This is a genomic window from Pseudogemmobacter sp. TB195 (assembly GCF_058313095.1).
Genome location: NZ_JBZEGG010000017.1, coordinates 53,675 through 111,345, shown reverse-complemented (window position 1 = coordinate 111,345; position 57,671 = coordinate 53,675). Strand labels below are relative to the sequence as shown.

Sequence of the window (57,671 nt, the reverse complement as noted above, 5' to 3'; positions counted from 1 at the left end):
CCAGGAACGGCAGGGGGCGTCAAACGTCACGCTGCGCAATGTGGTGACCGCGATGCGCAGCATCTCGGCCACTGACTGGGCCGATCTCTTTGAAAGTGTCAGTTTGGTCGAGGCACGGCTTCGGGAACAGCCGGGCTATGGCGCGATGGATTTTTCCAGCCGCAACCTGTACCGCAGCGCCATCGAAGACCTGTCGCGCGGCAGCGCGCTCAGCGAGACTGCCGTCGTGGAACAGGCGCGGGCCCGCACAGAAGCACACCAGGCGGGAGAGGCGCAGGCCGATCCGGGCTGGTCGCTGATCGCCGCCGGACGGCAGGCTTTCGAGCGGCAGATCGGGTTTCGCCCCTCTGCCCGGCAGCGCTTTCGCCGTTGGGGGATCGCTGCGGGCTTGCGGGGCTATCTTGGCGCGATCTGCGGTCTGACGCTGGCCCTGCTGGCGTTTTGCGCGGTTTGGGTGGCGGACAGCGGCCAAGGTCTCATCTGGCTCCTCGCGATGGTGCTGCCGGTCAGCGGCGTTGCGGTGATGCTGGTGGACCGGGTGGCGGGCGCCGGCCTCGGGGCGACGTTGCTCCCAGGTCTTGATTTGCGGGGCGGAGTGCCGGAACAGCTGCGCACCGTCGTTGTTGTGCCGGTTCTGGTCACCGGCAGCAAGGATCTGGAAGACCAGATCGGGGCGCTGGAGGTGCATCACCTTTCCGGGGCAGGGGGCGATCTGACCTTCATCCTGCTGACGGATAATGTGGATGCCCCGCAGGAGGTTATGCCGGAAGATGCAGCGCTGCTGGCTCAGGCAGAGGCAGGTATCGCCGCCCTGAACCGCCGCTATCCGCCGGGGCCGGCCGGTCCGCGCTTCCTGCATCTGCACCGCCCCCGGCAGTTCAATCCCGCCGAAGGTGTCTGGATGGGGTGGGAGCGTAAGCGCGGCAAACTGCATGAGCTGAACCGCCTGTTGCGCGGTGCGACGGATACCCGCTTTCGCACAGCCGACGGCCAGGTGCCGGCCGTTCCCGCTGCGGTGCGCTATGTCATCACGCTGGACGCCGACACCCGGATGCCGCGTGACACCGCGGCGCGTCTGATCGGCAAGATTGCCCATCCGCTGAACCGACCGGTCCTTGACCCGGAGGTGCAGCGCGTGACAAGTGGCTATGGCATCCTGCAGCCGCGCGTCACCCCGGCGCTGGAGCCGGGTGCCCCGGCGACGCTTTATCACAAGGCCAGCGCCGGTCCAGGCGGGATGGATCCCTATGCATCCGCAGCCTCGGATCTGTGGCAGGATCTGTTCGGCGAGGGCGCCTTCACCGGCAAGGGCATTTATGACATCGACGCTTTTGAGGCCGCGATGCGCGGTCGGGTGCCCGAGAACTCCCTGCTGAGCCATGATCTGCTGGAGGGGATCTTTGCCCGCGCCGGTCTTGCCTCGGATGTAGAGCTGGTCGAGACATTTCCGGGTCGAACCGACATTGCAGCGCGCCGCCAGCATCGCTGGACACGGGGCGACTGGCAGCTCCTGCGCTGGCTTTTTGCGCCCGCCGTGCCGGTGCTGGGACGGGTCAGGATGGCCGACACGCTGCGTCGCTCGCTGATCGCGCCGTCGATGCTGGCGGCGCTGGTGCTGGGATGGGTGCTGCCGGGAGGGGCCGCACTGGCGGCGACGCTGCTGCTGCTCGCCGCTCTGGCAGTGCCGCTGGTGTGGCCGGCGGTTCTCGGGCTGATTCCGCACCGGGCCGGGCTGGATCTGTCGGGCCTGTTGCGCCAGGCGGCGGGCGATCTGGCGATGACGGGCCTGCGGGTCGGGCTGGCGGTGACATTCCTTGCCGATACCGCCTGGCGGATGATGGATGCGATCCTGCGCAGTCTGTGGCGGACCGGCGTTTCGCACCGCCATCTGCTGCAATGGACCACGGCGGCGCAGGCCGCGGGCGGGGCGAGACCCGGGCCGTGGCGCCTTGCAGGTTTCATGGCCGGCGGCATCGGCCTTGGCGTTGCGCTCGTGGGGGTGGCTGTGCTCATTGCGCCCGCAGCGGCGCCGCTCGCGCTGCCTTTTGCAGCATTGTGGCTTTGTGCGCCGTTGATTGCCTGGCGGATCAGCCATGCATCGGCCCGGTCGCCGCAGGAGACCCTTACCCCCGATGCGGCGCGGGATCTGCGGCTGATTGCCCGCGCCACCTGGTCCTACTTTGAGACCTTTGTGACTGCGGAGCACAGACACCTGCCGCCCGACAATTTTCAGGAAATTCCGGTGCCGCTGACAGCGGCCCGCACATCGCCCACCAATATGGGCCTCTATCTGCTGTCTTGCGTGGCGGCGCGCGATTTCGGCTGGATCGGAACAATCGAGGCCACTGCGCGGCTGGAGGCGACGCTTGCCACGATGCAGGCGCTGCCGAAGCAAAAGGGCCACTTTTACAACTGGTACCGGACCCTGGACGGCGAGGTGCTCAGCCCGGCCTATGTCTCTTCGGTGGACAGCGGCAATCTGGCGGGACATCTGATCGCCCTGGCAAATGCCTGCGACGCCTGGGCGATGGATGACGGCTTGCCGGACAGCGAAACCCAACGCGCGGGTCTCACCGACACGCTCAGCCTTGCCCGCCGGTCACTGGGGGGAGATGTTTCCGGGATCAGCGCGCTGCTCGACGATCTGGAAGCCGCGATCCTCGCCCCGGGCGAGGGCATTGCCTGGCCTGCCATCCTGCGTCTCGCCGTCAAGGCAAAGGGCGCTTTGGCGAGCGATCCGCTGGCTGACAGCCTGCGGGGATGGTTGCAGGCCCTGTGCGATCAATGCACCTGCAATGCCCATCCGCATGATCCCGAAGCATTGCCGCCGCGCCTGCACGCCCTGTCAGCAAAGGCACGGGAAATGGCGCTGGCGATGGATTTCGCCTTCCTTTTTGATCCCGATCGCAAGCTCCTGTCGATCGGCTGGTCGCGTGACGACAACGCCCTTGACGAGAGCTGCTATGATCTGCTGGCATCCGAGGCCCGGCTGGCAAGTCTTTTTGCCATCGCCAAAGGCGATGTTCCGGTGCGTCACTGGTTCCGGCTGGGCCGCTCGGCCAGGCCGGCGCGGGGCGGTTCGGTGCTGGTCTCCTGGTCGGGCTCGATGTTCGAATATCTGATGCCGGCGCTGGTGATGGAGGAGCCTGCTGGAAGCCTGCTGGATCAGACCAACCGGCAGGTGGTGTCCTGGCAGCGCGCCTATGGCCGCCAGAGCGGCATTCCCTGGGGCATATCAGAATCCGGCTTCAATGCCCGCGATCTGGATATGAATTACCAGTATTCCACCTTTGGCATCCCGGGGATGGGGCTGAAGCGCGGGCTTGCCACCGATCTGGTGGTGGCCCCCTATGCCACCGGGCTTGCAGCGATGTTCGCGCCGGTCAGGGCTCAGCAAAACTATGCCGCGCTGGAGGCGACAGGCGGTCGCGGGCGCTACGGCTTTTATGAGGCGCTGGATTTCACCCCCTCGCGGCTGCCCGAAGGCCAGGCCGTTGCGGTGGTGCGCAGCTATATGGCGCATCATCAGGGCATGACCATCGTTGCCATCGCGAATGTTCTGCATTCCGGCCGCATGAGGGCGCATTTCCATGCCGAGCCGATGATCCGCGCCACCGAGCTCCTGTTGCAGGAACGCATTCCGCGCGACATTCCGGCGGTGACCCCGCGACCCGAGGCGGTTGTTGTTCCAGACAGCACGACCGCGCTCGACATTCAGCGTATGGCGCAGATCACGGGCCCGCCGCAGGGGCCGCCGTTCAGCCATCTGCTGTCGAACGGGCAGCTTTCGGTGATGCTGACCGCAACGGGCGGCGGTTATACCCGCTGGGGCGACATCGCGCTGACGCGCTGGCAACCCGATCCGACCTGCGACAGCGATGGTCTCAGGATCTGGCTGCGGGATCTGGCGGATGGGCGCCTTTATCCGGTTGCAGGCTCAGCCGGGGCCGAAGACCGCGAAGTGCAGTACTTCGAGGATCGCGCCCTGTTTGCGCATCGTGCGGGCACGCTGACCACGACAATGGATGTCCTGGTCTCGGGCGAGGACGACACCGAGGTGCGGCGCGTTTCGATCAGCTCTTCCTCGCGGCGCCCGCGCGAGGTGGAGCTGACCTCTTACCTCCGCCTCGCGCTGACCACACCGGCGGCAGATGCGGCGCATCCGGCCTTTGCGCGGATGTTCGTCGAGACGGAATATCTGCCCGAATTCGGGGCGATCATTGCCACGCGCAGGTCGCGCACGCCTGATGAGGCACCGGTCTGGGCCGCCCATTTCCTGACGGTCGAGGGGGAGGCTGCGGCGGCAATGGAATTTGAAACCGACCGCGCCGCCTTTATCGGGCGCGACAATGACATGTCCTCGGCGCAGGCGCTGAGGCCCGGGGGCAGGCTGGTGGGCGGCACCGGCACGGTGCTTGATCCGGTCTTTGCGCTGCGCCAGCGCGTCAGGATCGCCTCCGGCGGCACGGTGCGGCTGGCATTCTGGACCGTGGCCGCGCCGGGCCGGGCCGAATTGCTGGACCTGATTGACCGCCACCATGATCGCAGCGCCTTTGACCGCGCCCGCACCCTGGCCTGGACCCAGGCCCAGGTTCAGCTGCGCCATCTCGGTGCGACCCCGCTGCAGGCGGCGGCGTTTCAGCGGCTGACTGCGCCGATCCTGTTCAGCGATCCGCGCTTTCGCGCCCGGCCCGATCTGATTGCCAGGGGGGCGGGCAAACAATCGGCGCTCTGGCCGATGGGGGTCTCGGGCGACCTGCCCATCGTGCTGCTGCGCATCGATGATGCCGATGACATGGCGCAGGTGCATGAGGTGCTGCTGGCGCAGGAATACTGGCGCGGCAAACGCCTCGCGGTGGATCTCGTAATCCTGAACGAGCATCCCTCCTCCTATGTGCAGGGGCTGCAATCGGCAATCGACGCCGCGCTGCGGGGCGCGCGCTCTGCAGGGGGCAGCGGCGGAGGGCAGACCTGTGCCTTGCGCGCTGACCTGATTTCACCCGAGGCGCGGGCGCTGCTGATTTCGGTGGCACGGGTGCTTCTGGTGGCACGGCGCGGCCCCATGGCCGAACAGATCGCCGCGATCCTGTCGGAGGATAGTGACGAAGAGGCGGCAGCCGCGCCGCGCCTGTGGCAGCGCCCTGCCACTGAGAGCCCGTCTCCGGTCGAAGAGCTGGAGTTCTTCAACGGCATTGGCGGCTTTGCGCGGCAGGGACGGGAATATGTCACGGTCCTTGACGGGGGCACCCCAACCCCCGCGCCCTGGATCAATGTCATCGCAAATGACAGCTTTGGCTTTCACGTCTCTGCCACCGGCAGCACCAGCGCCTGGGCAGAGAACAGCCGTGAGAACCGCCTGACCCCCTGGTCGAACGACGCCGTGGCAGATCCGGCGGGCGAGGCGTTCTACATCCGCGATGACGCCACCGGCGAGGTGTTCTCGCCCACCGCCGCGCCCTTGCACCAGCCAGGCCGCCATATCGCGCGTCATGGCTTTGGCTACAGCCGGTTCCGCCATGAGGCGGGCGGGATCGGCTTTGATCTGCTGCACTTCGTCCCGCTGACCGACCCGGTCCGGATCTCGCGCCTGACGTTGCGGAACCTTTCGGGGCAGCCAAGGCGGCTGACTTTAATCAGCTATGCCGAGCCGGTCATGGGCCCGTCGCGTGCGGGCGCTGCGCCGTTCCTGATCACCGGCCACGATGCAGAAACCGGCGCGCTCTTTGCCCGCAATCCGTGGAACATCGCCTTTCCGGACCGGGTCATGTTCGTCGATATGGCGGGTGCGCAATGCGGCTTCACCGCTGATCGCACCGGGTTTCTGGGTCGGGGCGGCACTTTGGCCAGCCCCCTGGCGCTGGGCCCCGGGCAAGCGCTTTCTGGCCTTAGCGGCGCGGGCCTTGATCCCTGCATGGCGCTGGAACGCCAGGTGGACCTGGCGCCCGGAGAACAGGTCGTCACGGACCACTTCCTCGGCCAGGCGGCCTCTGCCGAAGAGGCGCAAAGCCTTATCCTCCGCCTGCGCGCAAGCGATCCTGATGCCTTGCTGGCCGAGGTCGAGGCGCATTGGGAAGCGGTGCTTGGTACGGTTCAGGTCACGACACCCGACCGCGCGACCGACATCATGGTAAACGGCTGGCTGCAATACCAGACGCTGGCCTGCCGGGTGCAGGCCCGGGCCGGGTTTTATCAGGCCAGCGGGGCCTATGGCTTTCGCGATCAGTTGCAGGATGGCATGGCGCTGACTGTGCCGCAGCCCGACCGGGTGCGCGCGCATCTCTTGCGCGCAGCCGGACGGCAGTTCCCCGAGGGCGACGTGCAACACTGGTGGCTGCCGCATTCCGGGCAGGGCGTCCGCACGAGGATCTCGGATGATTGCGTCTGGCTGGCCTATGCCGTCGCCGATTATGTTTCGGTGACGGGCGATACGTCGGTGCTGGACGAGGAGGTCCCCTTTATCGGAGGGCCCGGCCTGGCACCCGGCCAGCATGATGCCTTCTTCCTGCCCGATATCTCAAGCAGCAAGGCGGCGCTCTGGCAGCATTGTGCGCTTGGGCTGGACCGGGCGATCACGCTCACAGGCGGGCTTGGCCTGCCGCTGATCGGGACGGGCGACTGGAATGATGGCATGAACCGGGTGGGCGAGGGCGGGCGGGGCGAGAGTGTCTGGCTTGGCTGGTTGCTGCTTGACACGCTGCGCCGCTTCCTTCCCCTGGCGGTGAGCCGCGATCCGGCCCGTGCCGCGCGCTGGCAGGCGCATGCCGACGGGCTGCGCATGGCACTTGAGCGCGAAGCCTGGGACGGAGACTGGTACCGCCGCGCGACCTTTGACGACGGCACATGGCTTGGCTCTGCCGCAAGCTCCGCGTGCCGGATCGATTCCATTGCGCAAAGCTGGGCGGCGCTGTCGGGGCAGGCTGACCCCGTGCGCACCGCGCAGGCCATGGCCTCGCTCGACCGGCACCTGATCCGTCCGAAACCGGGTATCGCCCTTCTGTTCACTCCGCCCTTTGACAAGGCTGATCCCGGATCTGGCCCCGATCCGGGCTATATCGCGGCCTACCCTCGCGGATTGCGCGAGAATGGCGGCCAGTACAGCCACGCGGCGATGTGGGCGGTGCTGGCGCGGACAAAGCTGAGAGATGGTGACGGGGCCGCGCGCCTTTTCGCGATGCTGAACCCGGTCAATCACGCGCTGACACCGGAAGACACGCAACGCTACAAGGTCGAACCCTATGTTGTGGCGGCCGATGTCTATTCTGTCAGCCCGCATGAGGGCAGGGGCGGCTGGACATGGTATACCGGCTCAGCGGCCTGGATGTATCGCGCGGCGGTCGAAGGCATTCTGGGCATCCGGCGCGAGGGGAGCTATCTGCGGATCGCCCCCTGTCTGCCTGCCCATTGGCCGGGCTTTGCCGCGAAGCTGCGCATCGCCGGCACCAGCCTTGATGTAAGCGTGACGCAGGGAAGCACTGAACCGGAAGGGTCGGTAACCGCGCAGGGCGGCGAGATGCGGGTCGCCCTGGACGGCGCGCAGCATCGGCTCAGGATCCACCTTCAGACCGGCGCTGCCTGAGCGGAGGCCGCCGCAATCCGGCCGCTTGCGCAAGGCGTCTCAGCCGGGCGGCTCTGCGCAAGCGTCTTCCGAGACAGTGACAGTGACCGCCATTTCGATCAGCGCGTCACTGCGGCCGGTGAAGCTGCCCGTGACAGGCACGATCTGACGCACGTCGCGGGCCACGGCCACCGGAATCAGGTTCTTCGGGCCGACGCTGCGATTGGTCGGATCAAAGGTGATCCACCCCGCGCCGGGGACATAGATCTCGGTCCAGGCATGGGTCGAGCCCGGCCCGGCCGTGCCCTGCAGTTCACTCTGAGGGTTGAACAGGTAGCCCGACACGATACGGGCGCCAAATCCCAGAACACGCACCGCTTCGGCCAGCAGGACCGCAAAATCCCGGCAGGCGCCCCAGCCACGCCGGAGCGTCTCGAGTGGCGTCTGGGTGCCTTCGGTTTCGCGGCATTGATAGGAAATCTGGTTGGCCACCCCGTTGCTGATATCCTTCAGCAGGGACAGCGTGTCGGTCGGGCGGCTGTAGACAAAGCCTTCGGCCCAGCGGAGGAGGTGACCTTCCGGATCAGCATATTGTGGCGCGGATAATGCGCCAAGATCGCTCCATTCGTCATCAGGGTAGCGGAAGGGCCAGTTTATCGCCGGAGCCGCGATGGAGAAGACGGGCCAGACCTGCGCCGTCAGCTCGATCCGCGTCCGGCTCTCGATCTCGAGATAGGCCGCAGGGTCTGCGAATGTTGCTGTGGCAACGGTATTGCCCGCCACATCATGCGCCCAGGTCATGTCCGCGTCCGGAGACACGGAAACGCTATGGGACAGCAGGCGCAGATCCCGCGATTCACGCGGGCGCAGCATCAGCCGGTGTTGCCCAAGAAAGACCTCGGTGCGGTAGCGATAGAGCGTTTTGTGAAATGTTGTGAGAATGGTCAACCGGCATCCAGTTCTGTCCTGTGGAGCAGCCCCGACGCCTGTGAGCTCCTCAGGTCTTCCGGGGTGTTGCGTGATGGAGGTTTGCGGGGTTTTTCCAGGAATGCGATCCTTTGCAGCGTTTGCAGATGCGTTCGCCGAACCCTTCGCTCGGGAACGCCGTCGCGCAACGCAGACAGAAACGCTCTTTCGGCGAATCCGCCAGGGCACGTTGCACAAGGGGCTCGTCCGGCACATCCGCGTTCATGGCTCTGTCGGCCACCCCGCACTCAGCCGCCCGCCCCCTGCCTCCCGCATCCGACCGCGCCCGGTCAGCCGCGCCTGATCTGCGGGCACGCGCCGGATCGGTTTCAGCATCCCTGCCTCCCGGGCCTTTGTCGTCCCAAAGAGACCGCAGATCCGCCCCTGTAATGTTGCGCAGGCCTTCCACCCCGCCCGGTCGTTTATACCGTTCCTTGTGACCGGCTTCGACGGCGCAGGCGACATGACGGCGGAGATCTGCTGCCACCTGGCCCCCGGGGCGGCGCCGGAGATCGGGGTTTCCCGGATCATCGCTCATTTTGCGCGACCCCTGGCGGGCGTGGCGCCAGATCGCGGTATACGGCGGCTTCCAGGTCTTTCTCTGTGACGGGACGCATCTCATCCCGACCGGAGCGGTCGCTGACCATTATATAGGTTGAGGTTCTGCGCCAGGCCTCGAAACTCAGCCCCTGCAAAAGCTCTTCCTCGATGAGGATATCATAAGGCCCGGCGGGGAGCTGGTCCACGTAGCCGGGCAAGGTGAAGGAATGGGCGAAAGACACGCGCTTCCTGGATGACCGAATGTTCATCTGTGGCCTCCGATCAGGTCTGAATGGCATGCCCGCGCGTCGCGTCAGACCCGCAGACATGCGACGGCAAGGTCTGGTCAAACATAGGACAGGCGGGCAGGGCCGGGGCTGATGGGTGTTAGCTTTCTTTAAAAATACAGCAACATGGACGCAGGCGGTCGGATTTCCTGGGGCGGGCCGCCGATCTGGCACGGACCGGGTGAAAAACAGCCCAGGGCTGCCCGAATTGATCCCCTGATGCGGCCCCGTGCCATCCGCCTGTCGTCCCGGCCAACCTGTTCAGCGCAACAGCGGGCCTTCATGATCCATATAGGCCGTATCGAAGCCCGCGAGGGATTGCAGCCGGGTCAGGTCGTTGAAGACAACCCTGCCTTTCTGGAAGGTGACCAGTCCGTCCTCCCGCAACTGCCGCAGCACCCGGTTGACATGGATGGCGCTCAGGCCAAGCGCATCGGCCAGGTGGTATTGCGTCAGCGGGCAGGAGAACCCCGTCCTGTCGCCAACCCCGACTAGGTTCAGCCGTGCCCCGAGTTCCAGCAGCAGATGCGCCATACGCTCGACCGCCGAGCGGCGCCCAAGGTTGACCAGATGCTCGACCATCATCGCCTCGTCCCGCGAGGACGCCCAGAGCACAGCGGTTGCAAGCCGGGGCGCTCTGGCAAAGGCGCCGAGAATATCCGGCGCGAAGACCTCGGATGCTTCGATATCTGTCAGCGCCTCGAGGCTGAGGTCCGAGGTGCGAAACAGAATGCTGCGCAACCCCAGAAAATCGCCGGGAATCTGGAAGTTGATAACCTGACGCCCGCCATCAGGCAGCATCTTGTAAGAACAGGCCCAGCCTTCGGCCAGGATAAAGGCGGAAGCGTTGGACTGGCCTTCATGCATCATCGTATGCCCGGCAGGAAAGGTTCTGCGCCGGTGATGAAAGCGCGCAAGCGTTTCCAGATCAGCCTCGGAGAGGGCCACAAAGGCCGAGAGTTTCCGGGTCAGGGCACTGCTTTCGACAAGCTTCAACGGCGTCTCCCGAAAAGGGGCGGAATGCAGAAATTGGATCGGTGAGGCTACTCTGGATCAGTCCGCCCTGCAGTGCTTCCTGTCAGGATACAGCAGCGCATCGGGATTCTGTCTTGTCCTGATCCCTTATACACCAAAAAGGACCACGCGTGATGCCCGTCCAGACAGATCATGCAGGCATGGCAGCGCTTTCCATCTGCGAGGCGCTTTTGCTGGCCATCAGTGACCACAGGCTTCTGCCCGAGAGCGAAATCGCCGGAATTTTGCGCGATGCGGCGGCGGCGCATGAAAATGCGGTGGGAGATGCAGCAGAGATGGAAATGCATCAGAGCGTTGCCGGCCTGATCAACGGGATCAGCGCCGGCATGAACTCGTCCGGTCTGCACCGGGGCTGAAGAGGGCGGACCTGCCAGTCCGCTGGGCTTTGCGAGGCACAGACCAGATGGCCCGCAGATGCGGCCATCCCCGGCGGTCGCCGGGTGGTGTCCCCGCCTGCACGATATCGAAGCGCGAGGAGCAAAACAGCATGTCTGCAAAAGATGTCATATTCGGCGATGAAGCCCGCAGCCGGATGATGAAAGGCATTGATATCCTTGCCGATACGGTCAGGATCACCCTTGGCCCAAAGGGGCGCAACGTCATCCTGGACCGGAGCCTTGCGCCGCCGCGCATCACCAATGACGGCGTGACTGTGGCGCAGGAAATCGAGCTTTCGGACAGGGTCGGCAATATGGGCGCGCGCCTCGTGCGGGAGGTGGCATCCCGCACTCATGACGAGGCCGGAGACGGCACGACGACCGCGACGGTGCTCGCGCAGGCCATTGTCCGTGAAGGCATGAAAGCCGTGGCCGCCGGCATGAACCCGATGGATCTGAAGCGCGGCATTGACAGGGCCGTGCGTCTCGCGGTCACAGGTCTCAGGGATATGTCGCGCCCGGTCACTGACAGTGACGAGATTGCCCGTGTCGGCGCGATCTCGGCCAATGGCGACGCGGCCATCGGCCGCCAGATCGCGGATGCGATGCAGCGGGTTGGCAAAGAGGGCGTGATCACCGTCGAAGACGCCAGAGGCAGGGAGACGACGACCGAAATGGTCGAAGGCATGCAATTCGACCGCGGCTGGCTGAGCCCCCATTTCATCACCGATCCGCAGAAGATGAGTGTCGTGCTTGAAGACGGTGTGATCCTGCTGCTCGACAGCAAATTGTCGGCGCTGAAGCCGATGCTGCCGCTGCTTGAGGAGGTGCTGGAGGCCGACAGGCCGCTTCTGCTCGTCGCCGAAGACATCAGTGGCGAGGCGCTTGCGATGCTGGTCGTCAACAGGCTTCGGGCGGGGCTGAAGGTTGTCGCGGTGAAATCTCCCGGCTTCGGCGAAAGCCGCAAGGCCATGCTGGAGGACCTCGCCATTCTCACCGGGGGCGAGGTGATCTCGGCCGATCTGGGAACGCGGCTTGAGGATGTGACCCTGGCCCGGCTGGGCAAGGCGAGGAAAATCCTCGTCAGTAAGGACACTACGACCATCATCGACGGCCTGGGGGACAAGGCGGCAATCGCCGCACGGGTCAGCCGGATCCGCGCGCAGATCGCGGAGCAGGTTTCGGATTATGACAAAGAGAAACTGCAGGAACGCCTGGCACGTCTTGCGGGCGGCATTGCTGTGATCCGTGTTGGTGGCGCCACCGAGACCGAGGTGACCGAGCGCAAGGACAGGATTGATGATGCGATCCATGCGACACGCGCGGCCGTCGAAGAGGGCGTGGTCCCCGGTGGCGGGGTGGCGCTTTTGCTTGCCGGCAAGCTGTTGGCGGATCTGAAAGGGGACAATCCCGATCAGGATGCCGGGATCAGGATCATCCGCAGGGCGCTGCAGGCCCCCTTGCGCCAGATTGCCGTGAACGCCGGAGCCGATGGGGCCGTCATCGCGGGGAAGATCTCTGAGGTCGGACGTCCCGGCTATGGCTATGATGCGCAGACCGGAACCTTTGTCGACATGTTCGAGGCGGGGATCCTGGACCCGGCCAGGGTGGTGCGTATCGCACTGGAAGATGCCGCATCGGTTGCGGGCCTTCTGATCACCACAGAAGTGATGATCGCCGAGCACCGGTGAAGACGCAGGGCTGCCGGCAAGATCTTCTGCCGCGTGGCCGGCCCCGGCAGCGCTCTGGCGGTCTGAATCTGTCGAATTTCGGCAAGGACCCTGAAACCTCGCAGCCAATCCTAACATCGATCAGCCCCGGGGGGCCGGCCAGCCTGTAAAAGTGACTGACCCGGACGGAGTGGTTCAGGTCGCCACTGACCTCAGATCAATCTCTCTGGCTGCAAGACAATATCTGCCGGTGATCCGCATCCGCTCATTTTTTTCGCCCACGACGCCTGCATCCTGAAAGGACGCAAAGATGACACCTCCTGAATGGCTCAAACCCGGCATTTATGGCGCTATCCTCGGCGGTATCGCGGTGGCTGTGATCGGCTTCGGATGGGCGGGATGGTCTACCGCAGGCGGCGCCAGCCGAATGGCACAGACCGCGGCGAGCGAGCAGACCGTTGCCGCCCTTGTCCCGGTCTGTCTGGCAATGTCTGCCGCCGATCCCGAGCGTGTGACCAAGATCGCGACGATCCGCCAGGCGACAACTCCTGGCAGGCGCGATGCGCTGATTGCGACCGGCTGGGCGACGATGCCCGGACGTGAAGCGCCGGATCGCGCACTTGCGACGGCATGCCTTGCCGCGCTGGAGCTTCCCACCGCCTGATCGCGGCTCTGATCATATAAGATTTCGATCAGGCCGGCGCATTGTGCGGCCCGATTGCCTGGTCCTGCAGCGCGCCCCGGGATCATCCCGGGGCGCGCTGGCGTTTGCGCAGGGGCAGATCTTCGGCACGGAACACCATGTGCAGAGCCGCCGCGTCTCAGATCTTTGCAACGGCCAGGCGGCACTGCGCGATGATCCCGACCCATCCCCTGGCGCGCAAAGTTGCACGACCGCGCGCTGGAGGCGCGGATCCGGCGGCGACGCTTTTCGGGTGGCCCTTTGTCACTTTCCACGGGAAAAACCAGAGGCAGATGACATCGGATCCATGCCCTTTCATCTGTCCTTAAATATTCCTGGGGACGCGGCAAAGCCGCGCGGGGGCAGGGCCTCCGACTGGGCCCTTAATCCTCGCCCCGGCCGAGCCGGGCCGCGCGGCCACCCCGGCGCTTTACCAGCGAGGCCGCGCGCGAGGGAAGCTCATCCATGATACGCCGGCGCTCGGGCGCGGGGATCGAAGACCAGGCGCCGATCTCGGAAAGCGTGCGGTAGCATCCGACGCAGATCTTCGCGTCGGAATGGATCACACAGATCTTCACGCAGGGGCTCTCGATCTCGTTGCGGGCCCAGATGTCGTCCTTCACGATATGCCTTTCTGTCTTCGGCCCCGGATCTTGGGTCATGCGGTCACCGGTCCGGCGGTCATCGGACATCTGGTCATCGGCACCGCGCTCATCCATGGCGCGCGATCTGGTCCAGCCGGTCCAGCGCGCCTTGCAGAATATAGCCTGCCGCCACCGCGTCGATCACCTCTTTCCGACGTTTTCTCGACGCATCCGCCTCGAGAAGCGCCCTTTCTGCCGCAACAGTCGACAGCCGCTCATCCCACCAGGTGATCGGCAGCGGCGTCAGCTTTTCCAGATTGCGGGCGAAAGCGCGGGTCGATTGTGCCCTTGGCCCCTCGCTGCCATCCATGTTCAGCGGCAGGCCCAGCACGATCGCCTTCCCCTCGCGCGCCTTTATCAGCTCCAGCAGCCGCGCGGCATCGAGGGTGAATTTCTCGCGCCGGATCACGAGTGTCGGCGTGGCGACCGAGCGGCGCAGGTCCGAGATCGCGACGCCGATGGTTTTGGTGCCCAGATCCAGGCCGATGATCGCGCCGGAGGGCGGCAGTTCGGCCATCAGCTCCGAGATATCGTCAAGGATCATGGGGAAACCTCTTCTGCCGGGATGGCTTTGGCGGCGGCTTCGATCAGCGCACGCTCAGAGCCCTCAGTGCCCTCAGCCCCCTCCGGCCAGGCGCTGCGGGCGTGATCGAGCATGTCCCGCGCCTCGTCGACCCGGCCCAGCACCACAAGGCCGCGGATCAGCTGCGCCCATTCTGCGCCCGAGCCACCCTCGTTTTGCAGCCGCGCACTGAGGCCCGCAACCATGCCCGCCGCCATCTCGGCGATCTCGGCCTCGCTCTTGCCGGCGGCGGCCGCGATGTCTTCGGCACCTGGCCCACGCAGCGCTGTGTCCCGGGCGGCGGGTTCTGCGGCATCTGCCTCGGGCAGCTGATAATCCCAGGCCCCGGCAAACCAGGCCGCAGCCCGGATCTGATCGCGCAGGCGCGGCACCCAGAAACCATCCTGCGGCCCCTGTTCGATCAGCGGCCGCCAGAGCGCGAAGGCCCGGTCCGGCCGCCCGCCCTGGGCATAGAGCTCGCCGGCAAAGAGGAAGAGGGGGCCGGTGGCCTCGCTGACCGGCGGCAGCGCCGTCAGCACCGCGCGGTCCTCGCCCTGGGGCTGGAAGCCCTGGGCTGCGGCCAGCAAAAGATCCGCCACCCGGTCCAGCGCGGCGCGCCCGTCAAGGCCAAGGCCCCGGACCACCTCGGCCTCGGCCTCGGGCGAGACATAGCCAGAGGCCTGTTCCACCAGCAAAAGTGTCAGAAAGCTGTAATCGGTTGCACTGGCCTCAGCACCGCGCACCTCGATCAGACGCCGCTGCGCGAGGATCGCATCGGCGTAATTCCCCAGCCGCGCTTCGATGGTCGCGCGCAGCCCGAGGCCCTGGAGGTTGTCAGCCACCGCCGGATCCACCGTTTCGCGCAGCTTTTGCAGCGGCTCGACCATATCCGGCTCCGGCTCGGCCGGGATGATCGGGGGAAGATTTGCGACATAGACCGCCTGTGAGGGCCGGGTTGCCATGCGGGATTCGGCCTCGGCCAGCCGCGTCGCCATTGGCAGATCAGGCTGACCGGGCCGCCCGAGGTGCAGATAAAGAAAGACCGCCCCCGCCACTGCAAGCACGATCACCCCCGCCGCCAGCACCAGATCGCGCGACGAGCCCGCACCCGATACCGCGCGCCGGTTCAGACGGTCTGCCTCCAGCAGACGGCGCCCGATTTCAGCCTTAAGCCGCTGCGCCTCGGCCCCGGTGAGCCCCCCGCGTGCCTCTTCCTGCCCGATCCCGGCAAGCTGCTGGCGATAAAGCCTGATATCGCGTGCGAGTTCTGGTTCCGGCGGGGTGCGACGGGCAAAGACCAGGCTGAGGGTCAGGAGGATCGCAATCCCGCCCGCAAGCATCGCCGCCACCATCCAGAACCCGGTGGCATCGCCCAGTCCATCCATCATCCGCCCCATCATCCGCACATCAACCCTGTGGGTCATGTAATGGTTTTACCGGCTTTGCAAAAGCCCGCGCTGCCGGGCCAATCGACGCAGCCCGGCACGCGGCTACATGCCTGCGGTCTTGCCGGGGCCTCCACGAGGTCGCGGTGTCGCAATTTTCCCGATTGTGCCGCGTGAAGGCGGTGGCGTTTTCCAGCTGTCGGGCAGAAGATAAGAGGCCGGATTCCGGGCCTGCATTCCCCGACCGCCCTGGTCACGACTACGGGCCGGGCAGGGGCATGAGCGGAAATCGGCGGATATGAAAGCGACATGCGAAACGCGCGGCGGAGGTTCACCAGATGAGGCGTTATTCGGTCTTTGCCCTTGCCCGCGAGGCGTTGCGCTACCATTCCGGCTGGGGAAAGGCCTGGGCCTCGCCCGAACCGAAGAAGCACTATGACGCGATCATCATCGGCGCTGGCGGTCATGGTCTCGCAACGGCTTATTATCTTGGCAAAAATCATGGCATCAGGAATGTCGCGGTGATCGAGAAGGGCTGGCTCGGCGGCGGCAATACCGGCCGCAATACGACCATCATCCGCTCGAACTATCTGCAGGATCCCTCCTCGGCGATCTTCGAAAAGGCGCGCGCGCTTTATGAAAACCTGAGCCAGGATCTGAACTATAATATCATGTTCTCGCCGCGCGGTCTTTTGATGCTGGCGCAGACCCATCACGAGGTCCGGGGCTATAAGCGCACGGTTCACGCGAACCAGCTGCAGGGCGTCACCACCGAATGGCTGGAGCCCGGGCAGGTCAAAAAGGTCGTGCCGATCATCAATCTGCACGGGCCGCGCTATCCGGTTCTGGGCGGTCAGTGGCAGGCGCGGGGCGGCACAGCCCGCCATGACGCTGTGGCCTGGGGCTATGCGCGGGCCTGTTCCGACATGGGCATGGACATTATCCAGAATTGCGAAGTCACCGCCGTGCGTCAGGAAAACGGCGTGGTGACAGGGGTCGAGACCACGCGTGGCGAGATCTCCTGCAAAAAGCTCGGCATCGTCGTGGCCGGTCATTCCGGCGTGCTCGCAGAAATGGCGGGCTTCCGGCTGCCGATCGAATCGATCGCGCTTCAGGCGCTGGTCTCGGAACCGATCAAGCCGGTGCTCGATATCGTCGTGATGGCCAATACCGTCCATGGCTATATCAGCCAGTCCGACAAAGGCGAGCTGGTGATCGGCGGCGGCACTGACGGCTTTAACAACTATACCCAGCGTGGCTCCTTCCATCATGTCGAGGAAACGCTGCGCGCCCTGGTTGAGACTTTCCCGATCATCTCGCGGCTCAAGATGCTGCGCCAATGGGGCGGCATCGTCGATATGACCGGCGACCGCTCGCCGATCATCTCGAAAACCCCGCTCGGAAACTGCTTCATCAATTGCGGCTGGGGAACGGGGGGCTTCAAGGCGATCCCGGGATCCGGCTGGGCGATGGCCGAGCTGATCGCCAAAGGCGAGCCGGGCGCTCTGGCCCGGGAATTCGACATGTGGCGCTTCAAAGAGGGCCGCTTCATCGACGAATCCGTCGCCGCAGGGGTGGCCCATTGATGCGCGTCACCACGATGGCAATGATATCTCTGCCAGTTATTGCGGTGCTGACGCTGCCAGGCACCTGGATCTGGTATGAGCTGGGCAAGGAAACGCCCGGCGGGCCCATCCAGTTCGGCTGGCATTTCAGCTTCGTCGCAGAAGACGAGACCGAGGCCGATCTTATCCTCTTTTATGACCCTTCGCAGCCGGCCTATCTCTCAGGCCGGTCTGGCTCTGGCTATAGCTGGAATGCGCTGGCCTGTGTCAGAGCGGCAGAGCTTACCTGCCTTGCAACGGAGATCGAGGGGCAATTCTCTTCTCGTGCAGGGATAACCGGCAGCCTGGAGTGCTCTGACGAAACGCGCCGCAGTATCCGGTTTTCCGTGGCAGAGGGAATGCCGTTCGGCCCCCCCGTCACGGGCGACATTGCACTCGCAAAGGCAGATGGCGAACCGCAGCTCTTTGAGCTGGTCCGCACCCGTAAATTTGAAGGCGAGGCCCTCCGGCTTCTTTGTCCGGATCGTTTTCCCGGGGAGGAAACCGTGCAACTCGCAACACCGGAGCTTCGCCATGCCGCATGAACGCCTGCCGGGCCTGCGCGCCCTGGCTTCTCACTATAGTCTTCTGTCCAAAAATATCCCGGGGTTCGCCGCAGGTTGCGCCACCGGTTCCTGTAACCTGCGGCGCGGGGGGCAGCGCCCCCGGCTCGCGGCCAGCCCGAGGGCGCACCAATGCTGATCCTTGAATGTCCCTGCTGCGGCGTCAAAGCCGAGGAAACCGAACTTGCCCCCGGTGGCGAGGCGCATCTGAAACGGTTCGGCCCCGGCTCCTCTGATGCCGAATTCGAGACCTATATGTTCGCGCGCAAGAACCCCAAAGGCGTGCATTTTGAACGCTGGCGCCATGCCTATGGCTGCGGCAAATGGTTCCTTGCCGCGCGCGACACCGCGACGCTCGAGGTCTTCGGGACCTATCCGGCCCAGACCACGGAACCCCCTGCAGAACTGATAGCAAAGATCCTGGCGAAACAGCCGGGTTGGAAGGGCTGGAAATGAGCGCGAGGCTGCAAAAAGGCGGGCGCCTGATCAACCGATCGGCCCGGATGGAATTCACCTTTAACGGCAAAAAGCTGAACGGGCTTGCCGGCGACACGCTGGCCTCGGCGCTTCTGGCCAATGATCAGCTGCTGGTCGGGCGTTCGTTCAAATATCACCGCCCGCGCGGTATCATGGCCTCGGGCCCGGAAGAACCCAATGCGCTGGTGGCCCTGGGCGAGGGCGCGCGGTTTGAACCCAATCAGCGCGTCACCACGACCGAGCTCTTTGACGGGCTGACCAGCGCCAGCCAGAACCACTGGCCCTCGCTGGAATTCGACATTGGCGCGGTGAACAACAAGCTCGCGCGCTTCCTGCCGGCGGGCTTTTATTACAAGACCTTCATTCATCCGCGTTCGGCCTGGAAACATCTCTTCGAGCCGGTCATCCGCCGCTCGGCCGGTCTCGGCAAACCGCCGGAAGAGGCAGATGCCGACCGCTACGAATATACCTATGGCCATGCCGATATCCTGATTGCGGGCGGCGGTATTGCGGGCCTGCAGGCGGCGCTGGTTGCGGGGGCTTCGGGCGCGAAAGTGCTCCTCCTCGAACAGACCGCGCATTGGGGCGGCCGCGCGCCGGTCGATGGCGATATCATCGACGGCAAACCGGCCGAAGCCTGGATCGCCCAGGCGCTGCAGACCCTTGGCGCGATGGAAAATGTCAGCTTCCGCGCACGCACGATGGTCTCGGGCGTCTATGATCACGGCTATGTTCTGGCCGAGGAACGCATCGCCGATCACACCCCCGGCGACGGGCGGCCGAGGAAACGCCTCTGGCGCATCCGGGCCACCAAAGTCATTGCCGCAACCGGCGCGCTGGAACGGCCGCTGTCATTTGCCGGCAATGATATTCCCGGCGTCATGCTGGCCTCTGCCAGCCGTGATTATGCCGTGAATTTCGCGGTCTCGCCTGGCGAGCGCACGGTTGTCGTCACCAATAATGACGATGCCTACCGCACTGCGATCACGCTGAAAGAGGCGGGGCTAGAGGTCACCGTGGTCGATGCGCGCGCCTCGACCTCCGGCGAGCTGCCGTCCCGCGCCCGTGCGATGGGCATCCGGATCGAGACCGGGCGCGGCATCGTTAAGGTGAAAGGCGGCAAGCGCGTCACCGGCGTCGCCATCGGCCTCCAGGCCGGTGAGGGGGGCGCGGTGGAAGACATCGCCTGCGATGCGGTCGCCATGTCGGGCGGCTGGTCGCCGGTCGTGCATCTGTGGTCGCATTGCGGCGGCAAGCTGATCTGGGACGAGGCGCGTGCGCTGTTCCGCCCCGATGCCACCCGCCCGCCGCTGGGTGAGGACGGCACCGCCATGGTCTACCCGGCAGGCGCGGCCAATGGCGCGCTGGCGGCGGCAGAGGCGCTGAGCGATGCGGCCGCGCAGGCGGCTCTGGCGGTTGAGGCCACTGGCCATAAGACGGGCGCGGCTGCGACTGCTTCGGCGGATGTGGTCGAAGAGGGCGCGATGCTGCCGGTCTGGATCATGCCGGCCTCGGCGGGGATCGATCTGAAATCGAAAATGTGGCTCGATTTCCAGAATGACGTGAAGGTCTCTGACGTGCAGCTTGCCGCGCGCGAAGGCTATGTCTCGGTCGAACATACCAAGCGCTATACCACGCTCGGCATGGCGACGGATCAGGGAAAACTCTCGAATATCAACGGGCTCGCAGTGCTTGCTGATGCTTTGGGTGAAGAGATCCCGCGCGTCGGCACCACAACCTTCCGCCCGCCTTATGCGCCCGTCACGATCGGCGCGCTGACGGGTGAGGCACGCGGCGACATCTTCCAGCCGCTGCGCAAGACGCCAATGCATGACTGGCACCTCGCCCATGGCGCCTATATGGAGCCGGTCGGCCTCTGGCAGCGGCCCTATACCTATCCGCGTGCGGGCGAAACGCATGACCAGGCGGTCAACCGCGAGGTGCTGAACACCCGCGAAAGGCTGGGCCTGCTTGATGCCTCGACGCTGGGCAAGATTCTCGTGAAAGGGCCGGATGCGGGGAAATTCCTCGATATGCTCTACACGAATGTCATGTCTAATCTCGGGATCGGCAAATGCCGCTACGGGCTGATGTGCAACGAACAGGGCTTCCTGTCGGATGACGGTGTGGTGATCCGCATCGCCGAAGACACCTGGCTTTGCCACACCACATCCGGTGGGGCAGACCGGATCCATGGCTGGATGGAAGACTGGCTGCAATGCGAATGGTGGGACTGGCAGGTCTATACCGCCAACCTGACCGAGCAATATGGCCAGATCGCGGTTGTCGGCCCCAATGCCCGGAAACTGCTGGAAAAACTTGGCGGGATGGATGTCTCGAAAGAGGCGCTGCCCTTCATGACCTTCAGGGATGGCGAGCTTGCGGGCTTCCCGGTCCGCGTTCACCGCATCTCTTTCTCGGGCGAGCTGAGCTACGAGATCGCGGTGCCTGCGAGCCATGCGCTTGCCTTCTGGGAACTGCTTTACGACGAAGGCCAGGAGTTCGGTCTCCAGACCTATGGCACCGAAGGCCTGCACGTCCTGCGCGCCGAAAAGGGCTTTATCATGATCGGGGACGAAACCGACGGGACGGTGATCCCGCAGGATCTCAACCTCGACTGGGCGATTTCGAAGAAGAAAGAAGACTTCCTCGGCAAGCGCGGCCAGCAGCGCACCTTCCTCGCCGCAAAAGACCGCTGGAAGCTGGTGGGCTTTGAAAGCCTGGACGGATCGGTGATCCCCGATGGCGCCTATGTCATCGCGGCGGGCACCAATGAATACGGGTTCCGCAATTCCCAGGGCCGCATCACCTCGACCTATCATTCGCCGACGCTGAAAAGAGGCATCGCGATGGGGCTTCTGAAAGACGGCCCGGCACGGATGGGCGAAGTGGTCGAATTCACCGCGATGACCGGCGGTGTCTCGGTCGCGGCAAAGGTTGTTGACCCGGTTTTCTATGACAAGGAAGGGGAGAAGCAGAATGTCTGATCCGGTTTCTGCCCTGCAAGGCGCGGTCGCCCAGGGCTTTGCCCGCGTGGAAGAGATCGGCCCGCTGGGGATGATCACGCTGCGCGCCAAGCCCGGCACTGAGGGGCTGGAGGCGGCGATCAAAGCCGCAACCGGCTGCGATCTGCCCGGGGCGCGCAGGATCACCCATCAGGGCGCGAACAGCTGCGGCTGGATGAGCAATGACGAATTCCTGCTCGTCCTGCCTTACGCCGATGTGGCGAAAGCGCTTGCCGCGATTGCGGTGGCGATGGCAGGCGCGCATCATCTGGCGGTCGATGTCTCGGATGCGCGGGCGGTGTTTCGCGTGACCGGGCCGCAGGCCGATCAGGTGCTGCGCAAGCTGACCCCGGCCGATCTGGATAAGGTGGAGGCGGACGAGATCCGCCGTTCGCGCTTTGCCCAGGTGGCGGCGGCCTTCTGGCCGGTCGCAGCAGCGGGGACAGATTGTGGCTATACGCTGGTCTGCTTCCGCTCGGTCGCGGGCTATGTCATGGGTCTTCTGACCCATGCGGCGCAGGCGGGCAGCGAACTCTGACCGGCGACGCTTCCGGGCCGGGATTAATACCGCACAGATCCGTTTCTGACGGGTCTGGCTTGCAGTTATTCTGCATCGCAAAAGCGATTTGGCATTGGCCAGAGGCCCGGTCTCTGCCTTCCGGAACCGCAGTTGCATATAGCGAAGGGTCGGTTAGTCTCGCGGCAAATTGCTTTCTGATCTGGAGCTTTCGCATATGCCGAGATTAGGCTTTCTCGCTTTTTTCCTCTTCATTTTAACATCTTCTCTTGCCAGGGCTGAGATTGGTGTCTGGCGTTGCACGCTTGGACCGATCAGCGACCGGACGCCCTTTTTCTCGGGGGATCTGCTGATCGCCTATGACCCCGAAACGACACAGCTTTGGGTCAATGATGTCGGGATTGCGGGGATAGATAAGGGCTTTATCCCGGCAAAGGTTTCAATTGACGCAGGCCAGGTCGATCTGCGCTGGAAGCTCAGACTGGCAGAGCATCTGGGCGAAAGAATCGCACGCTTTGCCTATAAGGCGCAATTTGATGCGAGCGGGCGCCAGCTGACCGCAACCGGCTGGGCTGACGGCTATCGCAACCCGCCCGCTGCCACAGTTTCCGGCCCCTGCGTCAGGGCATAGGGCAAAACCGGCGCGTTTTGCGGCGCGCGATCAGGCGCCCTTGTAAGGCGTTGTTTCGCTTTGTCTTGCCCGCAGGGCTTGACCTTCGGGGCGGATGCGCCCTTATTCCAGACGTAACGCCCCATCCGAACAGGAGTGAGTCCGATGACGTTTCATCTTCCCGATCTGCCCTATAAATACAACGCCCTTGAGCCGCTTGGCATGTCGATGGAAACGCTGGAATTCCACCATGACCTGCATCACAAGGCCTATGTCGACAATGGCAACAAGCTGATTGCCGGCACCGAATGGGAGAAGAAGTCGCTCGACGAGATCGTCGTCGGCACTTACCAGGCTGGCGCTGTGGCGCAGAATGGCATTTTCAACAATGCCTCGCAGCACTGGAACCACAATCTGTTCTGGGAAATCATGGGGCCGGACCAGGTCGGGATCCCCGGCGCGCTGGAAAAAGCGCTGACCGAAAGCTTTGGCTCGGTTGCGAAATTCAAGGAAGATTTCGCCGCGGCCGGTGCTGGCCAGTTCGGTTCGGGCTGGGCCTGGCTGGTGAAAGACAAGGACGGGTCGCTCAAGGTCACCAAGACCGAGAATGGCGTGAACCCGCTGGTCTTTGGTCAGACCGCGCTTCTGGGCTGCGACGTGTGGGAGCATTCCTACTATATCGACTTCCGCAATAAGCGCCCGGCTTACCTGTCGAACTTCCTCGAAAAGCTGGTGAACTGGGAAGCCGTCGCCGCGAAACTCTGATCCGTCCCTGACGGATGACAAAAGGGGCCCCGCCGCATTGCGCTGGCGGGGCTTCTTTTTTTGGCGCGGCTTTGCCATGTGATCCTGTGCACCAGATCCTGGCTTTGCGCCGCCTGACCCGGGACAGCCCGGCGTGTCGCGGATGTTCCGGACCTGTACGGAACGCGTCTTCCCTTTCCGCCGGCCCGGGGCGAAAGTCGTCGCCGGAGAATGGCTAAGCGCAGGAGCAGCGGCATGGGGTGGAGAAAGACGGTGCCAGCGCTTTGCCTGGCGCTCAGCGCAATGCCCGGGCTGTCAAAACCGGCAGCGGCTCAGGACTGGTTCACGCGTGAGGCCTGTAGCACGGGCGAGATCCGGGTCTGGCCCGAGGTTCTGTCCGTCGCGGATGAGGCGCGCTATTCTGCCATCGCCGGGGAGGTGCCGAACAGCCTTGGCCGGTTCTGGAAGATCACCGCGCCGGGCGGCCAGATCTCCTGGCTCTGGGGCACCTATCATGTCTCTGAGCGCCGCCTGCTTGCTTTGCCACAAGAGCTGCGCGAGGTGCTTGAAGCTGCTGATGTTGTGGCGCTGGAGTTCAATCCGCAGCCCGGGACCCGCGCCGATATCCGCCGCGCCAATGACCAGGCCTGGATGTTCATTAGCCCGGGGGCAGCGCCGGATGACCGCGCGGATTTCCCGCCACAGATCCTCGACCATATCGCGCTGCGGCTTGAGACCTTTGGCTGGGATCCGGGCTATATGTCGATGATGACCGATGCCGGTCTGTTCAGCCTGTTGCTGTCAGACCCCTGTTCGGATTTCACCCCGTTCATGCCGGCCCAGGACTATTTCATTGCCCAGACCGGCTGGCTTGCGGGCGCACGGATTGCAGGGCTGCAAGAGCCATGGGAACTCGGCGCAGAGCTGACGACGCCAGAGCGCGCGGCGGCGGCGCGGGCGGCGCTGCTGCTTTACGGGCTTTATCTCGGGCCGGATTCCGCGCTTGCCGGGCTGCGGGAGACCGGCTTCGCGCTTTATCTCGAGGGGCGTATCGGGGTGATGGATGCCTGGTCGGATGGCTGGGCGGAACAGGTGCTGGGGGCTGCGCGCGGGCGTGAGGTGGTGGATCTTGCCGAGAGCTATCTGCTGGTCGAGCGCAATGCGATCTGGATGGAAAAGATCCGGAGCCTGGCAGATCAGGGCAATGCGGTGATTGCGGTCGGGGCCTCGCATCTGCCGGGGGATCTGGGGCTGGTAAGCATGATCCGCGATGCAGGCTACCAGGTGGAGCGGGTGGTTTTGCCGGGCGAGCTGCCCTGAGCCTGGTCACTCCTGGCCACTGTGGCCCGCCGGGGATGCCTCCGGCGGGGGTATTTGGATCAGGAGGAATGGCTCAGGCGGTAAGGCGGGCCTCGAGCGCGGCAGTGAGCGCCTCTGTCAGCGCCGGGACATCGGGGACGGCGCTGAACTGGGTTTTCAGCGAGGCATCGGCGAAGCCCTCGCGGATGATATGGTCGATCAGCGCGAGCAGCGGCTGCCAGTAGCCATCGGTATCGAGCAGGAAGATCGGTTTCTTATGCAGCCCGATCTGCGCCCAGGTCAGCACTTCGAAAAATTCGTCGAGGCTGCCGGCGCCGCCCGGCAGCACCACAATCGCATCCGAATTCATGAACATGACCTTTTTGCGCTCATGCATGTCTTCGGTGATCACAAAAGTGGTCAGATCGCGTTTGCCTTTTTCAAGCCCCAGCAGATGCACCGGAATCACGCCAAGCGTGGTGGCACCGGCGCCCTGGGCGGCGCGGGCGACCTCGCCCATCAGGCCGACGTCACCGGCGCCATAGACGAGGCGCCATTTTTGCGCCGCGATTTCGCGCCCGAAGCTCTGGGCGGTGGCGACATGGGCGGGATTGGATCCGGGGCGCGAGCCGCAGAAGACGCAGATTGAGGGAAGCTGCATTGGGACTCCTGAATTCGATTGCCAGCGGGGGCGATATCGGGGTTTCCTTTAGGGGAAAACCTGCCGGGATGCGATGGGAAACCTGACGAAGGGGCGTCGGGGAAACCTGTCCGGCCGGAAGGGGGCTGAGGCCGCGCGGATCGCGCGACGGTGACGGAGAGGGGAACGGATGAAGGCCTGGAGTGACTTGGGCGCGGGCGCGCGTACGGTGGTATCGGTTGCGGGTGCGGGTGCGGGTGCGGCTCTTGCTCTGGGGGTGGTGATATCGGGCTGGCGACCAGAGGCCGGTGGTGGCACGGGCGGGGGCGGGGGGACAGAGCCTGCCGGGCAGGTCGCACAGCTTCCGCAGGAAGGACAGACTGAGGACAGCGCCGCACAGGCAGGGCAGGGCGGGGCTGTTGCTGCCGCCGATGCGCCTTCCGGGGCCGCAGATATTGCGGCGCCGGTCATCACCACCTGGGCGGTGGCTCCGGGCGGTCATGCGACCATCGGCGGGCTCGGCGAGCCGGATGCGCAGGTGCTGGTTCTTATCGACGGGGCCGAGATCGGCATGACGCGGGTGACCCGTGGCGGCGAATTTGCGCTGGTGACCACGCTCGCGCCCAATCCGTCGCCCGCGATCCTCAGCCTGGTGATGGTGCTGGAGGATGGAAGGCGGATCCCGTCGGCCGAGGTGATCGCGATGGGGCCGGTGACCGGTTCGGTTGTGCCGCCTGCGGAGACTGCTGCGGCGGAGACCGCAACGGGCGCCGCAGCCACGGGGGAGCAGGCTCCCGATTTCGCACCGGTTGCGATTGCGGAAACAGGCGCAGAGGCTGCTCCCGTGGCGCTGAAGATCAGCGAGGAAGGGGTCGTGCTCCTCCAGCCCGCAAACCCGGCGAACACACATCTGGTGCCCCCGGTGCTTGTCCAGACCATCTCTTATCTGTCGCCCGGCATCGTGCAGATCGGCGGCAGTGGCGCGCCCGGGGCCTATATCCGTCTCTATCTCGATGACCAGCCGGTGGGGCCGGCAGAGGTCGGGGTCGAAGGGGCGGGCGGCTGGCAGGCAGAGATCCCGGGCATTGCGCCGGGGCTCTACACGTTGCGGGTTGATCAGCTGGATGGTGAGGGCAAGGTGACCTCGCGGGTTGAGATCCCGTTCCGCCGTGAGACACCCGAGGCGCTTGCGACGCTGGCGGGGGGCGGTGTGGATGCGGCTGGCACCGGGACGCCGCCGCCCGAAAATACGCGGCCCGAGGGGCTTTCGTCTGAAATTGCGCCGCAGCCGGCAGAGGCCCTTGCTGTTGTGGCGGCGGCGCCAGAGCCGGAGCCCGGGGCTCAGGCCGCAAGCGAAGCAGTACCCGCAGAGCTTGCCGCGCTGGCCATGGCAGAAGCCGCCTTGCCGGAAACATCGGAGCAGCCGCTCGCGACAGCGGCGCCCGCCGGTGCTGAAGCGCCCGCTCCGGCCGTGCCGGGGATCCCGGTACAGACCGCCTTGCCGGCGTCGCCCGCCATTTCGGTTACAGTGCAGCCTGGCCATACGCTCTGGGCCATCGCGCGCGAAGAATTCGGCGAGGGGGTCTTGTATGTCCAGCTTTTCGAGGCGAACCGCGACCGTATCATCGATCCGGATCTGATCTATCCCGGCCAGGTCTTTACGATTCCGGGGCGTTGACCGGCTGGTTTGCGCCAGACTGGTTGGCGGCAGTCTGATCCGCAACGAGCCGGTTCGCAGCGGGCCTGCCGCTTTGCGGCGGCCCGGCCCTGGTCATATTGCTCTGGCAGCAGGCAATCACTTCGGGATGCTCGGCACAGCAATCATTCAGCAAATGCGAAATCGCGGCGCCGACACCGGCGGGATCAACTGCGTAGAACACATTCCGCGCCACTTTGCGGGCGGTCAGCAACCCGGCCTGTTCCAGTTGCGACAGGTGAAACGACAGCCGCGAGGCCGAAAGCCCAAGCAGGCGCGCGATCTCGCCCGCAGCCAGCCCGTCCGGTCCGGCGGGAACCAGCAGGCGGATCAGGTCAAGCCGGTCGCCATGCGACAGGGCCGAGAAGGCGCGCAGGGCCTGCCCGCGCTGAAGCGGATCAAAGGGAGCGGCCATCCCGGGAGCGGCCATACCGGCTTCGCCGGAGGGTGCCGCACGCAAAGCCGCAGGTCCAGGCACCGCGGTGAGATCTGCGGGGCGTGCCAGGTCCGGCAGATCCGTGGTGCCTGGGTGATCGGGGTCTTTACTCTGATCCATGTTTCAACTATTCATGAATCCTTGAAATAACTCAAGCCACCATTGCGCCGGGCCGCAGAATTTGCGGCCGCAGCACATAAAGCCCGCAATGGCAGCTCTTCGCGAAGGCAATCCATGTCCGCTCCCGACCCAATTCCCTCCGCATCGCCCGATGCGCCGGCCTCTGGCTGGCAGACCATCCTGCGGGTTGCGCCGCATCTGTGGCCGAAAGACCAGCTCTGGGTCCGTCGCCGGGTGATGATCGCGCTGGCCTTCCTGCTGGTGTCCAAAGTGATTTCGGTGATCACACCCTGGTTTTACAAACTGGCGGTGGATGGTCTTGCCGGAGAGGGCGCAGCGGATCCGGCGCGGATCATGGCGCTTGGCGCGGTGGGGCTGGTGGTGGCTTACGGGCTGGCGCGGCTTGGCGCGGTGTTGTTCCAGGAATTGCGCGACGCGGTCTTCGTGCGGGTGGCGCAGGGGGCGCTGAGGCGGCTGGCGCTTGACACCTTCAGCCATATTCACCGGCTGTCGATGCGCTACCATATCTCGCGCCGCACCGGCGGCCTGTCGCGGATCATCGAACGCGGTGTGAAAGGCGTCGAGTTCCTGTTGCGGTTCCTCTTGTTCTCGATCGGGCCGCTGATCCTTGAACTGGTGCTGGTGACGCTGATCTTCGCTTTTGCCTTCGGGGTGAGCTATGCGGTCGTCGTCGCGGTGACGATTGCACTTTATGTCTGGTTCACCTTCGCGGTGACCGAATGGCGGGTGAAGATCCGTCAGGAGATGAATGATCAGGATACCGATGCCAATCAAAAGGCGGTGGACAGCCTGCTGAACTATGAAACCGTCAAATATTTCAACGCGGAAGCTCGCGAAGCCGAGCGCTATGATGGCGCGATGAAGCTGTACGAATCGGCGGCGGTGAAGACCGGGCTCTCGCTCTCGATCCTCAATGTCGGCCAGACGCTCCTGATCACCGCAGGGCTGATCGCGGTGATGGTGATGGCGGCTTTGGGCGTGCAGCAGGGGCAGCTGACGGTTGGCGATTTCGTCATGGTCAATGCCTATATGATCCAGATCACCCTGCCGCTCGGCTTTCTGGGCACGGTTTACCGCGAGATCCGCCAGGCGCTGGTCGATATGGGGGCGATGTTTGGCCTTCTGTCGCAGCCAGCTGAAGTGGTGGACGCCCCCGATGCAAAGCCGATCGCGGTTAACGGCTGCGAGATCACCTTCGACAATGTGTTCTTTTCCTACGATCCCTCGCGCGAGATCCTGAAAGGCGTGAGCCTGCGGGTGGCCCCGGGTGAGACCCTCGCGCTGGTCGGGCATTCTGGCTCGGGCAAGTCGACGATAGCGCGGCTCCTGTTCCGGTTTTATGACGTGACCGGAGGGGCGATCCGGATCGACGGCCAGGATATCCGCGATGTGACGCAGAGCTCGCTCCATGAGGTGATTGGCGTCGTGCCGCAGGATACGGTGCTCTTCAATGACACGATCCGCTACAATATCGGCTATGGGCGTGCCAATGCGAGCGAGGCTGATATCATCGCAGCGGCGCGGGCGGCAAAGATCCATGACTTCATCGAAAGCCTGCCCGACGGCTATGACACCACCGTCGGCGAGCGCGGGCTGAAGCTCTCGGGCGGTGAAAAGCAAAGGGTAGGCATTGCGCGTACCATCCTGAAGAACCCGCCGATCCTGATCCTGGACGAGGCCACTTCGGCGCTTGACACCCAGACCGAACGCTCGATCCAGGAGAGCCTGCATGAGATGGGCGAGGGCCGTTCGGTGATCACCATCGCACACCGGCTCTCGACCATTGCGGATGCGGATTGCATCCTGGTGATGGAGGCGGGCCGTGTGATCGAACAGGGCCGCCATGAGGCGCTTCTGGCCAAAGGTGGCCGCTATGCCGCGATGTGGGCGCAGCAGCGCGCCGAAGAAGAGGACGCGGCGGCGTGACCTTTCTCCGGGCTTTGCAGCCCGGATGCCTCCGGCGGGGATATTTAAGAGACAGATGAATAATACTGCCCCTTTTCATCTGTCTCTAAATATCCCGGGGGTGAGCGGCGAAGCCGCGAGGGGGCAGGGCCCCCTTTCCTGCCCGGTCAGGATTACCGCATCCGGATGAGGGGATTTTCCCTTTGACCCCGGCGCGTGGCGGGGTGAGACTGGCGGGAGTTCCGGATCACCCAGATGCTGCGCCGCTTTCTCTTTGTTCTCCTTCTGATATTCGGCCTCGCCGCGCCGGCTCTGGCCGAACGGCGTGTGGCGCTGGTGCTGGCCGCGCAGGATTATCGCCATCTGCGCCCGCTCTCGAACCCGGTGAATGATGCCCGTGCGATTGAGGATATGCTCAAGGGGCTCGGGTTTGAGGTCTGGACCGAGACGGACCGCGATCTGAGGCGGATGCGCCGGGCGCTGGAGGATTTTCGCGCGGATGGTGCGGGCGCCGATCTTGCGCTGGTCTTTTATGCCGGGCATGGCGTGGCGATAGACGGGGTGAATTACCTGCTGCCGGTCGATGCCGAGGCGAAAAGCGCGGCCGGGCTCGCGGCCACATCCCTGCCATTGTCCGAGGTGCAGGAGACGCTCGCGGCGATCTCGCCCAATGCAGTCTTTCTGCTCGATGCCTGTCGCGACGATCCTTTTGCCGGCAATGGCGCCTCGGATCCGGACGGGCGCGGCGCGGTGGCTCTGGCGGATGACAGCGGTAACGCGCCAAAGACCGTGCCGGGACTTGGTCGCATCGGGCGGGCCGATGGGGCGCTGATCGCTTTCGCGGCCGCACCGGGCGAGACCGCCGCTGATGGCAATGGCAAGAATTCGCCTTTCACCGAGGCGCTTTTGCGTCATTTCGGCCGCGAAGGCACCGAGCTGCGGCTTTCTCTGACCCTCGTGCAGCAAGATGTCTATGACCGCTCGCGCGGGCGCCAGATGCCCTATATCGAAAGCGGCCTGCCGCGCCTTGTCTATCTCTCGGGCGAGGGAGACCTTCCGGAACGCGAGCTTCTTCTGGTCGCGATGGAGAAATACACCCCCGACCTGCGCGGCGAGGTCGAGGCGGTGGCGGCGCAAAATGACATGCCGCTGGCGCCGCTTTACCGTGCGGTGGTGACGGGGGATCTGGAAAAGCTTTCAGCCGGGGAGCGGCGGATCAAGCTGGAAGAGGCCGCCCGGTCTTATACCGCCTTTGAATCCGATTTGCTCCGGCTGGCCTCGGATGATCCGCGGGTCTCGGAGCTCAGGGCAAAGGCCGAGGAGCAATTCGCGCTTGGGGCCTCGGAGGCTGGCCGTGTGCTGATGGCCGAAGCGGCGGCGATTGATGCGAAATCGGAAAGCTCGATCCGCGACAATCTCGTGGCACGCACCCTGTCGCAGGCGGCGACCCATGTGCTGAATGCCAATGCGGCGCGGGCCAGCCTGCGCTATGATCTGGCGATCGGCGATCTCACCCATGCGACCGAGCTTTACAACCGGGTCCGCGCCGATCTGCCCGACCGTGATGCGAAAGAGGCCTATGCGCTGGCCCTCAGCGATCTGGCCTGGCTCTATCTGGTTGCGGGCAACAGCTCGTCCGCGCTGAGCATCACGCTCAGCCAGGTGGACTATCTCGACAGCCTGACCCGCGCCGAGCCGGATGATATCGGCTGGCGCCGCCAGCTGATGTGGGCGCTGAAAGGATCGGGCGAGATCAAGGCGCAGCAGGGCTTCCTTGCCGAGGCCGATGCCGACTATGCCCGTGCCGATGACCTGACCGCCGCGCTGATAGCCGCCTGGCCCGAGGACCAGGATCTGCGTCGCGAGCGCGAGGTGATCCTGAACAGCCGTGGCTCGATCCGGCTGACATTGTCGGATTTCCAGGGCGCGCTTGCCGCGCATCAGGCGGCGCTGGAGATTGCGCTGGCGCTTTATGACCTGTCGCCGGACAGCGTGACCCATGCGCGCGATGTCTCGTTCACGCAGGAAAAGCTCGGCGATGTCTGGTCGGCGCTTGGCGATTATGAACGCGCCCGCGCGGCCTATGACATCGCGCTCGGGATCAGCCAGGACCTCGTCAACAAACATCCCGGCATCGCGGGCTACCAGCTTGATCTGGCGGTTGGTTATGAGCGGCTGGGCGAGATGCTGATGGGCGAGCAGCAATATGATTCGGCTCTGGCCGTGCTGATGGAGGCGCAAAAGATCCGCGACGAACAGCAGGCGAAGGATCCGGGCAATGTCGTGCATAAGCGCGACAGCGCCGTCACCCTGTCGCGGATCGGTGATGTGCTGCTGGCGATGGGCGATACCGGCTCTGCGCTGATGAACTGGCAGCATGCGCTCGGGCTCCGGCGTGAGCTGGTCGATCTTGACCCGCAAAACGCGATCTGGCTGCGCGATCTGTCGATTTCCTATGAGCGGATCGGCGGCCTCTATCTCGGCGAGGGCGCGCTTGACGAGGCGCTCGAGGCGGCGAATGAGGCGCTGATCCTGCGGCAGGCGGTGGTGGATATCGACCCGCAAAACCTGCCGCCGCAACGCGATCTGACGATCTCGCTGGAGCGGCTGGCACGGATTTATGGCGAGCTGGGCGATACGACCACCGCGCGCGAGTTTTACACCCGCTCGCTCGAGATCCGTCGCTGGCTGGCCGCGACCGCACCCACGGTGCAGCTTTACCAGCTGGATGTCGCCTTTACCCTCGTCTCGATGGGCGAGGCGCTCTGGCGCAGTAATGAGCCGGCGGCGGCGCTGCCGCTGCTGGATGAAAGCCGCGAGATCCGCGAGGCGGTGCGGGCGGCGGCGCCCGCAGACCGGCCCGAGGATGTCGCGCTTTTGCGCGATCTGAGCATTGGCCTGAACATCCAGGTCCAGGTTCTGCTGGCTTTGCAGGACATTCCCCGCGCAATCGGTCTTGCCCGCCAGTCGGTTGAGCGGATGGACCGGGTGGCGGTGCTGCGCCCGAATGATCCCAGTTTGCTTCTGGACCGGATGTTCGCCGCCAACCGGCTGGCAGGCGCGCTGGAAGCCTCGGGGGATCTCACGGCGGCGCTTGCGGCGTATCGCGAGGCTGCGGGCTTTGCTTTCGCGGCGTCCTCGGCAGATCCCTGGAATGTGATGGCCGCCCAGGATTACGCCACGGCGCTGGAAAATGCGGGCCGGGTGCTGATGGCGCAGGAGAATTTCACCGCCGCAAAACAGGATTACGAGGCGGCGGTGGCGCTGCGGAAATGGATCGCGGGGCAAAAGCCGGCCTCTCTTGTCGATCAGCGTGCGCTGGCCTATGCGCTGCGCTTTTTGTCAGACGCGAACTACTTCCTCGCGGAGCTCGAAGCCGGGCGCGGCAATGAGGAAGAGGCGCTGGCGATCCTGCGCTGGCTTGCCGGGGTCGAACCGGAAAACCCTTATAATGTGACCGATCTGGCGCAGAGCCTGTATCGCGCGAGTTTCTACTACCGCGATGGGTCGGTCTATCTCACCGAGTCGGTGGCGCTTTTGAACGGGCTCGAAACCGCGGGGCGGCTGCCGGAGGGGCCGTTCCGCGACTGGATCAAGATCTATGGCGAGAGGCTTGCGGCCTTGCGGGCAGGGTCGGGGGCGGATGCCGCGCCGGTGCCCTGACCCGGGAGGGGAAGGCGCGGGCGGCAGAGGCCGGCCCCTGGCACAGGTCATGGGGGCGGATAGGGGCCTAAAGGGGCGCGCGGGACTTGGCAAGATTGCCGGAATCCCTGTAAGACGTGGCGGAACAAGGACTGATGGCAGGAAGGCCTGGGGCAAGTGAGCGACACCAACAGTTTCATTGACGAAGTCACCGATGAACTTCGCCGCGAAAAGCTGACACGGGCTTTCCGCCGCTGGGGCTGGGTCGGCGGCGTCCTGATCCTGGTGATCGTGGCCGGTTCGGGCTGGCAGCAATGGTCACAGGCCCGGGATGCGGCGCGGGCCGAGCTTTTTGGTGATGCGCTTCTCGAGGCACTGGATACCGGCTCGCCCGAAGCGCGGCGCGAGGCGCTGGCGGCGATTCCCGCGACCGGCTCCCAGGCGGTGATCCGCGATATGATCGAAGCCTCAGATCCGCAGGAAGACAGGCTGGCCACGCTGGCGGCGCTCGACAAGGTGATCGCCGATCAGACCCTTGACCCGGCCTGGCGTGATCTTGCGATTCTGCGGCGGGTGATTGTCGCAGGCGCGGATCAGCCCGCAGCCGAGCGTCGTGCGGCGCTTGAGGCCATTGCGGTGCCTGGCCGGCCCTACCGGTTGCTGGCGTCCGAACAGCTGGCCTGGCTGCTGATCGAAGAGGGCAATGCCACGGCGGCGATTGCGGCGCTGAACAGCCTCTCGACCGATCAGGAGGCCAGCGCGGCCTTGCGCGGCAGGGCAGAGCAGATCGTCACCGTGCTGGGTGGCAAGCCGGCCGAAGTGGTGAGCGATGTAGTACCGTCTGACGCTGCGGCAGCGTCCGGCGCAGCGCCATCGGGCAACGATTAAACGGCACAGACCACGTGCTGCGGGAGAGGCCAGAGCGCCGCCTGCAGAACAGAGAAACTGGAATGATGAGGCAGGGCGTGAGCATGAAACGGCGGATCGGCTGGCTGATGGGCGCGGTGGCGGGGCTGGCACTCCTTGGTGCCTGCGGAGAACGTGAACTGATCCTCTCCGGTGAGCGGGTCGATGTGCGCGATGTGCTGGCCGGCTCTTCGTCGCGCGATGCGGGCCCCGTGGCGCGTTCCGCCCCGATCAGCCTGCCCGCACAGCAAAACAATGCCGACTGGGCGCAGCGCGGCGGCAATGTCCGCCATGACGCCCCGCATGCGGCGCTGCGGGCCACGCCGCAACTGGCATTCGCGACCTCGATCGGTGAGGGCTCTTCGCGCCGTCACCGCATTGCAGCCGCGCCGGTTGTCGCGGGGGGGCGGGTGTTCACCATCGACGCGGCCATGGTCGCCTCGGCAGTTTCCACCAGTGGCGCGCTGTTGTGGCAGGCCGATCTGACGCCCGCAACCGACCGCGGTGGCCGTGTGTCTGGCGGCGGTCTCGCGGCAGATGGCGGACGGCTTTATGCCTCGACCGCTTATGGCGAGGTGATCGCCATGGATGCGGCCACGGGCCAGATGCTCTGGCGGCAGCGGGTGGACAGCCCGATCCAGGGCGCACCTGCGGTGGCGGATGGCGTGGTCTATGTTGCAGGGCGTGACGGTTCGGCCTGGGCGATCAATGCCGCTGACGGCAAGGTGCAATGGCAGGTGATCGGCACGCCGGGCGCTGCGGGCTATATGGGCTCGGCCGCGCCAACGGTTGCGGATCGCGCGGTGATCTTCCCGTCGGGCGCGGGTGACCTGCTGGCGGTGATGAAGATCGGCGGCGGCTCGAAAATCTGGCAGAAGTCCATTGCGGGGCGCCGCCCTGGCATCGCCTATGGCGAGGCTCAGGACGTGACCGGTGACGCGGCACTTGTGGGCGGCACGCTTTACACCGGCACCGCAGCCGGTCGCACGGTTGCGATGGATGTCAGCTCGGGCGAGCGGATCTGGGAGGCCGAAGAAGGCGCGCTCGGGCCCCTGGCGATGGGCGGCGGTTCGGTCTTTATCGTCTCAGACGAGGCGCGGCTGGCGCGGCTTGACGCCGCGACCGGGGACGTGATCTGGGCGGTGGCATTGCCCTATTTCACCGCCGAGAAAGTGAAAAAGCACAAGGCGATCACCGCCCATTACGGTCCGGTTCTGGCCGGTGGCCGGATCTGGGTGGCCTCGTCGGATGGCGTGTTGCGCGGCTTCTCGCCGGTCGATGGCGCGCTTGTCGCGACTGTCGAGATCCCCGGCGGTGCGGCCACACAGCCGGCGGTCGCGGGCGGCACGCTGTACGTGGTCTCGAACAGCGGTCAACTTCTGGCTTTCCGCTGAGGCGATTGCCGTGTAACAGGGCGAGCTTCAGGAGAACCGTGTCATGAGCTTCACCCTCGCCATTGTTGGCCGCCCGAATGTGGGCAAATCCACGCTGTTCAACCGGCTGGTGGGCCGCAAGCTTGCGCTGGTCGACGACCAGCCGGGCGTCACGCGCGATCTGCGCGAGGGCGATGCAAAGCTGTTTGATCTGCGCTTTACCGTGATCGATACGGCGGGGCTTGAGGAGGTCACCGATGACAGCCTTCAGGGCCGGATGCGCCGCCTGACCGAACGCGCGGTCGAGATGGCCGATGTCTGCCTTTTCGTGATTGACGGACGGGCAGGGGTCACGGCGACCGATGAAACCTTTGCCGAGATTCTCCGGAAGAAAAATGCCCGCGTGATCCTTGGCGTCAACAAGGCCGAGGGCAAGGCCGGCGATTCCGGCGCGCTGGAGGCCTATTCGCTGGGCCTTGGCGAGCCGGTCCGCATGTCCGCCGAACATGGCGAGGGCATGGATGATCTCTATCACATCCTGCGCCCCTTTGAGGCCGAATTCGCGGAACGCGAGGCCGAGATCACGCCGCAGACCGATCTCGACCTGCCCGAAGACAGCGAGTTCGACAGCGATGATGAGGGCGCCGATGAGAGCTGGCGCCCCTCGGCGGCGAAACCGCTGCAGATCGCGGTGATCGGGCGCCCGAATGCGGGCAAGTCGACGCTGGTGAACAAGATCCTTGGCGAGGACCGGATGCTGACCGGCCCCGAGGCCGGGATCACCCGCGATGCGATCTCGATCAAGACCGACTGGCTGGGCACGCCGATCCGGATCTGGGACACGGCCGGCATGCGCAAAAAGGCGCGGGTGGTCGAAAAGCTTGAAAAGCTCTCCGTCTCGGACGGATTGCGCGCGGTGCGGTTCGCCGAGGTCGTGGTGGTGCTCCTCGACAATGAGATCCCGTTTGAAACCCAGGACCTGCGGATTGCCGACTTTGCCGAGACTGAGGGCAGGGCGGTCGTGGTGGCGATCAATAAATGGGATCTGGAGACGGAGCGCCAGGACAAGCTGGCCGAGCTGAAAGAGATGTTCGAGCGGCTGCTGCCGCAGCTGCGCGGCGCGCCTTTGGTGACGATTTCCGGCAAGACCGGGCGCGGCATGGACCGTCTTCATGACGCGATCCTGCGCGCCCATGCGGTCTGGAACCGCAGGGTGGCGACGGCGCGGCTGAACTCCTGGCTCTCGGCCATGACCGAAGCGCATCCGCCGCCCGCGCCGGGCGGGCATCGGATCAAGATGCGCTATATCACCCAGGCCAAGACACGGCCGCCGGGCTTCGTGATCAAATGCTCGCGGCAGGATGAGGTGCCGGAAAGCTACAAACGCTATCTGATCAACGGGTTGCGGGATCACTTTGAGATGCCCGGCACGCCAATCCGCCTCTTCCTGCGCGGCCAGGGTGATCAGAACCCGTTCCGGGAGAAGAAATTCCACACGCCGTCGCGGCTGCGGAAACACCAGGGCAAACAGGTGAAGAAGTAAAAGAGGGGGGACAGCCCCCTCGCGGCAACGCCGCTCAGCTCCGGTTCTGATATTTGCCCGATGGTGGGGGCAGCCGGCGGGCGATAAGCCCTGGAAATCTCTGAAACGGGATCTGCGATCGCAGCTTGCCTTGTTGCAGCTTTCTGCGCCAGCTGATGCCCAGATTGTCGTGACAGGCAGTTAATGCGGCAGGTGCAGACATTTGCTGAAATTGACCCTGGCAGCTTTGTACTCCAGATGCGCCTCGCAAATGTCTCGTGACCCGATGGCGTTCCTGTCGCGGTCCCGGTGAGAGCCCTCTGGAGATTGTGGTGCACGGAGCCCGGGATATGCAGAAGGCAGTCTCGGGGGCTTGATCTGTCAGCTTTTGAGGTAAGCTGAGTCACTGCGAGCTGGAGGCAAGGTTCAGGGCCAGGAAGAGAAAGCGCCAGTCAGCGGAGAGATGATCGCGGGACGCGTTTGCTCCTTCTTCACATATCTCTCCCGCCTGCGGATCCGAAATGCCCTCCTGGCCGCGAAAAGGGCGCCCGGTATCGGTGCGTGTATCAGCAGGCATGGGACGCAAATTGGTGGCGGGAGACTATGTGACAAATCTCTGTGACACCCCTGACAGGTATATCGCCGCATCCGGTTGATTTCAGAAAAAAACGGAGGCTGGCCACTTCAGAGTATCAAGCCGCCGGCAAGGGGGGGGGCGGCCGGCCCCCCGGTTCTTTCTCAGGCCAGCGCCCCATCCGCCCCGATGCGGGTTTTGCCACCGAGATAGCGGTGCAGCACCTGCGGCAGTTCGACAGACCCATCTGCCTGCTGACCATTTTCCAGAACCGCGATCAGGCAGCGCCCAACGGCAAGGCCGGATCCGTTCAGCGTCGCGATGAAATCGGGCTTGCCTCCTTCGGAAGGGCGGAAGCGTGCATTCATGCGCCGCGCCTGGAACTGACCACAGGTGGAGACCGAAGAGATCTCGCGATAGCGGTTCTGCCCCGGCAGCCAGACTTCGATATCATGGGTTTTCTGCGCGCCAAAGCCCATATCCCCGGTGCATAGCACGACGGTGCGATAGGGCAGGCCCAGCTTTTGCAAAATCGCCTCAGCCTGTGCCGTCATACGCTCATGTTCCGCCAGCGCGGTTTCCGGCGTGCAAAGCGTCACCATCTCGACCTTTTCGAACTGGTGCTGGCGCAACATGCCAGTGGTGTCCTTGCCGGCCGAGCCGGCTTCCGAACGGAAGCATTGTGTATGGGCGGTCATGCGGCTCGGCAACGCGGCCTCGTCGATAATCTCGCCGGCGGCCGAGTTGGTGAGCGTGACCTCCGAGGTCGGAATCAGCCACCAGCCATTGGTGGTCTCATAGCTGTCTTCGGAGAATTTCGGCAGCTGGTTGGTGCCGAACATCGCGTCCGATTTCACCAGAACCGGGGTCCACATTTCAGTCAGCCCATGGTCGTCAACATGCGTGTCGATCATGAACTGCGCCAGCGCCCGGTGCAGGCGGATGACTGCGCCTTTCAGCACCACAAAGCGCGCGCCGGAGAGCTTGGCGGCGGTGGCGAAATCCATGCCCGGTTTCACGCCGGCGATCTCGAAATGTTCGACCGGAGTGAAATCGAAGGTTTTCGGCGTGCCCCAGCGACGGATCTCGACATTGTCAGTCTCGTCGGCGCCGTCGGGCACTTCGGCGAGCGGCAGGTTCGGGATCGTGGCCAACCGGTCGCGCAGCGCTTTGTCTTCGGCCTCCGCTTCCGAGGTCAGGAGGGCAATCTCGGCCTTTTTCTCGGCCACCAAAGCGCGCAGCCGTTCGAATTCGGCATCATCGCCACGCGCTTTCGCCGCGCCTACCTCTTTCGAGGCCCGGTTCTGGTCTGCCTGAGCGGTCTCAGCCGCGAGGATCTTCGCGCGGCGGGCCTCATCCAGCGCCAGCAATGCAGGCGAAAGAGCGGCCAACCCGCGACGGGAGAGCGCCGCATCAAAAGCGGCAGGGTTTTCGCGGATCATGCGGATATCATGCATGGAACTGGCCTCGCTGGCTTGCAGGAATTGCGGTGCTGTTTATGGCAGATGCCTGCGGGCGGGGAAAGAGGGCGACGAGCGCGCCCCTGGCTGCGGGCGGATGCCTCCGGCGGGGATATTTAGAGACAGATGAAATCCGCGCTGGTTATTCATCTGTCCATAAATATCCCGGGGGGTGAGCGGCTTTGCCGCGAGGGGGCGAGCAGCCCCCTTCTGCTGCCAGACAGGGCTGCCATCACGCCTGTGCCTGTCATGGTGCGGTTCCTCTGGCGCAAGCGGCAAAAACCGCTTACATGGGCCGGTGATCGGGGAGGCGGGGCGCGCGCCGGATGGTGCGACCTGCCTTCTCACTGCCAACCGACAGATGCCGGAGACATAGCCACAATGTTCGTGACCCCCGCTTTCGCCCAGGCCGCCGCGCCCGGAGCAGGTTCCGCCCTCGCTTCCTTTGTTCCGCTGATCCTTATCTTCGGCATCATGTATTTCCTGATGATCCGCCCGCAGCAAAAGAAGATGAAAGAGCATCGCGCCATGGTCGAAGCGCTGCGCCGGGGCGACCAGGTGGTCACCCAGGGCGGGATCGTTGGCAAGGTGGTCAAAGTGCAGGAAGACGGCATGGTCGAGGTCGAGATCGCTGAAGGCGTCAAGGTCAAAGTGGTCCGTCAGACCATCACCCAGGTGCTGAACCGCACCGAAGCCGCGGCGTCCTGAGACCCCGCGTAACCCCGGGCTTTCCCCGGGGCCGCACCTGATGCCGGTCCGCCTCCCGGTCCGGTATATGATATGTGATTTCTGAGGCTGACATGACGCCGACCGAGACCTGGAAAAGAGTTCTGATCCTGCTGGTATGTGCCTGGGGGATCATCGCTGCGCTGCCCAATGCGTTTTACGACCGTGTGGAGCGGCATAATGATGCGGCTGCCGATATCGCGAAGGCCGATGGTGTGGCCACAGTGGAAGAGGCGGCGGATCTGGCGCTCTGGCCGAACTGGGCCCCTTCGGCGCTGATGCCGCTGGGGCTTGATCTCAGGGGCGGCGCGCATCTTCTGGCGCAGGTCCAGGTCGAGGATGTCTACAAGGCGCGGATCGACGGGCTCTGGCCCGAAGCGCGCGATGCGCTGCGCGATGTGCGCGATGATGTCGGGGCAGTACGCCGCGCGCCCTCGCCGGAAGACACGCTGCGCATTACCATCTCGCGCCCCGAGAACATGGCCAAAGCCATGGCCGCGCTGCAAAAGCTCGCCTCGCCGGTGATGACGCTGACCGGCTCGCAGGCCTCGGATATCACCATCACCTCGCAGGGCGCGGATATCGTGATCCAGTTGACCGCGAGCGAAAAGACCGCGACCGATGACCGCACGATGCAGCAAAGCCTCGAAATCATCCGCAACCGCGTCGACCAGGCCGGGACCCGCGAGCCGACCATTCTGCGCCAGGGCTCTGACCGGATCCTGATCCAGGTGCCGGGCATCGGCTCGGCCGCCGAGCTGAAATCGCTGATCGGAACCACCGCGAAACTGACCTTCAACGCCGTGGTTGGCAGCACCTCGGATGCCGGTGCCAATCCGGGGCCGCGCAATATGCTCTTGCCGTCGAAAGACCAGCCCGGCCTTTACTATATCGTCGAGGAAACGCCGGTCGTCTCGGGCGAGAACCTTGTCGACAGCCGCCCGGCCCAGGATGAGATGCAGCGCCCGGCGGTGAGCTTTCGCTTTGACACGGCAGGCGGGCGCCGCTTTGGCGATTACACCGCCAATAATATCGGCAAACCCTTTGCCATCGTGCTCGACAATCAGGTGATTTCGGCGCCGACGATCCAGTCCCATATCTCGGGTGGGGCAGGGATCATCACCGGCCGTTTCTCGGTCGAGGAAACCACGGAACTTGCGGTTCTTCTGCGCGCCGGTGCCCTGCCGGCCAAGATGGATTTTCTGGAAGAACGCACCATCGGGCCGGAGCTTGGCGCCGATTCCATCGAGGCCGGCAAGACGGCCGCGATCATCGGCCTGGCGGCGGTGCTGATCTATGTGGTTGCCTCTTACGGGCTGTTCGGCTGGTTCGCCAATGTGGCGCTGGTGCTGAACGTGATCATTCTTGTGGCGCTTTTGTCGGCGATCGGGGCGACACTGACATTGCCCGGGATCGCGGGCATCGTGTTGACCATGGGCATGGCCATTGACCAGAACGTGCTGATCTTCGAGAGGATCCGCGACGAGTTGCGCGACGGTGCCAACCCGCAGCGCGCCTGTCAGGTCGGGTTTGAACGCGCCTTCTCGGCCATTATGGATGCAAACGTGACCGCATTGATGACCGGTTTCATCATGTTCTGGATCGGCTCGGGCCCGGTCAGGGGCTTTGCGGTGACCTTCACCCTGGGCGTGATCACTTCGATGTTCACCGCGGTCTATGTGACGCGGCTGGTGGTCGAGCTTTACATCAACAACAAACGCCCGAAAACGCTCGTGGTTTAAGGGGAGGATACGGTTATGGCATGGCGTCTTAAACTCGTCCCCGCAAAGACGAATTTCGACTTCTTCAAACATCAGTGGTTCACCTTCTCGCTTTCGATCGGGATGATTGTCGCCTCGCTTGTCTGTGTGGCGGTGATGGGGCTGAATTTCGGGGTCGATTTCAAAGGGGGCACCACCATCCGCACCGAATCGACCGCAGCGGTCGAAGTGGCGGAATATCGCGAAGCGCTGGCCGCGCTTCAGCTGGGGGATGTCTCGATATCGGAAGTGAAGGACCCGTCCTTCCGCGATGATCAGCATGTCGCGCAGATCCGTATCGGCGCGCGTGAAGGCGAAGAGGCGGTGACGCCCGAGGTGATCCAGGAGATCGAAGAGGCCCTGAAGGCCGTCGATCCGGCGATCACTTTCCCTTCGGTGGAATCGGTCGGGCCGAAAGTCTCGGGCGAGCTGATCTGGAAAGCGGTTGCCGCGATCCTTGCGGGCTCGGCCGCGATCCTTGTCTATATCTGGATGCGGTTCGAATGGCAGATGGCGGTCGGGCTGGTGGCGGCGCTGTTGCATGACGTGATCGTGACGGTGGGGATCTTCTCGCTGTTCCAGATCCGGTTCGACCTTTCCATCGTGGCGGCGTTGCTGACGATCCTTGGCTATTCGGTCAATGATACCGTGGTGATCTTTGACCGGCTGCGCGAGAATCTTGCGAAATACAAGGCGATGCCGCTGCGTGAGATGATGAACCTCACCACCAATGAGACGCTGTCCCGGACCGTGATGACGGCGACCTCGACGCTGCTGGTGCTGATCGTGTTGCTGATCTGGGGCGGCGATGTGATCCGGGGCTTTGTCTTCGCGATGACGCTGGGTGTGGTTCTCGGAACCTGGTCGACGCTCTATATGGCAAAGAATATCGTGCTTTATCTGGGTGTTGATCGTGGTGACAAACCGAAAGCCCCGAAGAAATCGAGCGAATTCGCCGATGTCGATGCGTAAGTCAGCATTGCGGATGGGTCGGGCATGCGCCTGACCGAAATCAGCTATGCCGAGGCCCGGCCGATTGACGGCTATGGGCCCGGCTTTTTCCGGGTGAATGATCATGTGCTGCGCGGGCCGTCGCTGATCACGCCCTGGGATGCCGGCCCATGGGGCGGGCTTGAGGATCTGGCGAGCCTGCTGGACCTGACCGGGCGGATTGATGTGCTGCTTCTGGGCATGGGCGCCGAGATCGCCTGGCCGCCGCGCGCCCTGCGCGAGACGCTGGAAGCCGCCGGGATCGGCGTCGAGCCGATGTCTTCGCCTGCCGCCTGCCGCACCTATAACCTTCTGCTCTCCGAAGGCCGCAGAATTTCGGCAGCGCTTCTGCCCCTCGGCTGAGGCAGCCCGGAATTTTGGAAAATTCCGGCCCAATTCCTTCACAGGAATTGGCGCGGCGCACGAAACGGGCTAGGGCAGTGCGATGGAACTCAGGGTCGAAAATCTCGCGGTCGCCCGTGGCGGTCTGGTGGTGCTGGAGGGGATCAGTTTCACCCTGCGCCCTGGCCATGCCCTTGCGCTGCGCGGCCCCAATGGCATCGGCAAGACCACTTTGCTGCGTACCATCGCCGGGCTGCAACCCTCTGTTTCCGGCGCGATCAGTGCCGCCACGGATGACCTCGCCTATGCCAGCCATGCCGACGGGCTGAAATCCGCGCTGACGGTGGACGCGAATATCTCCTTCTGGGCTTCGGTCTTTGGCACGGGTCAGCCGGCAGCAGGAGCCGCGCTGGAGCAGCTTCAGCTGACCGCCTTGCGCCACCGCGCCGCCGGGCAACTGTCCGCCGGGCAGAAACGCCGCCTCGGCCTCGCGCGGCTTCTGGTCACCGGCCGGCCGGTCTGGCTGCTGGATGAGCCGACCGTCTCGCTTGATCGGGCTGCCGTTCTGCTTTTCGCAGCTGTCCTGCGCGCCCATCTCAAAGAGGGCGGCGCGGCGCTGATCGCCACTCATATCGATCTCGGACTTGATGAGGCGGGGGTGCTGGATCTCACCCCCTTCCGGCCAAAGCACCAGCGCGCCGTCGCGGGTGGCTTCGACGACGCGTTCGGCGAGACCATCGGAGTAACAGGATGATCGCGCTCCTGGCCCGCGACCTCTCGCTTGCCTTCCGCGCCGGGGGGGGCTTTGGCCTTGGTCTCGCCTTCTTCCTGCTTGTTGTGGTGCTGCTGCCTTTGGGTGTCGGGCCGGACAGCGCCATTCTTGCCACGATCGCGCCCGGCGTCCTTTGGGTGGGGGCGCTTCTCGCCTCGCTCCTCAGCCTCGACCGTATTTTCGCGCTGGATCATGAGGATGGCAGCCTTGACCTTCTGGCCACGGCGCCCTTGCCGCTTGAAGGGGTTGTGGCGATCAAGGCGCTGGCGCATTGGCTGGTCACGGGGCTTGCGCTGACGCTGGCCTCGCCGCTGCTCGCGGTTTTGCTGAACCTGCCTGCCGCAGGATACCCCTGGCTGCTGCTCTCGCTGGCGGTCGGCACACCGGCGCTTTCGGTGATCGGGGCCTTTGGGGCCAGTCTGACCATCGGCCTCAGGCGCGGCGGGCTTTTGCTCTCTCTGCTCGTGCTGCCGCTTTACGTCCCTACGCTGGTCTTCGGGGCCGAGGTCGTGCGGCGCGGCGCGACCGGTCTGGCGCTGGCGACACCGCTTGCGCTCCTTGCCGCAATCACGGCCGGCTCGCTGGCGCTGCTGCCCTTCGCCGCAGCCGCCGCAATTCGGGTTAACTTGCGCTAAATCAGTCTATAACAGAGTCTCGCGCGCTACAAAGCACGGGTGAGGCAGAACAGACGGGCCGATATGTCGATTTGGGAATTCGCAAATCCGAGAAATTTCATGCGGCTTTCCGGGCGGATCCTGCCCTGGATCGCAGCACTTGCGGGCCTGTCTCTGGGGATCGGTCTGACCTGGGGTTTTTTCTTTACTCCTGACGACTACAAACAGGGCTCGACGGTCAAGATCCTCTTCATCCATGTGCCAGCGGCGATGATGGCGATCAATGCCTGGATCATGATGCTGGTCACCTCGCTGATCTGGGTGATCCGGCGCCACCATGTCTCGGCGCTGGCGGCGCGGGCGGCGGCCCCGGCGGGGCTTGTTTTCACGCTGATCGCCCTTGTCACCGGCGCGCTCTGGGGCCAGCCGATGTGGAACACCTGGTGGGAATGGGATCCGCGCCTGACCTCATTCCTGATCCTCTTCCTGTTTTACCTTGGCTATATCGCGCTCTGGTCGGCGATCGAAGATCCTGAAACCGCCGCTGATCTGACCGGCATTCTTTGCGTCGTTGGTTCGGTCTTTGCGGTGATGTCGCGCTACGCGGTCAAGTTCTGGAACCAGGGGTTGCATCAGGATTCGACCATCCTGAAAGTCGGCGAGAAAGACCCGCTGGATGTGGCCTATTACGTGCCCCTGGTGATCTGCCTCGTAGGATTCGTGTTGTTTTTCATACTGATCGTCCTCTTGCGGACCCGGATGCTGATCCGGGCGCGGCGGCTGATCGCGCTTGAGGCAAGGGAGAGGCTTGGATGATGCCGGATCTTGGAGACTACGCGGCAACGGTGCTGGGCGCCTGGGGGGCGACGCTTCTGGCCCTGGCCGGGCTGCTTGCGCTGACGCTTGTGCAATCCCGGCGGGTGGCGCGGGCACTGGCCGGGGCAGAAACACGGCTCGCGCAGGCAAAAGCTGCGGAGGCCAAAGCATGAAGGCGCTTTATCTGGTGCCGCCCCTGGCCTTTGCCTGTCTCGCCGCTGTCTTCTGGTTCGGGATGCAGCGCGACGGGCAGGGCGAGATCCCCTCGACCTTTATCGGGCGCGCGGCGCCGGTTCTGCCCGAGACATCCTTGCCCGGAACACCACTTCTGACGGCGGATGACCTCCGGAGGGGCGAGGTGACGGTGGTGAATTTCTGGGCCTCCTGGTGCCCGCCCTGCCGGGCCGAACATCCGGTTCTGAAGGCGATGGCGGCGGATGGGATCCGGGTCGCCGGCGTGAATATCATGGATAAAGAAGCCGATGCGGCCGGCTATCTTGAGAAAGACGGCAATCCGTTCTTTGCCATTGCCACCGATCCTGGTGGGCGCAACCGGGTGGAATGGGGCGTGTCCGCGCCGCCCGAGACCTTCATCATTGATGGAGATGGCACGGTTCTGTTCAAATTTACCGGTCCGCTGGTCGGCACCGATTACGAATCGCGCTTTGTCCCCGCCCTTGCTGCGGCGTTGAAATGAAGACTTTTATCTTTGCCTCAGCGTTTCTGACCTGCGGGGCGATGGCACAGGCAGAGACGATCCGGCCAGATACCAGCTTTTTCACCGGGGTCTATGAGCGGGTCGGGCGCAGTGGTGCCGAGGCTCCGGCGCTGATCGACGATCTCGTCCGGATCGCGCCGGTGAAGGGGACCTGGGCGCTTGATGTCGTCCCCTGTGCGACCGGGGCGGGCCATGATGCGCCGATACGCCTGAGCCCGTCGGACTATAATGAAGTGCCCAATTTGGTGGTGGGGAAAGCCGGTTCCTTCGGCCTCTGGTGTCAGTATTTCACCGATCACAGCAATTACCCGATCCTCACCTGCCAGTCCGAGACAGGCGCGCGGTTCACGCTCTGGCCGATTACGGATGAGCGTGTGACCGCCTGCAAGACAGCGGCGGGACAATCGCTGCCCTGAGACTAGGCGACGCGCAGGCGAGGCCACCCTGATGCGGGGCACCATGAGGCGAGCTAACGTGACGCAGGCGTGACGCAGGACAGGCCGCGTGAGAACCAGACCGGGCAGACGCTCAGTTCAGCAAAGACAGCGTCAGCATCCCGAACGGCATCAGCAGTTCGGCAAAGGGCAGCGCGGGCAGGGAGAGCCGCCTGCACGCCACGCATCGCGATGCGGGCGCATTCAGCCGGGCGGTTTTTGTAAGAAATGCGGCGCTTTCGGCCCGCCATATCTCGGATTGCGAGGGCAAGGGCGGGAACAGGGCGCGGGCCGGGATCCTGCGGTCACGCATGTCGAGGCGGGTGGAATGGCGAATGGAAAAGCCCTTCTGGCTGAACCTTTCCAGATTGCGCGATTCGGGTAAAAAGGAACTTAACCGGAACATATGGGCCGGATCGCTCCGGCCCATTTGCGATGCCGCTTTGTCATGCGCCCCTATCTGGCGCCCCGATCAGACACCCCGATCAGGCACCGGCAAGATTTCGCAGCACGTAATGCAGCACGCCGCCGTTTTCGACATATTCGACCTCAATTTCGGTATCGATGCGGCAGCGGATCTCGACGGTCCGCTCGCTTCCATCTGCTCTGCGGATCGTCATGGGGACCAGGCTCAGGGGTTTCAGCACGCCGGCTAGACCATGGATCGAGATTTCCTCGTCCCCCTTCAGGTTCAACGTTTTGCGGGTGTCTCCGCCGGTGAATTCAAAGGGGATGACCCCCATACCGACGAGGTTGGAGCGGTGGATGCGCTCGAAGCTTTCCGCGACGACCGCCTTGACCCCCAGCAGCGCCGTGCCCTTGGCCGCCCAGTCGCGCGACGACCCCGCGCCATATTCCACGCCGCCAAAGATCACCAGCGGCCTGCCCTGCGCCTGCCAGGCCATCGAGGCGTCAAAGATCGAGGTCTGCGCCCCGTCCGGCCCCAGTGTATAGCCGCCCTCGACGCCGCCATGCTCGTTGGACAGCATCTCGTTTTTGATGCGGATATTGGCGAAAGTGCCGCGCATCATCACTTCATGGTTGCCGCGACGCGAGCCATAGGAGTTGAAATCGCGTGGCGCCACCTGGCGTTCCAGCAGGTATTTTCCCGCCGGAGTCGTCGGTTTGAACGAGCCCGCCGGTGAAATATGGTCGGTTGTGATCATATCGCCGAGGATCGCCAGCACCCGCGCGCCCTCGATATCCGAAATCACGCCGGGGTCGCGCCCCATGCCCTGGAAATAGGGCGGGTTCTGAATATAGGTCGATCCGGGCGGCCAGTCATAGGTCTCGGCCCCGGTGACCTCCACCGCCTGCCAGCGGGTATCCCCTTTGAAAACATCGGCATATTTGGCCTGGAAAACCTCGCGCGTGACGACTTTGTCGACGATCTCACTGATTTCTTTCTGCGTGGGCCAGATGTCTTTCAGGAAGATGTTCTCGCCCCCGGGCGTCTGTCCGATCGGGTCGCGGGTCAGGTTGACGTTCAGATCGCCGGCAATCGCATAGGCGACCACCAGCGGTGGCGAGGCGAGGAAATTTGCCCGCACATCAGGGCTGATGCGGCCCTCAAAATTGCGGTTTCCCGACAGCACGGCCGTCGCCACCAGGTCGTTGTCACTGATCGCTTTCGAGATCGCCGGATCGCCCAAGGGCCCGGAATTCCCGATACAGGTGGTGCAGCCATAACCCACGAGGTTGAAGCCGAGCGCATCGAGATCGTCCTGCAACCCTGCGGCCTCAAGATATTCCCCCACCACCTGCGATCCGGGCGCGAGCGAGGTCTTGACCCAGGGTTTGCGGGTCAGCCCCAAAGCGCGGGCCTTGCGCGCTACCAGCCCCGCGCCGATCATCACATAGGGGTTCGAGGTATTGGTGCAGGAGGTGATCGCCGCAATCACCACCGAGCCATCGGTAAGGGTGTAATCCTTGCCCTCGACCGGCACGACCTTGCGCACGTCTTTCGGCGGAGCGGTTACGGCGCCGCCCTCATCACCCATATCCAGCGCATCCGGGCTGACATCAATGCCGCGGTAATCGGCCACGACCTTGTAGAAGCTGCGGGCCGATTCGGTCAGCGGCAGGTAATCCTGCGGCCGTTTCGGCCCCGAGATCGCCGGGACAATGCTGCCCATGTCGAGTTCCAGCGTGCTGGTATAGATCGGATCGTAATCGCGCCCGCGCCAGAAGCCGTTTGCTTTGGCATAGGCCTCGACCAGCGCGATGCGGGCCTCGTCGCGGCCGGTATTCCTCAGATAGCGCAGCGTTTCGTCATCAATGGGGAAGAAACCGCAGGTGGCGCCGTATTCTGGGGCCATATTCGCGATGGTGGCGCGGTCGGCAAGCGGCAGGTGATCTAGTCCTTCGCCGTAAAACTCGACGAATTTGTTCACCACGCCGTGTTTCCTCAGCATCGCCACGACCTTCAGCACCAGATCGGTCGCGGTGGTGCCTTCGACCATTTTCCCGGTCAGTCTGAAGCCAACCACTTCCGGGATCAGCATCGACACCGGCTGGCCCAGCATCGCGGCTTCGGCCTCGATCCCGCCGACGCCCCAGCCCAGAACGGCGAGGCCATTGACCATGGTGGTGTGGCTGTCGGTTCCGACCAGCGTGTCCGGGTAGGCCACCAGCTCGCCATTCTGGTCTGTGTCGGTCCAGATCGTCTGGGCCAGATATTCCAGATTGACCTGGTGACAGATGCCGGTGCCGGGCGGCACGACGCGGAAATTGTTGAACGCCTTCTGCCCCCATTTGAGGAAGGTATAGCGTTCCATATTGCGTTCATATTCCAGGTCGACATTCATCTGGAACGCGCGGGGATTGCCGAATTCGTCGATCATCACCGAATGGTCGATCACCAGATCAACGGGGTTCAGCGGGTTGATCTTTTGCGCGTCACCGCCCAGCCCGATGATCCCATCCCGCATCGCGGCCAGATCCACCACCGCCGGCACACCGGTGAAATCCTGCATCAGCACGCGGGCCGGGCGATAGGCGATCTCGATCGGATTGCGCCCGCCCTGGGCGCCCCAGGTCGAAAACGCGCGGATATCGTCGCTGGTGACGGTCTTGCCATCCTCAAAGCGCAGCATGTTCTCAAGCACCACTTTCAGCGACGCGGGCAGGCGCGAGAAATCCCCAAGCCCGGCCTCTTCCGCCGCCGGGATCGAGTAATAGCTGACGGTCTGGCCGCCCGCGCTCAGGGTTTTACGGGTTTTCTGGCTGTCATGTCCGACGGTGACGGTCATGTCTTCGCTCCTTGAAAAACTGGCGTGGCATCTTGCGGCTGCGGCGGGCGAGGCGGTGCCCGGGAATCTCAGAAGTTATGTATGCAGTCGTATACCGAATTTCCAGACCCCGGAGGCCGTGGTGGCGGACGCGGCGGCAAAGGGGCGAGAACGCCGGCGAAACTACACTGCGATTGCAGCATGGAGAGGGCGGCGAGGAAAGGGGGAAAGCGGTCCGGGGCGCGGAAGATTGCAGGCAATCGCAAAACCTTGATTGGCAGGCAGGGGGTCGGTTTCCTATACAGGGTTGAGTACAGGGACGGGCGGTGTCCGGGCAATGCTCCGATATCCGCTGACGCCAGCCGGGAAAGACATGAGATGCGACATTTGCTCAGCGCCGCCTGCGGCCTGGTTCTGACCTGCGCGCTTGCAGGTCCGGGCACCGCCGAAGACCTGGCAGAGAAGGCGGCGCCTCTGGCCGCCGGCGCCGGCCCGGTGGTGGTCGAGCTCTTTACCTCGCAAGGCTGTGTCTCCTGCCCGCCGGCGGATGAGTTTTTCGCAAGCCTCACCAAAGACAAGCGGGTGATCGCGCTCTCGCTGCATGTCGATTACTGGGATTACATCGGCTGGGAAGACAGTTTCGGCTCGGCGGCGTTCACCGAGCGCCAAAAGGAATATGCAAGGACCATCGGATCGCGCACGATCTATACGCCGCAATTCATCATCGGCGGTGTCGAGCGGATCGAGGGCTTTGACCCGGAAGCGACGCTGAAGGCTCTGGCCGATCACGTTGCCGCCAAAAGCCCGGTGACGCTGATGGTCACGCGTGACGGCGACAATCTGGTGATCCGCGCCAAAGCCGACCCGCCGCTGGAGGCCCCCGCCAGGGTCGGGCTTGCGCGCTACATGCCCGAGGCCACGGTTGATATCGAGCGCGGCGAAAACGCCGGCAAGATCGTGACCTACCGCAATATCGTGACCGAATGGGAGAGCCTTGGCGACTGGGCCGGGCAGGAGCCGCTGGAGGTCAGCATCCCGATCACCGGCGGCAATCCTGCGGTGGTGTTCATCCAGGATGTCAGCGGCAAAGGGGCGAAAGCGGCAGGGCCGGGGCGGATCTTTGCGGCTGCGGTGACCCCCTGAGACAGAACGGGCTCACGCTGTGTCTGCCGCTTGCCGCCAGACCACAGGACAGGTGTTTCCCGGCAGTCGTGTTTCCAGGCGAAGCCGTAAACATCCTGCAGGCTTTGCCATTGTCAGAAATCAGCTGAAACGGGTCGTCCCGCAGGTGATCGTCGCTTTGCAATCCGGCACGGTTTCGCCAGCCATCTCACCGCAGCAGGCGGCAGAGGGGCCACCTCATTCCGGTGCAGAAGTTTTTCACCAGGACCCAAAAGCGGCAGGAAAGAAGCACAGGCAGAAGCAGGCCCCGGGTCAGGTTTCGGCATCCGGCGAAGGCAGTCTGGCGCCGCCGTGTTTCCAGCGTTTATGGATCCAGAACCACTGGCCGGGATAGCGGCGCACCAGCGCCTCGAGGCTGTCATTGAGTGCCTGGGTCATGGTGACCGGGTCACTATGCGGGATCGGATCCTCCACGATGACCTGGAAGGACAGCCCGTCCTGCTGGCGCACCGCATAGACCGGCACGCAAAGCGCATCATATTTCAGCGCGAGTTCTGCTGCTGAAAGCGCGGTCTGCGCCTCATGGCCGAAGAAACCCAGAAGCGGCGCGCGGGTCATATGCTGGTCGATCAGCATCCCGAGCATGCCGCCCTGGCGCAGGAATTTCACCATCTGCCCCAGACCCTCGCGCCCGCGTGGGAAAAGCGGTGTGCCGATGGTGGAAATCGCCCTGAGGTAATGTTCGTTGAAATAGCGGTTCGACATATTCATGTAGAGCGCGCCGACCGGAAATCCGCGTGCGATCAGGGCGGCGCGGGTGGCATCATAATTGCCGAAATGCGCGGTGACGAGGATCACGGGGCGGTTCGCGCGGCGGGCTTCCTCCAGCGCGGTGACGCCTGCGCCGGTCAGCGGCAACCCGGCGGCGCGGGCGATGAACTCCTCGCCTGAATAGATCTCGATCAGGGTGCGGCCGACATTGTCGGGCACGTCGCGGACGATCTTCTCGACCTCGGCCTTTGGCAGATCCGGCATGACGAGGGCCAGATTGCTGCGGATCCGGCGGCGGTAGCCGGCCAGCGGTGCGATCACGCCCGAGACGATCTTGCCGCAAAGGGGCACCCTGATGCGGTAGGGCAGCCGCTTCAGGGCCCAGATCAGCGCCCGGAACAGCCGGTCCTGCAGCCAGTGGCGTGGATTTGCCTCTTGTTTCTCGCTCATTATGCAGCCCGTTTGCAATCCTGGATCAGCGCTTGTGCAGCCGCGTTTCCCGGTGCCAGACATAGAGACCGGCCCCCACGATCACAAGCGCGCCGGTCACCGTCCAGAAATCGGGATATTCCGAGAAGAAAAGCGCGCCCCAGAGCGTGGCGAAAACCACACCGATGTAAGTGAAGGGCGCCACGGTTCCAGCCTCGGCAATCGAGAGGGAGCGGATCATCAGCACCTGGCCCAGCGTGCCGATACAGCCGACAAAGACGAAAAGTGGCAGATCGGCAGCCGCGACCGGCACCCAGTTTGTGGGAAGAAAGAGGGTGAAGGCCAGCGTCCCGAAGATCCCGCCCCAGAGCATTGCCGTCCAGACCGGCTCATATTGGCCGATACGTCGGGTCAGGAGCGAATTGGCTGCGAAAGAGACGGCTGCGGCAAGTGGCATCAGCGCCCACCAGGTGAACACGCCGCCGCCGGGGCGCACGATGATCACCGCACCGACCAGCGCCACACAGATCGCAAGGATCCGCCTCGGCCCGAGCCTCTCTCCCAGAAACAGCGCGGCCCCGAGCGTGACAAGAACCGGGCTCGTGTCGGTGAGCGCGGTCGCTTCGGCGAGGCCGATGAAATTCAGCGAGGTGAAGAACAGCGCGGCCGTGGTAACCTGGAAAACAGCACGCAGCACATGAAGGCCGGGGTAGGAGGTGCGAGCCATGGCCAGCGTCCGCCCCCTCAGGATCAGCACCACGATCAGCACCTGACCGAGAAAACGTGCCCAGATCACCTGCGGCGCGGGATAGCGCTGCAACAGGCCCTTGGCGCTCGCATCGAGCAGGGTGAAAGCGAGGATTGCGAGGATCATCAGAAGGATGCCTCGCGCGGGGTTCTGCGCAGTTTGCATGATGCCAGCGACGCTACCTGGGTGCCGGGAAAGAGACAAGAGAGGATGGCTGGTCTGGAGCCAATGTGGATGGCTGGAATGCGGCTGGTTCAGACCAGGACCGTGACGGCCTGCCCATGCGAGCAGGGTGGGGGTGAGGAAAAAGTTTGTTTCCGCAAGTCAGCGTCAGGGGCCGGACAGTTCAGCGACACTGGTGACTGGATTGCGACGTGCGGGTCGCCTTTGGCACGGGCCGGCAGATTTTGCCCTTTTGCCTTCTGAAATCAAAGATCGGACCGGGAAGGCGAGGCGGGGGAGCAGAAAATTCCCGATGGGCCTGCGCCATCTGCACAGGGTCAGGCCGGAGATGCAGAAAATGGGGCATGGGCTGCGCTGATTTCCAGGTAACCGGGGCGGTACAATTGAGGCACCTCCGCCCGGCCGGGAGGCGTGCGCAGACCGCAGTCGCTGTCGGCCAGAAGACCCGCATGCGAATGCCCAAGGCGTGTGATGGGCACCGGAGATCGGCTGTATCTGCGCAATAAGAGGCAAGGCTGAGTGAGGTGCAGGAGGCTTGCGACGCGGCCATGCCAGCGCTGCCGGCGTGGAGAAACGCAAAGCCGGGGTCATCCGTCACGGCGGCAATGGGTCGGGGAACAGGCGAATGGGGTGAGATGTGATCCGGCGCCTCCAACAGAGGCTCTTTGCGGAAAGCATCGGGCTGTTACCGATGGGGTTTGCGCCCGGGGCCCGGCCTGCCATGCCAGTGGCTGCGCCGGACGATCTGGTTAAGGCCGCGTGAGAGCCGGACGCTCTCACGCGGCGCTGGCCGTTTTGCAGCCGCTATGCGGGTGCAAAACGGCCGTCCGGTCGTTCCGCGCCGCGAAGGGGACGTGCCCGCAGCGGAGCCCCCGGATCTTTTGTGGCGGAGATTTCTGGCCGGGGATGCGGCCAGAGAGGCCTTAGGCCAGAGACGGGCTTTGCCAGAAAGGCGCTTTGGGCGCTGGTGGGTCATTCTTCCTCTTCCGGCAGCAACATGACCAGCTCGCCCTGGGCCTCCAGGCTGCGCGCGGCGGCGACGATTGCGCTCATCGCGGTCTCGCCGTCCCTGTCCTTGATCTTCGGCGCCTGTTCGACCTCGTCACGGATGTTTTGCGCCATGCGCTGCGAGATACAGGCGAGGATGAATTCGCCGGCGGCCTCCAGCGGTGGTTTGCCTTTGCTATAAGCGATGGCGGTGACCAGCGTAGCCTGATCGACCAGCCGCACGACTTTCGGAATGTCGCGGCCAGTGACGCGGCCGGGGAAATGCGCGAAGGTGAAGATGGCGCGGCGCACCTCTTCGGCAAAACCGGCATCCGCGTCTTCCAGACCTTTCAGCACATCTTCGCGCACCTGGGCGGGCGAGACATTGAGGATCGCCCCCACCCGTTCAACCGGGCCACGGTCAAAGGCCTTTTGCGGCTGCGCGTCGATCTGGCCGAGAATGGCTATGCCGATCCGGCGCACGGTATCGGGGTCGGTATTGGCGGTTTGCGAGACGGCAAAGGCAATGCGGCGCGCGCGTTCGCCGGGGAGTTTGCCCAGAAATTCTGCCGCCTTTTGCACCGGCATTTTCGACAGGATCACGGCTGCGACCTCGATCGCTTCATTTTCGAGCACCGGAACCAGCCGCTCGGGGGGCAGCGCACCCAGCCGTTCCCAGGGATCACCGCGCGCGCCCACCCCCACTTTGCGGCGCAGCCGGCTCGCGGTGGATTGCGAAATATGGCCATCCATCGCGTTCAGCGCCCCTTCCAGCCCGCCGGGAAAGGCGAGGCCGACCGAATCCAGCTCGGTCATGAATTCCGAGATGACCTGGTCCAGCGTTTCGCGGTCGACCAGCCGCATCTGGCCCATCTGTTCGGCCAATGCGGTCTGAAGATGGTCCGGCAGCTGCGCAATCGGCAGCTCGGCCCCCTGCGCCAGCATATAGCGCACCACCACGGCGGCCTTTTCGCGCGCGCTGAGCATCCGGCGCACCCCGTTTCCCTGCGCGCTGTAGTGACCACCCGCACCCGGACTCTGGGCCGGAGTTATCCGTGCCAGCTGAACCCCATGGGACATCTCCTGCCTCTCAACCTGATCTCTGGCCGATCCTCGCAAAGTGCGGTTAACCGGAGATTGCCAGCCGAGGGTGTTTTCACAAGAAATGCGGCCTGAACTGCCGGGCCGCATAAAAACTGCCCGCGACAGCCCTGCCGCGGGCAATTTCAGCGGGGCTTTGCGCCCGTCAGCTTGCGGGCTGGATCACGCAAGAGGCACTTGCCTCATCCCAGACCGCGCCGGGCCTACAAAGGGACGCCGTTGTGTCTTTCGGTTTCATACAATCGCGCGCCGAGGCGAGGCCCGGCATCAGCATCAGGGGAAGCAGGGCGATCAGTGCGGCCCCGCGCAGAGGTCTCGTCATCTTAAATCCTCCTGTGTTCCGCCGCCGGAGGGACGACGCCCGCAGGATGCCATGAAAAACCCCCCGCCCGCAGGGAAATTGCGGACGGGGGGCATGATCGGCCTCAGAATCGCGACAGCTGCGCCGTGTCAGGGCTTATTCGCCGAAAACGCGGGCAAAAATCGTATCGACATGTTTGGTATGGTAGCCAAGGTCGAATTTCTCCTCGATCTCGGCGGGGGAGAGCGCTTTGGTCACTTCCGCATCGCCGAGCAGTTCGGTTTTGAAATCCGCGCCCTGTTCCCAGACCTTCATCGCGTTGCGCTGCACCAGACGGTAGCTGTCTTCGCGCGACACACCGGCCTGGGTCAGGGCAAGCAAAACGCGCTGCGACATCACAAGCCCTTTGAACTTGTTCATGTTTTTCAGCATGTTTTCCGGGTAGATCACCAGTTTTTCGATCACACCCGCCAGCCGGTTCAGCGCGAAATCCAGCGTCACGGTGCTGTCAGGGCCAATCGCGCGTTCGACCGAAGAATGCGAAATGTCGCGCTCATGCCAGAGCGCCACGTTTTCCATCGCCGGGATCACCGACATCCGCACGAGGCGCGCGAGGCCGGTCAGGTTTTCGGTCAGGACCGGGTTCCTCTTATGCGGCATCGCCGAGGAGCCCTTTTGCCCGGGCGAGAAAAACTCTTCCGCCTCAAGCACTTCGGTCCGCTGCATATGGCGGATCTCGATCGCGATGTTTTCAATCGACGAGGCGATCACGCCCAGCACCGCGAAATACATCGCATGGCGGTCGCGCGGGATCACCTGCGTCGAGACCGGCTCCGGCTCCAGCCCAAGCTTCTCGCAGACATATTCCTCGACGCGCGGGTCGATATTGGCGAATGTGCCGACTGCACCCGAAATCGCACCGGTGCGGATCTCGTCTTTCGCGGCTTTCAGACGCGCCAGGTTGCGGTCCATCTCGGCGTAAAACCGCGCGAACGTCAGGCCCATCGTGGTCGGCTCGGCATGGATGCCATGGCTGCGGCCGATGCGGACCGTGTCCTTGTGTTCAAAGGCACGGGTTTTCAGCGCGGCCAGAACCCGTTCGACGCCCGCGATCAGGATGTCAGAGGCGCGCACCAGCTGGATGTTCAGCGTGGTGTCGAGCACATCGGATGAGGTCATGCCCTGATGGACAAAGCGCGCCTCATCGGCGCCGATGATCTCGGCCAGATGGGTGAGGAAGGCGATCACGTCATGTTTGGTGACGGCTTCGATCTCGTCGATCCGGGCCACGTCAAAGGCCACATCCTTTGCCTTCCAGACGGCGCCCGCATTCTCGCGCGGGATCACGCCGAGATCGGCCTGGGCGTCGCAGGCATGGGCCTCGATCTCGTACCAGATGCGGAATTTGGTCTCGGGCGACCAGATGGCGACCATTTCGGGGCGGGAATAACGCGGGATCATCACGGACCTCTGACTGGCGGCTTGACTGGCCTTCCCTTAAAGAGCGGTCGGGGCAGGTGCAAGCAATCGCAGGAACAGATGCGCAGAAATGGCGCATAGAAATGGCAGGTCGAAATGGCAGGACGGATGTGGAAAGCCGGGGCGCTGGTGTTGAGCCTTGCGGCCGGTATGGCGCATGCGGCGGCGGACTGGGCCACAGTGCCGGATGACCGGGTCGAGACGGTGCTGGCCGCGCGGACCATTGGTTTTGCGGATGGCGTGACCTGGGGGTTCTTTGCCGATGGCCGTGTCCTCTCGGGGGATACATGGGGGCGGTGGAGTCTCGGCGACGAGACAGTCTGCCTGTTATGGCCCGGGGCCGAGGCCATTTGCTACCGGCTTGACGAAAAGGGCATCGACCTGCGGTTTACCCCGGTTTCTGGCGGTGCGGCGCGGGTGGGGCGCTATATCGATCTCTGACGCGCCCTCGCGGCGGGCAGCGTTCGTGGTGTGATTGTCGCAGCACTGGCGCTGATTAACGTGGTGGCTTTCAGCGATTCCTTAACCTTCGCGCTCCAGTCTCCGGGGAAATACCCCATGGCGACAGAAGGAGCCTGAGATGAGACTGCTGCTGCGACCGGAGGATCGGAGCGACCGACAAGACCGTAAAACCTCTCCGCGCGGCCAGGTCTTTGCTTCGGGGGGCATTCATCGCGCCATGTCGCAACTGGCGCCGGGGCGGGGTGGATCCCCCCTGGCCGACGCCGGCCCGAAGACACTGCTCGAGGCAGATCTGCCGCAGATGCCCGCGACGCCCTGGCGGGTGCCCGGCTTCGCCCGGCCCGCACGGCTGAGCCGCAGTGACTGGCTGATCCGGGCGTTTGCGTTGCTCGCGCGATCCGGGCATCCTGCGCTGAACTTACCGGTTCTCTGTGATTTTCCGGGCGCATCGCGGGCCGGGTTTTACGGGTTCTTCCCCGATCTGGCGGCCTATCGCTTTGAGGTGATTGCCCTGTGGGAGCGGACCTCGCAACAGCCGGTTCTGTCTCTCCCCCCGGCTGAGACGGGCGCGCCCCGGCTGGCTTTGGCGCGCCTGCTGGAACTGGCGGATGAGGCCATGGCCCCCCCCTCCGCCGGAACCAAAGACGGTGACCCCGATACACCTTGTGCCGTATTGATCGAACGCGCGATTCGCGACTGGGCGCGGTGTGATGTCATGGTGGCGGCGGCGCTTGCGCGCGTTGATGGCTGGCGGCTCGCGCAGGTGCAGGATCTGCTGGTCAGGGCAGGCCTGTCACAGCGCCGCGCGGCAGAACGGGCGGCGGTTTTCTACGCGGCCCGGCTTGGCTTTGACCGGCTGCGCGACAGCA

The 57,671-nt window shown here is 64.3% G+C and carries 47 protein-coding genes (2 of these 47 running past the window's edge); 31 read left to right on the top strand and 16 right to left on the bottom strand.

Features of this window, described 5'->3' with window-relative positions:
- On the top strand, positions 1 to 7,576 hold the 3' portion of the coding sequence (locus AC4FS3_RS17710; protein WP_491021634.1) for a glycoside hydrolase family 94 protein. The gene continues 755 nt to the left of window position 1, outside the view; the window shows 7,576 of its 8,331 coding nt (coding positions 756–8,331); its start codon lies beyond the left edge, outside the window; its stop codon occupies positions 7,574 to 7,576.
- Positions 7,577 to 7,615: 39 nt separating this feature from the next.
- On the opposite strand, the gene AC4FS3_RS17705 is transcribed toward AC4FS3_RS17710, so the two are convergent.
- From AC4FS3_RS17705 to AC4FS3_RS17695, 3 genes are all read right to left on the bottom strand, one after another.
- A complete protein-coding gene (locus AC4FS3_RS17705; protein WP_491021633.1) occupies positions 7,616 to 8,503 on the bottom strand; it encodes a transglutaminase family protein in 888 nt (295 codons plus the stop codon).
- Between the two features lie 545 nt (positions 8,504 to 9,048).
- Entirely contained in the window at positions 9,049 to 9,330 is a 282-nt protein-coding gene (locus AC4FS3_RS17700; RefSeq protein WP_283177515.1) for a hypothetical protein, read from the bottom strand.
- Between the two features lie 279 nt (positions 9,331 to 9,609).
- Positions 9,610 to 10,344 (bottom strand): Crp/Fnr family transcriptional regulator, encoded by a 735-nt coding sequence (locus AC4FS3_RS17695; protein ID WP_491021632.1) that lies wholly within the window; start codon positions 10,342 to 10,344, stop codon positions 9,610 to 9,612.
- Positions 10,345 to 10,496: 152 nt separating this feature from the next.
- On the opposite strand from AC4FS3_RS17695, the gene AC4FS3_RS17690 reads away from it, so the two are divergent.
- The 3 genes from AC4FS3_RS17690 (at position 10,497) to AC4FS3_RS17680 (ending at position 13,094) form a co-directional block, all read left to right on the top strand.
- Positions 10,497 to 10,739 (top strand): hypothetical protein, encoded by a 243-nt coding sequence (locus AC4FS3_RS17690; protein ID WP_491021631.1) that lies wholly within the window; start codon positions 10,497 to 10,499, stop codon positions 10,737 to 10,739.
- Between the two features lie 131 nt (positions 10,740 to 10,870).
- Positions 10,871 to 12,451 carry a chaperonin GroEL gene (gene groL, locus AC4FS3_RS17685; protein ID WP_491021630.1) on the top strand — a complete coding sequence of 527 codons (1,581 nt, stop codon included), beginning with the start codon at positions 10,871 to 10,873 and terminating at the stop codon, positions 12,449 to 12,451.
- A gap of 289 nt (positions 12,452 to 12,740) precedes the next feature.
- Positions 12,741 to 13,094: a hypothetical protein gene (locus tag AC4FS3_RS17680; RefSeq protein ID WP_491021629.1), complete on the top strand. Its 354-nt coding sequence runs from the start codon at positions 12,741 to 12,743 to the stop codon at positions 13,092 to 13,094.
- A 401-nt stretch (positions 13,095 to 13,495) separates the two neighbouring features.
- Here the strand turns inward: AC4FS3_RS17680 and AC4FS3_RS17675 are convergent, their stop codons facing one another.
- From AC4FS3_RS17675 to ccmI, 3 genes are read right to left on the bottom strand one after another with little or no spacing between them, the layout of a single operon-like run.
- Complete coding sequence (locus AC4FS3_RS17675; protein WP_491021628.1) at positions 13,496 to 13,831, bottom strand: DUF1289 domain-containing protein; 336 nt, start codon at positions 13,829 to 13,831, stop codon at positions 13,496 to 13,498.
- Entirely contained in the window at positions 13,824 to 14,300 is a 477-nt protein-coding gene (ruvX, locus tag AC4FS3_RS17670; RefSeq protein WP_198836449.1) for a Holliday junction resolvase RuvX, read from the bottom strand. The genes AC4FS3_RS17675 and ruvX overlap by 8 nt, the downstream gene beginning before the upstream one ends.
- Positions 14,297 to 15,742, bottom strand: coding sequence for a c-type cytochrome biogenesis protein CcmI (ccmI, locus tag AC4FS3_RS17665; RefSeq protein ID WP_491021627.1), 1,446 nt, complete (start codon positions 15,740 to 15,742; stop codon positions 14,297 to 14,299). The genes ruvX and ccmI overlap by 4 nt, the downstream gene beginning before the upstream one ends.
- A gap of 299 nt (positions 15,743 to 16,041) precedes the next feature.
- Here ccmI and AC4FS3_RS17660 point away from each other — a divergent pair, with 299 nt between their 5' ends.
- The 8 genes from AC4FS3_RS17660 to AC4FS3_RS17625 all read left to right on the top strand — a co-directional run bounded on the left by AC4FS3_RS17660 (position 16,042) and on the right by AC4FS3_RS17625 (position 24,543).
- Entirely contained in the window at positions 16,042 to 17,289 is a 1,248-nt protein-coding gene (locus tag AC4FS3_RS17660; protein WP_491021626.1) for a sarcosine oxidase subunit beta family protein, read from the top strand.
- Entirely contained in the window at positions 17,289 to 17,852 is a 564-nt protein-coding gene (locus tag AC4FS3_RS17655) for a hypothetical protein (RefSeq protein WP_491021625.1), read from the top strand. Before AC4FS3_RS17660 ends, AC4FS3_RS17655 begins: the two co-directional genes overlap by 1 nt.
- A 150-nt stretch (positions 17,853 to 18,002) precedes the next feature.
- On the top strand, positions 18,003 to 18,326 hold the full coding sequence (locus AC4FS3_RS17650) for a sarcosine oxidase subunit delta (protein ID WP_491021624.1): 324 nt from the start codon (positions 18,003 to 18,005) through the stop codon (positions 18,324 to 18,326).
- On the top strand, positions 18,323 to 21,334 hold the full coding sequence (locus AC4FS3_RS17645; protein ID WP_491021623.1) for a sarcosine oxidase subunit alpha family protein: 3,012 nt from the start codon (positions 18,323 to 18,325) through the stop codon (positions 21,332 to 21,334). Before AC4FS3_RS17650 ends, AC4FS3_RS17645 begins: the two co-directional genes overlap by 4 nt.
- A complete protein-coding gene (locus AC4FS3_RS17640) occupies positions 21,327 to 21,890 on the top strand; it encodes a sarcosine oxidase subunit gamma (protein WP_283177523.1) in 564 nt (187 codons plus the stop codon). Before AC4FS3_RS17645 ends, AC4FS3_RS17640 begins: the two co-directional genes overlap by 8 nt.
- Before the next feature lie 196 nt (positions 21,891 to 22,086).
- Positions 22,087 to 22,500: a hypothetical protein gene (locus AC4FS3_RS17635; RefSeq protein WP_491021622.1), complete on the top strand. Its 414-nt coding sequence runs from the start codon at positions 22,087 to 22,089 to the stop codon at positions 22,498 to 22,500.
- 144 nt (positions 22,501 to 22,644) lie between these two features.
- Positions 22,645 to 23,244, top strand: a complete 600-nt coding sequence (locus AC4FS3_RS17630; protein WP_283177525.1) for a superoxide dismutase — start codon at positions 22,645 to 22,647, stop codon at positions 23,242 to 23,244.
- A 234-nt stretch (positions 23,245 to 23,478) separates the two neighbouring features.
- A complete protein-coding gene (locus tag AC4FS3_RS17625) occupies positions 23,479 to 24,543 on the top strand; it encodes a TraB/GumN family protein (protein ID WP_491021621.1) in 1,065 nt (354 codons plus the stop codon).
- A gap of 73 nt (positions 24,544 to 24,616) precedes the next feature.
- Here AC4FS3_RS17625 and AC4FS3_RS17620 read toward each other — a convergent pair whose 3' ends face one another.
- Complete coding sequence (locus AC4FS3_RS17620) at positions 24,617 to 25,183, bottom strand: LOG family protein (protein ID WP_491021620.1); 567 nt, start codon at positions 25,181 to 25,183, stop codon at positions 24,617 to 24,619.
- A 169-nt stretch (positions 25,184 to 25,352) separates the two neighbouring features.
- On the opposite strand from AC4FS3_RS17620, the gene AC4FS3_RS17615 reads away from it, so the two are divergent.
- The gene (locus tag AC4FS3_RS17615) at positions 25,353 to 26,840 is read left to right on the top strand and encodes a LysM peptidoglycan-binding domain-containing protein (protein ID WP_491021619.1); all 1,488 of its coding nucleotides are present in this window, start codon (positions 25,353 to 25,355) and stop codon (positions 26,838 to 26,840) included.
- Here the strand turns inward: AC4FS3_RS17615 and AC4FS3_RS17610 are convergent.
- Positions 26,821 to 27,414, bottom strand: coding sequence for an ArsR/SmtB family transcription factor (locus AC4FS3_RS17610; RefSeq protein WP_491021618.1), 594 nt, complete (start codon positions 27,412 to 27,414; stop codon positions 26,821 to 26,823). The genes AC4FS3_RS17615 and AC4FS3_RS17610 overlap by 20 nt on opposite strands.
- 114 nt (positions 27,415 to 27,528) lie before the next feature.
- Between AC4FS3_RS17610 and AC4FS3_RS17605 the strand changes: the two genes are divergently transcribed.
- From AC4FS3_RS17605 to der, 5 genes are all read left to right on the top strand, one after another.
- Entirely contained in the window at positions 27,529 to 29,361 is a 1,833-nt protein-coding gene (locus AC4FS3_RS17605) for an ABCB family ABC transporter ATP-binding protein/permease (protein WP_491021617.1), read from the top strand.
- A gap of 234 nt (positions 29,362 to 29,595) precedes the next feature.
- On the top strand, positions 29,596 to 33,003 hold the full coding sequence (locus AC4FS3_RS17600) for a caspase family protein (RefSeq protein WP_491021616.1): 3,408 nt from the start codon (positions 29,596 to 29,598) through the stop codon (positions 33,001 to 33,003).
- A gap of 156 nt (positions 33,004 to 33,159) precedes the next feature.
- Positions 33,160 to 33,870, top strand: a complete 711-nt coding sequence (locus AC4FS3_RS17595) for a hypothetical protein (RefSeq protein ID WP_491021615.1) — start codon at positions 33,160 to 33,162, stop codon at positions 33,868 to 33,870.
- Positions 33,871 to 33,953: 83 nt separating this feature from the next.
- Positions 33,954 to 35,282 carry an outer membrane protein assembly factor BamB family protein gene (locus AC4FS3_RS17590; protein WP_491021641.1) on the top strand — a complete coding sequence of 443 codons (1,329 nt, stop codon included), beginning with the start codon at positions 33,954 to 33,956 and terminating at the stop codon, positions 35,280 to 35,282.
- 43 nt (positions 35,283 to 35,325) lie between these two features.
- Positions 35,326 to 36,804: a ribosome biogenesis GTPase Der gene (gene der, locus AC4FS3_RS17585; protein ID WP_491021614.1), complete on the top strand. Its 1,479-nt coding sequence runs from the start codon at positions 35,326 to 35,328 to the stop codon at positions 36,802 to 36,804.
- Positions 36,805 to 37,521: 717 nt separating this feature from the next.
- Here der and serS read toward each other — a convergent pair.
- Positions 37,522 to 38,814, bottom strand: a complete 1,293-nt coding sequence (gene serS, locus AC4FS3_RS17580; RefSeq protein WP_491021613.1) for a serine--tRNA ligase — start codon at positions 38,812 to 38,814, stop codon at positions 37,522 to 37,524.
- 384 nt (positions 38,815 to 39,198) lie between these two features.
- Here serS and yajC point away from each other — a divergent pair, with 384 nt between their 5' ends.
- The 10 genes from yajC to AC4FS3_RS17530 all read left to right on the top strand — a co-directional run bounded on the left by yajC (position 39,199) and on the right by AC4FS3_RS17530 (position 45,971).
- On the top strand, positions 39,199 to 39,525 hold the full coding sequence (gene yajC / locus AC4FS3_RS17575) for a preprotein translocase subunit YajC (protein WP_092896554.1): 327 nt from the start codon (positions 39,199 to 39,201) through the stop codon (positions 39,523 to 39,525).
- A gap of 92 nt (positions 39,526 to 39,617) precedes the next feature.
- Positions 39,618 to 41,285 carry a protein translocase subunit SecD gene (gene secD, locus AC4FS3_RS17570; RefSeq protein ID WP_283177535.1) on the top strand — a complete coding sequence of 556 codons (1,668 nt, stop codon included), beginning with the start codon at positions 39,618 to 39,620 and terminating at the stop codon, positions 41,283 to 41,285.
- Between the two features lie 15 nt (positions 41,286 to 41,300).
- Positions 41,301 to 42,275 (top strand): protein translocase subunit SecF, encoded by a 975-nt coding sequence (gene secF / locus AC4FS3_RS17565; protein ID WP_491021612.1) that lies wholly within the window; start codon positions 41,301 to 41,303, stop codon positions 42,273 to 42,275.
- Positions 42,276 to 42,299: 24 nt separating this feature from the next.
- The gene (locus tag AC4FS3_RS17560) at positions 42,300 to 42,656 is read left to right on the top strand and encodes an Mth938-like domain-containing protein (RefSeq protein WP_198836465.1); all 357 of its coding nucleotides are present in this window, start codon (positions 42,300 to 42,302) and stop codon (positions 42,654 to 42,656) included.
- Between the two features lie 82 nt (positions 42,657 to 42,738).
- Positions 42,739 to 43,389, top strand: coding sequence for a heme ABC exporter ATP-binding protein CcmA (gene ccmA / locus AC4FS3_RS17555; RefSeq protein ID WP_491021611.1), 651 nt, complete (start codon positions 42,739 to 42,741; stop codon positions 43,387 to 43,389).
- A complete protein-coding gene (ccmB, locus tag AC4FS3_RS17550; protein ID WP_491021610.1) occupies positions 43,386 to 44,042 on the top strand; it encodes a heme exporter protein CcmB in 657 nt (218 codons plus the stop codon). Before ccmA ends, ccmB begins: the two co-directional genes overlap by 4 nt.
- Positions 44,043 to 44,105: 63 nt before the next feature.
- Positions 44,106 to 44,837 (top strand): heme ABC transporter permease, encoded by a 732-nt coding sequence (locus tag AC4FS3_RS17545; protein WP_283177538.1) that lies wholly within the window; start codon positions 44,106 to 44,108, stop codon positions 44,835 to 44,837.
- On the top strand, positions 44,834 to 45,010 hold the full coding sequence (gene ccmD / locus AC4FS3_RS17540) for a heme exporter protein CcmD (RefSeq protein ID WP_491021609.1): 177 nt from the start codon (positions 44,834 to 44,836) through the stop codon (positions 45,008 to 45,010). The genes AC4FS3_RS17545 and ccmD overlap by 4 nt, the downstream gene beginning before the upstream one ends.
- On the top strand, positions 45,007 to 45,534 hold the full coding sequence (locus tag AC4FS3_RS17535) for a DsbE family thiol:disulfide interchange protein (protein ID WP_491021608.1): 528 nt from the start codon (positions 45,007 to 45,009) through the stop codon (positions 45,532 to 45,534). The genes ccmD and AC4FS3_RS17535 overlap by 4 nt, the downstream gene beginning before the upstream one ends.
- Positions 45,531 to 45,971, top strand: coding sequence for a hypothetical protein (locus AC4FS3_RS17530; protein ID WP_491021607.1), 441 nt, complete (start codon positions 45,531 to 45,533; stop codon positions 45,969 to 45,971). Before AC4FS3_RS17535 ends, AC4FS3_RS17530 begins: the two co-directional genes overlap by 4 nt.
- 112 nt (positions 45,972 to 46,083) lie before the next feature.
- On the opposite strand, the gene AC4FS3_RS17525 is transcribed toward AC4FS3_RS17530, so the two are convergent.
- Both AC4FS3_RS17525 and acnA read right to left on the bottom strand, forming a co-directional pair.
- Positions 46,084 to 46,419 carry a hypothetical protein gene (locus tag AC4FS3_RS17525; protein WP_491021606.1) on the bottom strand — a complete coding sequence of 112 codons (336 nt, stop codon included), beginning with the start codon at positions 46,417 to 46,419 and terminating at the stop codon, positions 46,084 to 46,086.
- A 55-nt stretch (positions 46,420 to 46,474) separates the two neighbouring features.
- Complete coding sequence (gene acnA, locus AC4FS3_RS17520) at positions 46,475 to 49,240, bottom strand: aconitate hydratase AcnA (protein WP_491021605.1); 2,766 nt, start codon at positions 49,238 to 49,240, stop codon at positions 46,475 to 46,477.
- Between the two features lie 357 nt (positions 49,241 to 49,597).
- On the opposite strand from acnA, the gene AC4FS3_RS17515 reads away from it, so the two are divergent.
- Positions 49,598 to 50,362 (top strand): DUF1223 domain-containing protein, encoded by a 765-nt coding sequence (locus AC4FS3_RS17515; protein ID WP_491021604.1) that lies wholly within the window; start codon positions 49,598 to 49,600, stop codon positions 50,360 to 50,362.
- A 291-nt stretch (positions 50,363 to 50,653) separates the two neighbouring features.
- Here AC4FS3_RS17515 and AC4FS3_RS17510 read toward each other — a convergent pair whose 3' ends face one another.
- The 5 genes from AC4FS3_RS17510 to purB form a co-directional block, all read right to left on the bottom strand.
- On the bottom strand, positions 50,654 to 51,562 hold the full coding sequence (locus AC4FS3_RS17510; RefSeq protein WP_491021603.1) for a lysophospholipid acyltransferase family protein: 909 nt from the start codon (positions 51,560 to 51,562) through the stop codon (positions 50,654 to 50,656).
- 25 nt (positions 51,563 to 51,587) lie between these two features.
- Positions 51,588 to 52,454, bottom strand: coding sequence for a DMT family transporter (locus AC4FS3_RS17505; RefSeq protein WP_491021602.1), 867 nt, complete (start codon positions 52,452 to 52,454; stop codon positions 51,588 to 51,590).
- A 990-nt stretch (positions 52,455 to 53,444) separates the two neighbouring features.
- Complete coding sequence (locus AC4FS3_RS17500; RefSeq protein WP_491021601.1) at positions 53,445 to 54,539, bottom strand: flagellar motor switch protein FliG; 1,095 nt, start codon at positions 54,537 to 54,539, stop codon at positions 53,445 to 53,447.
- Positions 54,540 to 54,705: 166 nt separating this feature from the next.
- Positions 54,706 to 54,882: a hypothetical protein gene (locus tag AC4FS3_RS17495; protein ID WP_491021600.1), complete on the bottom strand. Its 177-nt coding sequence runs from the start codon at positions 54,880 to 54,882 to the stop codon at positions 54,706 to 54,708.
- A 135-nt stretch (positions 54,883 to 55,017) separates the two neighbouring features.
- Positions 55,018 to 56,322, bottom strand: a complete 1,305-nt coding sequence (purB, locus tag AC4FS3_RS17490) for an adenylosuccinate lyase (protein WP_491021599.1) — start codon at positions 56,320 to 56,322, stop codon at positions 55,018 to 55,020.
- Positions 56,323 to 56,436: 114 nt separating this feature from the next.
- Here purB and AC4FS3_RS17485 point away from each other — a divergent pair, with 114 nt between their 5' ends.
- Entirely contained in the window at positions 56,437 to 56,781 is a 345-nt protein-coding gene (locus AC4FS3_RS17485; protein ID WP_283177548.1) for a hypothetical protein, read from the top strand.
- Between the two features lie 139 nt (positions 56,782 to 56,920).
- On the top strand, positions 56,921 to 57,671 hold the 5' portion of the coding sequence (locus AC4FS3_RS17480; protein WP_491021598.1) for a hypothetical protein. It continues 128 nt past the right edge of the window; the window shows 751 of its 879 coding nt (coding positions 1–751); it begins with the start codon at positions 56,921 to 56,923; its stop codon lies beyond the right edge, outside the window.

Excerpts from the sequence above, each read along its gene's own strand:
- AC4FS3_RS17700 (WP_283177515.1), bottom strand. The coding sequence starts at position 9,330 with ATGAACATTCGGTCATCCAGGAAGCGCGTGTCTTTCGCCCATTCCTTC.
- AC4FS3_RS17690 (WP_491021631.1), top strand. The coding sequence starts at position 10,497 with ATGCCCGTCCAGACAGATCATGCAGGCATGGCAGCGCTTTCCATCTGC.
- groL (WP_491021630.1), top strand. The coding sequence starts at position 10,871 with ATGTCTGCAAAAGATGTCATATTCGGCGATGAAGCCCGCAGCCGGATG.
- AC4FS3_RS17680 (WP_491021629.1), top strand. The coding sequence starts at position 12,741 with ATGACACCTCCTGAATGGCTCAAACCCGGCATTTATGGCGCTATCCTC.
- AC4FS3_RS17675 (WP_491021628.1), bottom strand. The coding sequence starts at position 13,831 with ATGGATGAGCGCGGTGCCGATGACCAGATGTCCGATGACCGCCGGACC.
- ruvX (WP_198836449.1), bottom strand. The coding sequence starts at position 14,300 with ATGATCCTTGACGATATCTCGGAGCTGATGGCCGAACTGCCGCCCTCC.
- ccmI (WP_491021627.1), bottom strand. The coding sequence starts at position 15,742 with ATGACCCACAGGGTTGATGTGCGGATGATGGGGCGGATGATGGATGGA.
- AC4FS3_RS17660 (WP_491021626.1), top strand. The coding sequence starts at position 16,042 with ATGAGGCGTTATTCGGTCTTTGCCCTTGCCCGCGAGGCGTTGCGCTAC.
- AC4FS3_RS17655 (WP_491021625.1), top strand. The coding sequence starts at position 17,289 with ATGCGCGTCACCACGATGGCAATGATATCTCTGCCAGTTATTGCGGTG.
- AC4FS3_RS17650 (WP_491021624.1), top strand. The coding sequence starts at position 18,003 with ATGCTGATCCTTGAATGTCCCTGCTGCGGCGTCAAAGCCGAGGAAACC.
- AC4FS3_RS17645 (WP_491021623.1), top strand. The coding sequence starts at position 18,323 with ATGAGCGCGAGGCTGCAAAAAGGCGGGCGCCTGATCAACCGATCGGCC.
- AC4FS3_RS17640 (WP_283177523.1), top strand. The coding sequence starts at position 21,327 with ATGTCTGATCCGGTTTCTGCCCTGCAAGGCGCGGTCGCCCAGGGCTTT.
- AC4FS3_RS17635 (WP_491021622.1), top strand. The coding sequence starts at position 22,087 with ATGCCGAGATTAGGCTTTCTCGCTTTTTTCCTCTTCATTTTAACATCT.
- AC4FS3_RS17630 (WP_283177525.1), top strand. The coding sequence starts at position 22,645 with ATGACGTTTCATCTTCCCGATCTGCCCTATAAATACAACGCCCTTGAG.
- AC4FS3_RS17625 (WP_491021621.1), top strand. The coding sequence starts at position 23,479 with ATGGGGTGGAGAAAGACGGTGCCAGCGCTTTGCCTGGCGCTCAGCGCA.
- AC4FS3_RS17620 (WP_491021620.1), bottom strand. The coding sequence starts at position 25,183 with ATGCAGCTTCCCTCAATCTGCGTCTTCTGCGGCTCGCGCCCCGGATCC.
- AC4FS3_RS17615 (WP_491021619.1), top strand. The coding sequence starts at position 25,353 with ATGAAGGCCTGGAGTGACTTGGGCGCGGGCGCGCGTACGGTGGTATCG.
- AC4FS3_RS17610 (WP_491021618.1), bottom strand. The coding sequence starts at position 27,414 with ATGGATCAGAGTAAAGACCCCGATCACCCAGGCACCACGGATCTGCCG.
- AC4FS3_RS17605 (WP_491021617.1), top strand. The coding sequence starts at position 27,529 with ATGTCCGCTCCCGACCCAATTCCCTCCGCATCGCCCGATGCGCCGGCC.
- AC4FS3_RS17600 (WP_491021616.1), top strand. The coding sequence starts at position 29,596 with ATGCTGCGCCGCTTTCTCTTTGTTCTCCTTCTGATATTCGGCCTCGCC.
- AC4FS3_RS17590 (WP_491021641.1), top strand. The coding sequence starts at position 33,954 with ATGAAACGGCGGATCGGCTGGCTGATGGGCGCGGTGGCGGGGCTGGCA.
- der (WP_491021614.1), top strand. The coding sequence starts at position 35,326 with ATGAGCTTCACCCTCGCCATTGTTGGCCGCCCGAATGTGGGCAAATCC.
- serS (WP_491021613.1), bottom strand. The coding sequence starts at position 38,814 with ATGCATGATATCCGCATGATCCGCGAAAACCCTGCCGCTTTTGATGCG.
- yajC (WP_092896554.1), top strand. The coding sequence starts at position 39,199 with ATGTTCGTGACCCCCGCTTTCGCCCAGGCCGCCGCGCCCGGAGCAGGT.
- secD (WP_283177535.1), top strand. The coding sequence starts at position 39,618 with ATGACGCCGACCGAGACCTGGAAAAGAGTTCTGATCCTGCTGGTATGT.
- secF (WP_491021612.1), top strand. The coding sequence starts at position 41,301 with ATGGCATGGCGTCTTAAACTCGTCCCCGCAAAGACGAATTTCGACTTC.
- AC4FS3_RS17560 (WP_198836465.1), top strand. The coding sequence starts at position 42,300 with ATGCGCCTGACCGAAATCAGCTATGCCGAGGCCCGGCCGATTGACGGC.
- ccmA (WP_491021611.1), top strand. The coding sequence starts at position 42,739 with ATGGAACTCAGGGTCGAAAATCTCGCGGTCGCCCGTGGCGGTCTGGTG.
- ccmB (WP_491021610.1), top strand. The coding sequence starts at position 43,386 with ATGATCGCGCTCCTGGCCCGCGACCTCTCGCTTGCCTTCCGCGCCGGG.
- AC4FS3_RS17545 (WP_283177538.1), top strand. The coding sequence starts at position 44,106 with ATGTCGATTTGGGAATTCGCAAATCCGAGAAATTTCATGCGGCTTTCC.
- ccmD (WP_491021609.1), top strand. The coding sequence starts at position 44,834 with ATGATGCCGGATCTTGGAGACTACGCGGCAACGGTGCTGGGCGCCTGG.
- AC4FS3_RS17535 (WP_491021608.1), top strand. The coding sequence starts at position 45,007 with ATGAAGGCGCTTTATCTGGTGCCGCCCCTGGCCTTTGCCTGTCTCGCC.
- AC4FS3_RS17530 (WP_491021607.1), top strand. The coding sequence starts at position 45,531 with ATGAAGACTTTTATCTTTGCCTCAGCGTTTCTGACCTGCGGGGCGATG.
- AC4FS3_RS17525 (WP_491021606.1), bottom strand. The coding sequence starts at position 46,419 with ATGGGCCGGAGCGATCCGGCCCATATGTTCCGGTTAAGTTCCTTTTTA.
- acnA (WP_491021605.1), bottom strand. The coding sequence starts at position 49,240 with ATGACCGTCACCGTCGGACATGACAGCCAGAAAACCCGTAAAACCCTG.
- AC4FS3_RS17515 (WP_491021604.1), top strand. The coding sequence starts at position 49,598 with ATGCGACATTTGCTCAGCGCCGCCTGCGGCCTGGTTCTGACCTGCGCG.
- AC4FS3_RS17510 (WP_491021603.1), bottom strand. The coding sequence starts at position 51,562 with ATGAGCGAGAAACAAGAGGCAAATCCACGCCACTGGCTGCAGGACCGG.
- AC4FS3_RS17505 (WP_491021602.1), bottom strand. The coding sequence starts at position 52,454 with ATGCAAACTGCGCAGAACCCCGCGCGAGGCATCCTTCTGATGATCCTC.
- AC4FS3_RS17500 (WP_491021601.1), bottom strand. The coding sequence starts at position 54,539 with ATGTCCCATGGGGTTCAGCTGGCACGGATAACTCCGGCCCAGAGTCCG.
- AC4FS3_RS17495 (WP_491021600.1), bottom strand. The coding sequence starts at position 54,882 with ATGACGAGACCTCTGCGCGGGGCCGCACTGATCGCCCTGCTTCCCCTG.
- purB (WP_491021599.1), bottom strand. The coding sequence starts at position 56,322 with ATGATCCCGCGTTATTCCCGCCCCGAAATGGTCGCCATCTGGTCGCCC.
- AC4FS3_RS17485 (WP_283177548.1), top strand. The coding sequence starts at position 56,437 with ATGGCAGGACGGATGTGGAAAGCCGGGGCGCTGGTGTTGAGCCTTGCG.